Here is a 54,946-nt window from a genome sequence, read left to right as displayed (position 1 = left end):
TCCACCACGCCCTGCATCACCTGCAGCTCGCGCGGGCTCAGCGCGGCGCGGCGGCGCGCGTACTCGGCGCACGTGGGCGCAGCCGTTTCATCGGGCAGGGCGGCTTCAGCCACCGCCGGCGCGGCGGGGCGCTGGCTGCCCGCCTGAAACGCACGCGCCAGGGCCGATTCCAGGGCGCTGTCCTGAAACGGCTTTTCCAGAAAGGTGACCGCGCCTTTTTCCATCGCCTGCACCGCCAGCGGCACGTCGCCGTGCCCGGTCATGTAGACGATGGGCAGCGACGGCTGGGCGTTGCCCCCCGTCACGCCTGCCTCGATCAGCGCGTCGTGCACCTGCAGCCCCGTCATGGTGGGCATACGCACGTCCAGCAGCAGGCAGGCTTGCCCAATGGCCTGGGCGTCCAGCGCCTTCAGCGCGTCGATGGCCGTCTGCGCGTCTTGGAAGTCCACCACTTCGTAGCCAGCGCCGCTCAGCCACCACTTGGCGGTGGCCCGAAAGTCGTCGTTGTCGTCCAAAAGGTACAGCGTGCGGCTGGCAGGTGTGGCGTTCGCGTTCATGAAACAACAGCTTCCGAATCCATAAAGCGTGGCAGCTGCAGGGCTTCATCGCCCTGCACCAGCGGCAGCGCCACGTGAAAAGTGCAGCCGCGCAGCCCTGGGTTGGGGGTAAACCACAGCCGCCCCTGGTGCAGCTCGATCAGGCTGCGGCAGATGTTCAGGCCAATCCCCATGCCCGTCGGCTTGGTGGAGTAAAACGGCATGAAAAGCTGCGCCGCGCCTTCGTCATCAATGCCGCTGCCGGTATCGGCAATGGCAATCTCGATCTGCGTGCCCGCAGCGTCAATGCGGCTGACGATGTCCAGGCGCCGCTGGCCGGCGGGCGTGTCGCCCATCGCGTCGATGGCGTTGCGCAGCAGGTTCACCAGCACCTGCTGCAGCATCACGCCGTCGCCCGCCACCGCCGTGGCGCCGTCTTGCGCCTCGGGCGCCAGCGCCATCGACAGTTGCACGCCGTGGCGGCCCAGGTCCCAGTCCAGCGTCGTCAGGCTGTTGTGCAGCAGCGCATTCAGGTCTACCCGCTCGCGGCGCGGCTGGCGCGACTGCGTGTAGTCGCGTATGCGCCCGATGATGCGCGCCGCGTACTGCACCTGGTCCAGCGCCAGCTGCACGCCTTGCTCCAGCATGGGCAGCGCGTTGGCCTGCGGTTGCGCCGCCGCCGTGGCAATGCGCGTCTTCAGCCCGCGCAGCACGTTGGTCACCGCGCCCAGCGGCTGGTTCAGCTCGTGCGCCAGGGTGGTGGCCATCTCGCCCACGGCCACGCTGCGCGAGGTGAACAGCAGCCTTTCGCGGTCTTCCAGGTGGCGGCGCGTGGCCCGTTCAAGCGCCGGTGGCCCGCCGCTGTCCAGCAGTCGCAGGCGCAGCGCCAACGCACCGCCCCCTGTCGATTCGGCTGCCGCGCCCAGCGCAGCGCCCGCTTGCCCGGCGCCGCCCGCAGGCAGGAGGCGCAAGGCCGCGTGCAGGTGCGCGGTGGCCGAGCCATCGCGGTCTGCATCCAGTTGCACCTCGCCATCCCAATCGGCGCCCGCCGGCGCGCCGGATGCGCCCAGCGCGGCCACGCCCTCCGCCAGCCCAGCCAGCCGGGCGCACAGCGCCTGCAGCGTGGGCGCTTCGCCTTCCGCCAAGCCCAGCAGGGCGGCCAGGGCCGGGCTGCACCACACCAGTGGCGCCGCAGCGTCGGCAGGCAGCACCGCGGCCAGGTCGTCAAACGCGGCCAGCAGCGCCGCTGCGGCGTCGCCAGCGGGTGCTGCCTGCGCGCGGCGCTGGCGCGGGGCAACTTGACGCGTGCTTGCAGTGCCGCTGGTGCGGGGTAAAGCCATCAAAACATCCATTCACAAACAGCCAAGGGGCCTTGCGCCTGGGCCGCTGCGCCAGCACGGGCGCCGTGCGCCGCCTGCTGCCAAGCCGCCGCCTTCATTGGCCGCCGGCCACGGCGCCTTGCGTGCCCATGCCGTCCAGCGGAACCGGCACGCGCAGCGCCATCATTGTCCACTGCTGGCCCATCAGGCGGCGCAGGCGGCGCGGCTCTGCCACCGTGATGTATTCGCCCACCGCGGGTGCAGCGCCCGCTGGCTCGGCGCCCGCCAGCACCAGGCGCGGCGTGTGCCGGTCTGGCTGCGAAGCCGCTACCTGCCACGTGCCCGCCGCGTCCACCCACTGGCGCAAACGCCACTGCCGCCAACCGACGTCCGCGGGCAGCATGGCCGACCAGCGCGCCGCCAAAGGCCATGCGCGCCCGCGCGTACCTGCCGTGGGTGCGACCGTGCCCGCCTTGGACGTGTCGGCTGCGTCGGGCCAGAGCACGTGCCCGATCAGGCGCTGGTGCGTCTGGTCGGGCGGTGCCAGCACCATCACGCGGCGGCCCAGCGCCAATTCGCGCAGCAGCGCCTGCTGGTCATTGGCCTTCAGCCACAGGTGCAGCGCGCGGTAATGCTCGGCCGCCGCTTCGCGGGCAGCGGCGTCCGCCTCGGGCTGGTCGGCTGGGCCGCTGCGGTCTTCATCGTCGTCACCGGCGTCGCCCAGGGCGTCCCAGAAATCCTCGTCTTCCATCTCGGGCGTTGGCGCCCGGGGGGTGAACTGGTCGATCTTCTCCACCCTGTCGTGCGAACCGCGCTTGCGCAGCTTGGGCGCCATCGCCAGCGTGGTAGCCAACTGCTTGGGCATCACGGCGCCCGCCGCCACTTGCGACCCCGTGGGCGCTTCGCCCTTGGCGGCGCTTTGCGGCATGGCGCCGGCACGCGGGGCCTGGGCGGCTGTCTGCGCGCCCGCCGCCGGGGCTTGGGCAAGCGCCCGCGCGCCCGATGCCGCAGCGCCCGGGCCAGCCGCCACCCCACGCTGCCCCTGCGCGCCCGCAGGTGCCAGCAACTGCAACTGCGCCATCCGGCTGGCGCGCAGCGCCAGTTGCGCCTCTGCCAGCGCAATGGCCGCGCCGCCGGCCGTCATCTGCCCCGCGCCCACGCGGCCCAGCGCCAAGGCCAGCGCGGCCTGCGCCTGCGCCACGGCCTGCGAACTGCCTGCGGCGCCGCGCGCCGCAGCCGCCGTTTGTGCGGCAATGTGTGCAGCAGTTTGCGCCGCCACTTGGGTATTGGCCGCCGCAGCCGGCGCAGGCAGTTGCCCCGCGCGCGCCGCCGTGGTGGGTTGCGCGCCGCTGGGCTGCTGCTGCGGCTGCGCCGTGGCCGGTGGCATGGCCGCCACCGCCGCCTTGGCCCGTGGGTCTGCCATGCCCAGCGCCGCCGCCACGGGCGCAGCCTGCGGCGTGCTGCGCAGGGGCAAGCCTGCCGCCGTCTGCGCGCTGTACGCGGTGGTGGTTGCCGAAGGGGCTGACGCGGCAGCGGGGCTGAACATCGGCTGGCTGACCGTGCCGCGCGGGCCAATCGTGACCGACGTGCCCGCCAGCGCCGTGGCAGGCGCCACCAGCTGATTCATCCCCGGGGGCGCGCCCGCCTGGCCCGCCGCAGCGTTAGGCAAGCCCGCCTGCGGCAACTGGCCCGCAGGGTTGCCTGCGGGCGGCAGCGCATTGGGGGTGGTGCCGTTGGGCGGCAAAGGGTTGGGTGTGGCGCCGGGGCGCGGCAGCGGGTTGTTGACACCGTCAGGGCGAACGCCGTCTGGCCGCCCAGGCACCGCGTTGACTGCATTGGAGCTGTTGTAGGCGCCGGTTGCGGGGTTGAACGTGTTGGTGGCCGCGCCAGACCCCCATGGCGACGCCCCATCGCCGCCCCAAGACAGCCCGCCGCCCGCCCCGCCATGGCCCCCGGCTGAGCCTGCGCCCGTGCCACCTGGTCCGCCGCCCATGCCGCCGACGGCATCCCCGCCCATGCCCCCGGCGCCGTTGGCACCGTGGCCCGCAGCGCCGCCGCCTGCTTCACCGTGGCCGGTTGGCCCTGGTCCGCCCACCCCTGGCCCGCCCTGCGCGTTCTGGCCAGACGCGACCGGTGTGTTCGCTTGGGGCGATCCGTTACCGCTCGGTTGGCCAGTAGGAGGCTTGCTGTTGACCTGTGTGGGGTTTGATGTGTTGGGGGGGGCGGTTGGCGCTTTGTTGTCTGCGGCGGGCAGAGGTCGATCACTGACGCTGGGTTTCGTCGGCGGCTTTTGAGAGTCGGGGCGCGCCAGTGATCCAGGACTCTCGGCGCCGCTGACGCCCGCCAACGAGCCACCTGAAAAAGGGGCAACAGCGCCAATTCCGCTAGCCATACAGCGTCAGGCTCAGTCAGGTAGCCGCAGATAGAGTCACCACATAATCAGAAGTCATGGCGCATGCCGATGCCGTAGTTATTGCCGCTGCTGTAACGCACATAGTTCGCATAAACGAAAGTTCGTTTTGAGAACGCATAACGGCCTTCCACCAGGCCATTCGTTCGTTTCTCGCCCTTGTAGCTTACGCCATGAAGGTCATAGTTTGCTTTTGTATCGCGGGCAACGTTTACAAGCAGGCTGGCTGCGCCGAAATTAGCCTTGGCGCCAACTGAAAAACCACTCAATCGCGAGACGGCGTCAGGTATCAATTGATTTGTCTCATCGTCAAAATAATTTGCGTTTGCCGTGTGATGGTAACCTGCTGCTACCGCAAACATTCCAAACTGATACTGAGCGCCGACTGCATAGTTTGCTTTCGAATTCTTTTGTTTGTTGTATGAGAGTCCGGCGCGCAGCGGACCATTAACAAAGGTTAGACCTAAATCGACCTTGGCGTTGCCACCGTTGTCAGGCTTAAGCACATAGCCCAATTCCGCAGCAAAACCGCCGAAGTCGGGCGTCTTATAACTGATCTGGCTGCTATTTCGCTCTTCTGCGTTGCCAGGCGTGCCGAACGTGTTAATCACGATCGAATTCCGGGCGCCGCCCGTCAAATCCCACGCTGCAAGCGCATTCCGGCTTGGTGTATAGGCGCGGCCCAAGCGCAACGTACCCCAGTTACCCCCAAGCCAGACGTTGGCGGCGCGTTGGTACATCGTTTTGGTCCAATACGCGGAGTTCACATCCGAACTGCCATCGCGTAAATTGATGCTGCTTTCAAACTGAAAGCCCGCCTTAAGGCCGCCGCCCATATCTTCCGTGCCACGAAAACCGATAAAACTATCACTCGTGGTCACTAGCGAGTTAGTCATCATACCCACCTTGCCGCCTTGAAACTTGCCAACGCCCGCATCGGCCGTGCCGTACAAAGTCACCGAAGACTGGGCCATGGCGCTGCCGCTGGCGGCGGCCAGGACGGCGAGGGAAACAAGGGTCTTTTTCATGGCGAAGATTCCTCTGAAATGTGTTTTAAGTGATTGATGTGTAAGCCAAAGTTACTCGCCACGCCGTGGCAGCAACCGACCCTTCGATTGAACCAAACTCCGCCACCAACACCAACCCAAGTGTGACTTATTTGGCGAAATAACGACAAAGCGCCTACCGTCGATTGCCACAAAAGGTGGGCGTGCCGTGGGCCAGACACCTGCCGCGCCAATCGCCCGTGCGCCCCGGCCCCTGGTAAAAGCCACTGCGCTGCCAGTCGCCGCGCGGGCAAAGCCTCTGCCAGAGTGTGACCGCCAACGCCAGACAGCAACAGTCGTAGCGTTACCAGCTGGGAAAGCGTACAGCGTTGCAATACGCCGAATCATCAAAAATGATAGCTGCCGGCGCTTGCTGCACGTGCGCCAGCGCCCTGTTTGGCATTCAATCTACGGGGTGCTGCCTGGCGGCCAGACTGCGCGCGCGCTGTGCGCCAGGGGCGTGCGCGAGCCCACACGTCAAGCGTGGCCATGGCCGCACCGGGTGTATCCGCCGGGTGTCGGGCTTGCCGTTGGCGCGATGGCGGGCGCACTGAGCGTGCGCGCCCTCTGTTGGCCACGCCCGGTGCGTGCAGCGTGGGCGGGTCAGCGCGCCGTGCGCATCCATTCAGCCAAGAGCGGCACCGCCTGATGGCCGCCGCCCGCTTGCACCCGCCAGGGCTGGCGGCCCAGCACGGGCAGGGCCGTGCGACGTGGTGCCGGTGGGCTGGCTGGGGGTCTAGATGGCTTTGCGCAGATGGCGGCCAAGCCGCCGTCGGCACGCTCTTGGCGGCTGGGGTGGCGAAGGTGGCGCACCGAACCGCGCCGTCAGGCGGCGCGGTGCGTGCCTGCACCGCTGCAAGTGCCGAGTTAGCCGCGGCTAGTCACGCGGGCAAGGCCGCAGTGAGCATCAGAAATCGTGACGCATTCCGATGCCGTAGTTATTGCCGCCATCGTAGCGAACGTAGTTTGCATAGACAAACGTGCGTTTTGAGAAGGCATATCGACCTTCGACTACCCCGTCTGTGCGTTTCTTCCCTTTGAAGTGAACTCCATTAACTTCATACTCTGATTTCGTGTCGCGAGCTACGTTGACGAGAAAACTGGCGGCGCCAAAATTCACTTTGCCACCCAACGTGAATCCACGTGCTGTACCAACTGAGCCTTGGATTGGGAGGTGGGTTGAATCATCGTAGTATGTACCCCCCGCCATGCTGTGATAGCCAGCGGCAAGCGCAAACATTCCAAACGAGTATTGAGCGCCGACAGCATAATTTGCTTTGGAGTTCTTTTGCTTGTTGTATGAAATGCCGGCACGCAGTGGCCCATTCACATAGGTCAGCCCTAGGTCCACTTTGGCATTGCCGCCGTTGTCGGGCTTAAGCACATAACCCAATTCCGCAGCAAAGCCGCCGAGATCAGGCGTTTTGTAGCTGATTTGGCTGTTGTTGCGCTCCTCAACGTTGCCGGGGGCGCCATATGCGTTGACTAAAGCTGAATTTCGTCCATAACCAAGCAAGTCCCATGCTGCCAATGCGTTGCGACTCGGCGTATAAGCGCGGCCCAGGCGCACCGTACCCCAGTTGCCCCCGAGCCAGACGTTGGCAGCGCGTTGGTACATGGTCTTGGTCAAATTGCCAGACGCCTGATCGGTGCTGCCATCGCGCAGATTGATGCTGCTTTCAAACTGAAAGCCCGCCTTCAGCCCGCCGCCCATATCTTCCGTGCCACGGAAACCGATGAAACTGTCGCTGGTATTCACAAACGAGTTGGTTTGCATACCCACCTTGCCGCCCTGGAACTTGCCAACGCCCGCATCGGCCGTGCCGTACAAAGTCACCGAAGACTGGGCCATGGCGCTGCCGCTGGCGGCGGCCAGAACGGCGAGGGAAACAAGGGTCTTTTTCATGGCGAAGATTCCTCTGAAATGTGTTTTAAGTGATTGATGTGTAAGCCAAAAGTTACTCGCCAGCAGGCGGCGGTAAGCACCCAGTCGATTGAACCAAACTCTGCTGACAACTCCAACCCGCTCGTGACTTATTTGCCGAAATTACGACAAATCTGCGGTCAGTTTTTGGGGCGCACGGTGCGCGTTTGCCTTGGCCACTGAACTAAATCGCCCAAATGCTCACTTTCTGCTTACAGAGATGGCGATGCGCCCACCCAAAGCGGCAGCCGCGTCAACCCGGGCCGGCGGCAAAGGCCCTTCCAACGCGCGGCCGACCACGCGCAGCGGCGACAGCGCCACGTAGCCAGCGGGCAGGGCGGTCGGTAGTTGGTTCAAAATTGATAGCTGCCGGCGCTTGCTGCGCGGGCGCCAGAGCCTTATTTGGCATTCAATATAGTGGGTGCTGCCTGGCGGCCAGACTGCGTTACGCAGCGTGTCAGACACGTGCGCGTGCGCACACGCCAAGCGTGGCCTTGGCCGCACCGGGCGTATCCGCCGTGTGTTGGGCTTGCCTTTGGCGCGATGGAGAGGGCGCACTGAGCGTGCGCGGCTTCCGTTGGCCGCGCCGGGGTGCATGCGGTGTTGGCCGTTCACCGTGCCTTGTGCATCCTCCGATTTTTCTCACCCATGCAGTGCATGGGCGGATTCAATTCAGATGTACCGATGGGTAATAATTTGAGCCCAATCCCAGTTTTTTCGAATGGGTATTTATTTTGGTCGCCTGATCACTTACATCTGCGGAATTAATTCTGCACTCCCGTTGTTCAGGCTGACCCAGACCCTTATGTCTGGCGGATCAACTGCCGCAACATCAGGATCGAGTGTGTCCGGTGCTTGAAATACAACCTCAACACGTTGGGGTTCGCGTTGCCCAATGTGTCCAGGAGGAAGATATTCTACTCCCTGCGAGGAAAGATAATCTTTTGCAAAATCAATGCAATTAAAATCATTCATTTTATTTTTCTGTTATTAATCCGATGGCGTAATTTCGAGATAACTCTCTTTCGGCATCATTTGGCCTTGACTATAAACGATTATTTTAAAGTCGATTAAACACCGTCTCCTCTCGCCCAAGTCTGCCCATCTCTACGAATGCTTGTGCGCCTCGCCTATCGCTCGCTGGTAGTTGTCGCTGCGCCCGCTACTCGCCACATCGGCCGTGTACCTGTCCAGCGTGCTGACTGAGCCAGACAGGTCGGCCGCGTCACTCAGGTGCGGCGCCCGCGTGTGGTAAACCTTGAGATCAAGCCGCTGGTCATCAATCCTTAGCGTGTCGCCCGCGTTGGCGTACAGCCAACACTGAATATCGGCCAAATCCATGCGTCGCATAGAATGGATCTACATCTTTCTTGGGTATATTGATATCGTTTCGGGCGTCAAGGCGGCGATCTCACGCGGATCAAGCCACCCCGTCCGTCGAATAGGTGTACTAAAGGCAATGCAATGAAAAAACAACTTACTGAAACCAGCAAATTCCTCAGCTATGTGCTGCGCCACAACCCAGGCGAAATTGGCTTGACGCTGAGCAGCGAAGGCTGGGCTGATCTGAGCGAATTGATTCTGGCCGCCAGGAAAGCGGGTCACGATCTTGACGTGGAGCTGATTCGTGCCGTGATCGACGGCAGTGAAAAGAAGCGCTTCGCAATTTCTGAAGACGGGCGTCTCATTCGCGCCTTGCAAGGGCATTCGACCGATGCGGTAGATATCCGCCACCAGCCCAAAACGCCGCCGGAATTTCTGTACCACGGTACCGCCACGCGATTCCTGGGTTCAATTCTCGCCGAAGGACTGCTGCCAGGGCAGCGCCATCATACGCATTTGGCGGGGGACATTCCAACAGCCTTTGCAGTTGGCCAGCGCTACGGCAAACCAGTCGTGCTGAAAGTAGAGGCACTGAGAATGCACCAAGACGGCTTTGTCTTCTTTCAAGCGGAAAACGGCGTATGGCTTACCGAGAAAGTCCCGGCTTCGTATTTTTCGCCAATGCCTCAAGCCTAGGGAAGGTCTGCGTAAATCGAGCCTCGATGTGCTGATCGGCGCGGGAGCGCGAAGACAATTGACGCCATGAAGCAAGCGGACCTGGGCCTGAACCTGACGACCAAGCGCACACGCAAGCGCGAGTTCCTCGCAGAAATGGAACGTGTGGTGCCGTGGGCGGCCTTGGTTACCCTGATCACGCCCTATGCGCCTGAAGGCAAGCGCGGTCGTCCACCGTTTGCCGTGGAGACGATGCTGCGCATCCATTTCATGCAACAGTGGTTCACGCTGAGCGATCCGGCGATGGAAGAGTCGCTGCACGACGTGCCTTTGTTCCGCGAGTTCGCAGGCTTGAACTGGGACACACCGGTGCCCGACGAGACCACGATCCTTCGATTCCGCCGGCTGTTGGAGGAACACAAGCTCAGCGCCCAGATCCTGGCGCTGGTCAACGAGCTGCTGGGAGCCAAAGGCCTGATGCTGCGCGCCGGCACGGTGGTGGACGCCACGTTGATCGCCGCGCCCAGCTCGACCAAGAACGCCTCGGGCGAGCGCGACCCGCAGATGAAGCAGAGCAAGAAAGGCAACCAGTGGTACTTTGGCATGAAGGCCCACATCGGTGTGGATGCCGAATCGGGCCTGGTGCACACGGTGCGCGCAACGGCTGGCAGCGTGAACGATGTGGTCGAGGCCAACACGCTGCTGCATGGAGAAGAAACCGAGGCCTGGGGTGACGCAGGCTACCAAGGAGCGGACAAGCGCCCTGATGCCAAAGCCGGCGTGCGCTGGAACATCGCCATGCGTCCAGGCAAACGCCGCGAACTGGACAAGACCAAGCTCGTCGACGATCTGACCGACCAACTCGAACGCCTGAAGGCCAGCATCCGGGCCAAGGTCGAGCACCCGTTCCGGGTGATCAAGCGCCAGTTCGGGCACGTGAAGGTGCGTTACCGCGGGCTGGCCAAGAACACCGCGCAGTTGCATACGCTGTTCGCTCTGTCCAACCTGTGGATGATGCGGCGAACGTTGATGGGAGCGCAGGCATGAGTGCGTCTGCAAACAGCCGAACGCCCAGGAACTGGGTCGAAAACGGCATCGCCCCGCGCGCTGTCGAAGCTGAGAAAACGAGTTGGCTTGGCGGCTCCGCGTCAGCACATCTCAAAGCGCATTGCGCAGACGTTCCCTAGAGGAATTCGTTGGTTTAATAAAGGTTGTTTTTACGCAAGAACTCTCGCAGATTGGTTGAATATTCGGTGGCAAAGTTTAGCCAGGCATCAAAATTCTGAAATGAATAATTTCGATTTGACCCGTCCAGAATCAACATAAGAACGGCTGGGTTGCCTGATAAGTCGTCGCCATCGAAACAGGCAATGTCATCCAAATCGCCATCCACCTTGGAAAAGGGTATCAGATTTCTGCCGTCGTGATGACGGCATTCATATGCCAGTTTGCCAAATTCCGAGGTGCTGTCTATAAACCACCAGGGATATATGTCTGGAGGTTTACTCAACTCAGCCATGGATATCAGTGACTGCGGATAAAGAAAGCCAGGTGGTAACATGGGCGGTGGATAGAGTTGAATTTTGGTCATTGGACTATCTGCCATTCCAAACATTAGGGTCGTAAAGTGATCCGGTCGGAAATCTTTGGGACCAGTTGGGCACTTGGCCATTTCTCGATGTGCTGTTCTGCCACGGATCGTTTATCCTAAGTTGGGCTGCCTCGCCCCACGTTCCGGGAGTGATACCTTGAACAGAAAGTCCTGCCCTCCGGGAGGTGTCCCGAATGGGATCGTCAAAGCCTCGAATGTTGGCGTGTATCCGTATGCCTGCTTGTCTAGCCGCTAGAATTCTAGTGTTGTCGATACTGGTTAGTGTGCCATTCGGCATGCGCACAACATCTACCGGCCTTCCAACCCAGCCACTAGCGCCCATTCCTTCAGTCAGAGTGCTAAAACTATAATCGACGCCGGGTCTTCTTGCGGAAATCCAACTTTGTGAAAAACCCACTCGAGTTGGATCAAGCGACCGCAATCCCAGGCCTGCAGTACTATTGGTCAGGCCCCCCGCGGCAATCGCCTCTTCAACGTCGATACTACGAAATGCAGAGCGATAGTTCGCTCCAGTGTCGCTGGCAACGCGGCCAGCTCTGCCCATTGGTGTAGATGCATTTGAGCCTCCAAATGCTCCAGATGTAACCCCGAGGCCCAGCATTTCAGGGCTGTTCAATGTTTCGCCAGGCGCGATCAATCCTCGACTTGCTCCCGCCACGTGCAGACTCAACGCCGCACTTTGCAGCCATAGTTGCTGTTCGTTGGAGTTTGTATCGCGCATCGCCGTACGGACGTCTTCCATTCCGGCCAATAAGTGTTCTCTCGTCAGTTGAGGACTGTAGGCCAGCTCGTTGGCGCGATCTACGACTTCCCTGACGCTGGTTCTGCCAGCAGTTCCACCGCTTTGGTGCCAAGTCGGCTTGTAGCCATCCCCCATTTCATTCGCGTACCCATTGCTACGACCGCCATAGGCCATGTAGCGGTCGTACGCTTCTTGCTGGCTCATCCCCGAAGCGCCCGGGCGTTGCGCTGCTTGCTGCGCGGCAGCGCGGCGAGCTTGCTCAGCCTGCAATTGCGCACGTACGTCCAATCCCCGGCTGTTGTTGGCCACGATCTGCCCGCCGGTTTGATTGAGTCGACTCAACGCATCAACCTCGAACCCATCCAGCGACGGAGTGTTGAGTGTCTGCCCTGGCTGAATGATGGGGCTACCCCATCGGTTGGTGGTGATGCCCGGATTGGCGGCCATCATGGCGGTCAGGCCAGCGCGCCAGTTCTCGCCGTACTGTTGGCGCGCCAGGCGTTCGAGCGTGTCGCCTTTGCCGACAGTTATGTTGGGCGCACCGGTGGATATGGATGACGGGTCGTCGCCTTGCGCGGACGTGCCATGGTTTGATGCTGCTGGTAAGGCCCCGCTGTCGGGGGAAGCAGCCTCATCCACCTGGTCGGCTGGGCGGTGCGACGCTGCCGCGTCTTGCATCAGCCCTCCCAAGAAGTCCCTGGCGAATCCGGCGGAAGGATCGTTGGTTCCGACGACGCGCAGTGCGCTGCCGGCGGCGCGGCTGAGCAGGCGCAACGCGCTGGACTCTGTCGCGCTCAATCCTTTCATGTCGGCTATTTCGGCGTCGATTTTTGCTGTCACTTCACCGGCTAGCCCGCTCATCAGGCCACTGGCGAAACCATCTTTGAATTTGCCGCCGGACACGGCTTGGATAGCGCCTTGCACGGTAGCGCGCCCGGTGTACGCCATCAGACGCCCGCCGAATGATTTGCCGGCAGGATCCAGATATTCACCGACACCCGGGAGTTTCGACAAACCAGCGGTTACGCCGCCAGCCACAGCGGACTGTAGAAGCTGACCGAAGTTGATTTTCCCGTTGGCAGCCAGTTGTAGTGCAGCATTGCTGACAGCACCGGTCGCCGCGCCCAGTGCGACCGTGCCCGATGTGCCGCCGCCGGCAGCACCTGCAATACCAGCTGCCACGGTGCTGCCTGCGCCAAAAGTCATGGCGGTGACAGCGGCCGCAAAAATATACGGCATTGCCTTATCCAAGGCGTCGGGCTTGAGGTTGTCTATGTCGGTTGTGAAGCCATGGACGGGGTCAAACCAGAGCGCCTCGTTGTTGATCAGCTTGGTGATCCGATTGGGGTCGAGATGGAAATCCCGGCGTTCTAGGCCCGACGGTACCCAACCATCCTTGGCCAGCAACGCGCCGGACGTCACGCCCTCGGCTTGTTCCGCGCGGCGGCCCAGTCGCACAGTCACCCCGGACATCTGCCAGCTGTCGGCACCACCGACCTCGGTGTCGGGCGCAGGAACGAGCCGGATAGGGTCGCCACCGTGCACGTTGGCTAGCCCGCGTTGGGCAGGGCTGTCGCCCGCCGCGTAACTCTTGGCGAACGCGCCTGGGTCAAACACCCATTTGGCCGGGTCGCCCTCAATCCCGCCGCTGGCCTTATAGACCCAGCCGTCCTTGCCGCTTTCAGGCGTTGCCTCGTCTTTGCGCAGCGTTGAAGGAGCGACGGTGGCGGGCGGGGTTTGCTTGGCCCGATCCATTTCCTTGAAGAACTCTCCTTCGACGGCTCTCTGGGCGTTCTGGAGTTGATACAGCCGACCGCCCAGGTCTGATCCATAGCGAGCTTCGATGCCTTGGCCTACGGTGGTCCATGTGGGCAGAGGTTCGAGTGCGCCGCCGAAATGGGTGATGAGCTCTTTGTTGGCGGGCTCAGCCAGAAACAGTTCAAGCGCTGCGATCTCCGTTGGGTCTGCGCTGGGACTGGTTTGGGAAACGGGATGCGCGGGCGCAATGCCAGCTGCAGCGCTTGTCTGTGCAGTTGCTACTGGAGGTGATGCCGCTTGGTTTTCCGGTGCGCCCGGTGTTTCTGGCGCACCTCGACGTTGCGAGAAAGGCCGCTCAGCTGGGCCTGTGACGCGTAGCGGAGTGCCATCTTTACCAGGCGGAAGCCGTATGGGGTCTTTCGCCCTGAGCGGATGGCCGTCCTTGCCAGGTGGCAAGGGAGGCTCTGCGCCTTGGCGGGGTAGCGCGTCGCGGTCGTTCGGATCCTGCTGACCAGACGGAAGATCTTGTCCGCTAGAGAAGTTGCGCTCGCCGTCCCGGCGCGGCGGCAGGCCGTAGACCGCATCCATCGCCTGACGCATGTGGGGTGGAATGGGCAGCGCGCTCAAGGCGCCACTGCTCATCAGCAACGCGCCGTTGTTTGCGCCAACCTCGCTCGCATGGACGGATGCCGCGGCAGCCAGACCGACATTCGCCAGGCTGGCAGAGGGGGACTGGGCAAAGTCAGCGTTGCCCCACGGCGTCGAAGGCGCGGGGTGCGACTCTTGGCGCATGAACATGCGGTCCGCGATGGACGGAACAGCTTGCGCCGCGACCGATGCGGCCGCAGCACCTATCACTGGCGAATCGACCGGCGCGTTCGGGGAGGGCGCGGCGGCTGGCGTGGGCCAGGCAGAGCCAGCAGCTGGATTCGAGGCGACTTGCATGAAAAACTCCCTGAGACACTTGTACTTAAGCAGGCTGGCGTACACCTGCCAACCTGTCACGAGTGTGTCAATTCGAGCCTGTAGCCGCCATACGGAGCGTTAGCAGTTGGTAACTGTCCTAGCTAGGAGAACTACGAGGTGGATTCATCCGCTGCGCTGGACCCGAGCTGCGTCTCGGGCATTCCGGGTGTCGGCGCACCAACTGATGCGCGCAGCGTTGAGCGCGGTGGTGGCAGTCGCCCGGGTGGGCATTGGCAATGCCTGGGTGCGCGCCCAACTAAACAACCAGAGCTCAGCCAGTCAGCCCGCGCCATGTGCCGACACTTTGCCAGGTGCCACAGGGTGAAGACTGCGATGTGCAGGGAACGGCGCGCGGATACTGCTAAGGCAGCAGCGCGCAATGCTCCGTCGCCATGAAATCCGGTGTTATGACGCAACGCCGGTTGCACTTGCGTGCGCTGGAGCTCGCTGGGAAAAGGTGGTCGAAATCAGCCTCTGGCGCAGGATGGGCGTGCGCTGGTAGCTATGGATTTTGATGTGCGCACGGCGTTTCAACGGCTGCCCCACCATGGTCGTCGATGGCTGAAGGGGCGGCGCACACGCCCCAACAGGTGATGCGTTGGCCAATCAGGCGGTTTGCAAAAACCGTGTGAGGCGCGCGTGTCTGGCGGCGACGAACCCTGTGCTTACGCCGTCCCGTCGTCTTCCAGGTCGAAGTCGGCGGTGTGCTGGCCTTGGCGTTCACGCAGGCGGTCGCGCAGGCGTTCGACGTGGGGGGCCAGTTGCTGGCGGGTGGCGGCGTCGGTGGCCAGGCGCAAATGCCAGTGGGCGGGGCCGGCCTGGGTCATGCGCAGGGTGAGGGCGGCTTGTTCTGCGACGATGTTCATGCTGAATTGGCGGGCGCCGCCGATGGTTTGGCCGGCCTGGGTTTCAGCGGCCAGGCCCGTGCGGCTGGTGGGCACCGGGATTTGGGCGGCTGCGCCGCCCAGCAGCGCTTCGCCCCCGGCCACGGCGCCGGGTACCAGCTGGCCGTTGGGCAGGTGGGTGAAGGGGGTCAGCGCGCCGAGGGCGCCCAGGGTGTCCCGGGGGTCGACGTCGTTGTCGTCGCCGTGGGGCTTGCGGGTTTCGCCCGCGTTGCCGGTGGGGCGCTTGGGCTCGGTGCGGTCGTCGTCGTCTTGTGCGCGTTGCATGGCGGCGTCGAACTGCTGGCGCGCTTCTACCGGCGGGGGCGCGCGCAGGGTGACGGCTGAGACGGGGCGCGCACCCTGGCTGCTTTCGCTGGGGCTGGATGAGCGGGTGCTGGGCTGGTTGATCTGGCTCATGGCGGTGCTCCTCTGTCAGAAGAAAGCGGGTGGGGCGGGGGCGTCTTCGCGTTCCAGGCGGCGGTCGCGCTCGCGCAGCAGGGCTTTGCGGGCGTCGCCCACCAGGGTTTGGGCCGAGCCGCTTTGTGATACGGCGCGCAGCCAGGCGGCGTGGGCCTGGGCAGCATGGGCCTGGGCGTTGCTGAGGGCCTCTTCGTCGTCGATCAGGGCGTATTCGGTGCGCTCCAGCTGCTCGTCCAGGTCTTCCTGCGTGGCGCTGACGTAGCCCGACAGGCGGCCCATCTGCGGGGCGCAGTCGCCGACGATGCGGCGGCTGAGGTCGTCGCGGGCGCGCTGCAGGCGTTCCATGGTGCGCTGGCGCTCGTCCAGCGCCTGCTGGGCGCGGGCGACTTCGGCTTCAGCGGCGCGAAAGGCGGTCAGCGCCTTGCGTTCGCGCAGCTCACGCAGGCGCTGCAGCTGGCGGGCGTCTTGCAGTTGGCGGCCTGGGTCGGTCATGGTGGTGGTTGTTCAGGCCCTAGGCGAACTGGCCGAGCAGCGACAGCGTGTGGCCAATGTCGCTGGCTTCGTCGGGGCGCTGGCGCAGCAGGGCCTGCAGCGCGGGCTGGGCGGCGATGGCGTCGTCGGCCAGGCGGTCGCTGCCGGGGGCGTATTCGCCCACTTGCAGCAGGAAGCGGATTTCTTCGTGCTTGGCCATGAGGGCGCGCACGCGCAGGGCGGCTTCCTGGTGGTCCGGGCCAGTGACGCGGTTGAACACGCGGCTGGCGCTGGCCAGCACGTCGATGGCGGGGTAGTGCCCGGCCTGGCCCAGCTGGCGCGACAGGACGATGTGCCCGTCGAGGATGGAGCGGGTTTCCTCAGCCACGGGGTCAGAGCCGTCTTCGTCCTCGGCCAGCACGGTGTAGAAGGCGGTGATGCTGCCGTGCGCGTCGTTACCGGCGCGCTCGAACAGGCGGGGCAGCTCGGCAAACACGCTGGGCGGAAAGCCGCGGCGCACGGCGGGTTCGCCCACCGACAGGCCGATTTCGCGCAGCGCGCGGGCGTAGCGGGTGACCGAATCCATCATCAGCAGCACGCGCTGGCCCTGGGCGCGAAAGCTCTCGGCGATGGCCGTGGCGGTTTGCGCGGCGCGCAGGCGTTCCATGGCAGGGCGGTCGGAGGTGGACACCACCACCACCGAGCGGGCCATGCCTTCCGGGCCCAGGCTGTCTTCGAGGAATTCCCGCACCTCGCGGCCGCGTTCGCCCACCAGCGCGATCACGTTCACGTCACTTTGCGCCTGGCGCGCCAGCATGCCCAGCAGCGTGGATTTGCCGCCGCCGGCCATGGCGAAGACGCCCAGGCGCTGGCCTTCGCCCACGGTGAGCAGGCCGTCGATCGCGCGCACGCCGGTGATGAAGGGCTGCTCGACAGGGCGGCGGGTCAGGGGGTTGGGCGGCTCGGATTGAAAAGGCCGCAGCGCGGTGTTGGCGGGCAGGGGCTGGCCGTCCAGGGGTTCGCCAAATGCGTCCAGCACGCGGCCCAGCAGGCCCTGGCCCACGGGGACGAGGGCGCCGCGCTCGATGATCTCAACCTCGGCCCCCATCGACACGCCTTGCAGGTGGCCCAGCGGCACCAGGATGGCTTCGTGCTCGCGCAGGCCCACCACTTCGGCGCGCAGCGGCGTGGCCTGCGGGCGCGCCGGGTCGCGGATCAGGCATTGCTGGCCGATGTGCGCGCGCAGGCCGCTGACGCGCAGCGTGGTGCCCAGCGCCTGCACCACGCGGCCGCGCGCCACGGCGGGCTGCAGCGCCTGCAGCGTGTCCAGCAGGCGCGGGTCGAGCAGGGGGCGGGCGGGCGGTGTGCTCATGCTTGGCCCAGCGGTTCAGTGGCGGGGCGGGTGGGCGCTGCTTCGGTGCCGCCTTGTGCGCCTTCGCCGGGGGACGTGCGCAGGCTGGTGGCCAGCGCCTGGCTGGTTTGCTCCAGCACCGCGTCCAGCCCGGCCAGCAAGCTGCCGGCGGACGATTCCACCACGCAGTCCAGGCCGTGCAGGCTGTCGTCGGCGGTGCACTGCACGGGCAGGGCGAGTTCACGCAGGGCCAGTTGGGCGCGCACGGCGTCTACCTGCGCGGGCGGCAGGCGCAGGCGCACGGGTTGCGGCGGCACGACGTGGTCGAATGCGCGCTCAGCCAATGCGGCCAGCACCTGGGCGGGCGCCAGATCGGCCGCCATGCGGCGCACCATGCCGGCGGCCAGCGCCACCAGTGCGTGCCGCAGCTCTTCGCGCTGGGCGGCTTGTTCTGCCGCGATGCGCTGCAGCTGTTCGGCCAGTGTGTGCGCCCCTTCGTCGAGGGCTCGGGTCTGGCCGGCGGCAAAGCCCGCCGCTTCTCCGCTGGCGCGGCCTTCGGCCTGGGCGCGGGCCACCGCTTCGTGCTGGCTGGCGAGCAGCGCCGAAAGCTGGTCGGCCAGGGCCAGCGCATCCTGCAAGGGCGGCAGGTCTTGGGGCGGCACCACGGCATGGGTGGTGGCCACCGTGAGTTCGGGCCGTTGGAGCAGGGCCAGCAAGTAGCTCATGTGGCGATGGGGTCGATGCGGGCGTTGAGCGACACGGTGGGGGCCATGGCCTCATCGTCGTCCGCCGGAGTGTCGGGTAGCGCACCTGCGGTGGGGGTGGGCGCGGAATCGGCCAGGGTGGCGGCGATGCTGCGCTGCGCCCAATCGGCATAGGTGACGAAGGCGCTGGTGTCGCCGCCTTGGGTGGCGGGCCAGCCCAGGTGGCGCAACGCAGGGCCGCGCACGGCGGGCGGCAGGCTCCAGGCCAGCAGGGCGCGTCCGCAGGCCAGCAGATGCGGCGCCAGCTCGTCTGCCGGGGGCAGGGTGGGGCGGGGCATGTGGCCCAGAACCTCGGCGCGGGCCACCAGCGGGGCGTCGCGCAAGGCGGTCAGGCGCTGCTCGCCCAGCAAATCGCACACGCGCTGCAGGCGCTTGCCGTCGATACACGCGCGCAGCGAGGCGGCCAGCCACCATGCGCCTGCATGGGCGGCCAGCAGATCCTGCTCAGCCTTGGGCAGCGCCACCCAGGCGGGGCAGGCGTCGATGGCGGCCCAAGCCAGCGGCGCGGCTTGCAGGGCGCGGGCCACGGCCAGGCGCTCGGCGCGGCGCGTGCGGGCGTCGGCGGGCGAAGGGGAATCGGTGCCCGGCATGCGCTGGGGCCTCAGCTGTCGGCGGCCGCTCTGGCGGCGTCGGCGTGCACGGCACGCATGGATGGGCGGCGCGCAGGTGCGGCCGCTTGGGTGGTGGGTACGGGCAACTGGTCGCCCGCGGTGCCGCCGGGCTGGCGGCGCTGGCGCCAGCCCATGAACAGCGCGGCCAGCACGGCCAGCACGCCCAGGGCAGCCACGGTGACGATCGCTGCGCCGTAGTTGGCCCAGGCCGCCAGCAGGGCCGAGCGCGGCGCCGCCGGCGGGATGGGTTCGGCCGGGAACAGCGCCACGGTGACGTTGTCGTACGGCAGGCCTTCCATGGCGTTGACGACCAGGCCCTTGATCTTGCCGACCTGCTGGCTCATGTCGACGCCCGGGCGGTGCTTGATGAACACCGACGCCGTGGCGGGCGTGGGCTTGTCGGCCAGCGGGTTGCGTTCGGGCACCGACACGTGCACGCGCGCCTGCACCACGCCGTCGATGTTGGACAGCGTGTTCGACAGCTCTTGCGACAGCGCGTGCGTGAAGCGGGCGCGCTCTTCGGTGGGCGACGAGACGAAGCCTTCCTTCTTGAAGACCTGGCCCAGCGTGTCGAACGATTCGCGCGGGAAGCCGCCGGCGTGCAGCACCTCCACGGCGCGCGAAAAATCGTTGGCGCTGGTGTTAACGACGAACGACTTGCCGTCGCGCGCGGGGGCTTTCTCGGCCTCCAGGCCGGCGTTGCGCAGCACGGCCACCATCTCGTTGGCCTGGCGTTCGTTCAGCTGGCCATACAGCTCTTGCTGCGAGCACGCCGTCAGCAGCGCCAGCACCAGCGGGGCCAGCCAGGGTGCGATGCGGCGTGAAGTAGGGGGCGTCATGGTGCGTAAGCGCTTCTAAAACAATAGCTGCCAGCGCTGGTGCAGTGGGCGCTGGGGCCGGATTTGGCTATAAAAACACGCCCAACGCGCGCTGATGGGCGCAGGCAACGGTTCAATTCTTCGCTCCCGGCGGGCAGGCCGGCGATAGGGCTGGGCGCGCTGTCATACCGCAGCGCCCAAGGTGTTGGCCCGGTGCGCAGGCGCGCGCCAGGTGGCTGGGCGTCACGCCTGCTGGCGGAACAGCTGCTGCAGGCCGTCGGACGCGCGGTTGGCGATGTTGGCCGTCAGCTGGCTGTGAAACAGGAACTCGTGCGCGCGCACCGTCAGCATCACCATTTCGCCGGGGCTCATCTCGGTGCCGGCGGCCATGGCGGACTCGGCACTTTTGTGCAGCGAAGCCGCTTCGGCGTTGATGTGCTCCAGCGGCTTGAACAGCGCCTGCATGCTTTCGCTCGGGCCGGTCACGGCCTGCGGCTCCAGCACGTTCGGGCTGCCTTGCTGCGCACGCGACAAGGCATCCGAGAAGCCCGACAGATCGGTCAGCGACACGCCATAGCCGGCGTTCACGCCACCGGCCGCCGCCGACGCCATCGCGTCGGGTGCGACCAGGGAGGTAGCGATCGAAGTCATGGCCTTACTGCTTGCGCGCCATGGTTTCGAGCGCCGTGCCCACCGATTGCAGCGACGTGTGCGCGCTGTTGGACATGAAGCCCATTTGCTGCGCCAGCGCGGTCATCTGGGTGATGTGGGCGGGCGAGTCGTTGCCGCCGGCCATTTCGTTGGCGGCCGATTCGATCTCGTGCGCCTTGGCGTCGAGCGTCTTGCCCCAGGCCTCGGCCATGACTTCGTACCAGCTGGCGGGCTTGCCCTGGCGGCTGGCGGTTGAAGGGGTGACGGCCATGGCGGCCAGCAGATTGACGTTGTTGTTCATCTGGAACCTCGTTCAGCTTGAAGCTGCAGGAAAGGGACCCCGACGCAAGTGGTCGGGCAACGCAGCGTGGGTCCCTGAAAGACGCTGCGTTGCACGGCTTAAAAGTTCAAGGTGCTCGTCGTGCCGTCCAGCTCGATCTGCACCCGGTCGGACAAGATGGCCAGCACGCGGTGGCCCGTGGGCAGCACCGCGCCTTCAAAGTAGCGCGTGCCGTCGGCAGTGACGACGTAGGCCGGCTCGCCCGGCACGATGGCCGCCACGCGCTTGCCAGGGTCGGTGACGGTGGCGTTGGCGCGGGGCGCCGTGGGCGGCGCGTCGTTGGAGGCGACGATCAGGCTCAGCCCCGCCACATCGCGCTTGGCCAGGGCCTGCACGCGCTCCAGCTCGGCCTGGTTGGCCTCGCGCGTGTGCACCTGCACCACGCCAGGGCCGGTGCTTTTGACTTCGGCGCTCAGGCCGTTGAGGCGGTACACCTCGGCCACGGCGGCGGTGACCTGCTCGTTCACCGTGACGGCCACGCGCGCCTGCGACTGGCTGGCCAGCGCCTGTTCCAGCTTGGAGCGCTGGGCCAGCGTGTCGAGGTGGCCGGTGACGACCAACTGGCCGTCGCGGTATTCGGCGTCCAGCATGCCGTAGCCCAGATGGGCCAGCGTCTGGCGCATGTGCTGCACCTGCTCGGCGGGTTTGAGCGTGCCCGGGCCCATGGCCCACGCCATGGTCAGGGCGCAGGCCGATACGGCGACCAGGGCCGCGCCGCCCGTCAGCAGGCGCTGCGCCCAACCGCCGCGCAGGCGCTTGTTGGCGGGGGCCGACGTGATCTCGATGGGCGCCAGCGTTTCGGCTTCTGGCGCGGCGGCGGTTGGCTCGTCGTCGAACAGCGTTGCCCACTGCGGCGCGCCAACGCGGCCCACCGCCATGCAGGTATCGCCCACCATGAAGGGCGTGTACAGCCCCACGGTGACCGGCTCGCCTGCGGGCACCGCTGCGCCGTTGACGCTGCAGTCGCCGGCATCCACCCCCAGGGCCAATGAGCCGTCGGCCTGCAGCAGCAGGTTGGCGGCACTGTGGCCCGCGCCCTGCACCACGACGTCGTTGGACCATTCGCGACCGATGCGCAGCGTGTCGCCAGGGTGTACTGCCGACGAGGCGCCACGCTGCTCGCCGTTCAGGACCCTCAGTTCATACAACAGGCTGGGTTTCATGGGGTGTGGCTCCTCGTCAAGGGTGTCGACGAAACGGTATCACTCATTGCTCTCCGGCGGCAGGCTGATTGGCCTGCGGGCCGGTCGCACCGGTGGCGGTGCGCGGACGCGCCCAGGCCGGCTTTTCGTGCTCGGGCATGGGCGGTATGGCCACAGCGCCGCCTGGGCGTTGTGGGCCGACGGGCGCGTTGGCGGCCATCGGGCGGCGCGCCGGCACCAGGCGCGGCGAGATCAGGAACAGGCGCTCTACCCGCTCGCCGGAGTCGGTGTTGGTCTTGAACAGGTGGCCCAGCAGCGGGATGTCGCCCAGGAAAGGCACCTTGGTGACGCCCTCGGAGGTGACCTCGCGCACCATGCCGCCGATCAGCAGGCTTTCGCCCGCGACGATGAGCGCCTGCGTGTTGACCGATGAACGCTCGACCACCGGAATCGTATCGACAGTGGCTTGCGGCAGGATGGCCCCGTCTTCAATCTGCACCAGCAGCTTGATGTGCACGTCCTGCCCTTCCTGGAAGACGTGCGGCGTCACGCGCAGCGTGGTGCCGGCGGAGACCTTGAACAGGTCGACCTCTTCGCGCCCGGCCACCCGCACGTAGAAGCTGCGGGTGTGGTCAAACAGCGCCTCGACGTTGGACAGCGTCATGACCTGCGGGCTGGACACCACGCGCGCCACGCCCTGGTTTTCCATGGCGGTGATGCGGGCAATGAAGTTGTTGCGCCCGCCCAGCACCAGCGACATGAAGCCGCCCTGGCCGGAGGGCGTGATGTCCTGCACCGGGACGTTGTTCACCAGGCGGTTGTCGCTGCTGGTGCCGTTGCCGAACAGGAACGAGAAGCGGTCATCGTTCAGGCGCCAGTTGATGCCCAGTTCGCGCAGCTTGTCGGTCTTGAGGTCGATGATGGTCGCCTCGATCTCCAGCGCCTGAGGCTGCACGTCCAGCGACTTGATCAGCTCGTCGTAATAGGGCAGGCGGTCGGGCGAATCGCGCACGATGATCGCGTTCAAGCGGGTATCCGCCTCAACGCGCGCTTCGCTGGGCGGCGGGGTATCGCGCAGGCCGTCCAGCATGCGCGCGTCCAGCATGACCACGTCCACGCCGCCGCCGCGCCCCCAGGCCTGTTGCACGGTGTCGGCGGTGGGCATCATGGGGTTGGCGCCGCGCGCGCCCAGCGTGCCCTGGCGGCGCAGGCCCTGGTCGCGCAGGCTTTGCTCGCTGCCGCTGCGGAACTGCGCCAGCGCGGGCGTGGCGCTGCCGCGCTGCGAGGTCAGCAGCGAGCGCAGGATGCTGGCCACGCCGGGGATAACGGTGGTGCCGCCGCCAAACTGCGCCGATACGTCGTGTGCCCACGCGTAGCGCAGGTAATACACCTTGAAGCCCAGGGGCGCCAGCGCGGTGGACTGGCTTTGCTGGCCGGTGGCCAGCTCGCCCACCATCTGCACAAAGCGGCGGTTGCCCGAGGCGATCAGCGCGCCGTTCTGGCTCACGCGCAGCGTGTTGCGCGTGTCGGTCAGCTTCATGTCCCGCGCGGTGGTGATGACGGCGCCGGCGTTGCCCTGCTGCATGGCGAACGATTTGGTGGTGATCTCGCCCGGCGTGTACACGTGGACGACCGAACCGTCGTAGTACGCCAGCAGGCCGAATGAGCGCAGGATGTTGTCAAGCACCCGGTCGGCCGAGCCCCGGAACACGCCGTTGACGGCGCCCTTGGCATCGGCGCTGACCGAGACGGGCACGTCCAGCGTGGCGAAGAAGTCTTGCAGGAAAGCGCCAATGGGCTGCTCGCGCGCCGTCATGTCGATTTGCCGGCCCTCCAGCGGCAACGGCGCTGCCTGCACGCCGCCCGCGAGCAGCGTGGCACCCAGAAGGCAGGCGCCCACCAGGGCGCGCCAGCCGCCCGCCCTCGTCGCGGTGCTGTTGGGCTTCAAACGCGTCGTTCCAATCACAAGGCTCATTCCTCTTCCCTTTGGTTTTTGGCAGATCTTGGGGTGTTCACGGCGCTGTTTCCAGCATGGGGGCACCGTCCGCGCCAACGCGGGCCAGTACCTGCAGCTGCAGCGTCGGCATCAATTCGTGGTAGCTCAACACCGGGGTGTCAAAGCAATCGGTCTCGACCAGCTTGCGCACGTGGCGGCGGATGTCCACGGCGGTGACGATGGCCGCCGGCTTCAGGCGCTGCACCTCATCGCGAAAGCGCTGCATGAGTTGCGCGGTTTGGGCCGGGTCCAGCGCCAATTGCTGCGCACCACCGTTGACGCGCACCGCGCCACGCAGCATCTCCTCCAGCGAAGGGTCAAGCAGCAGCGCACTCAGTTGCCCGTCTGGCGCGTAGCGGTAGCACAGCTGGCGCTTCAGGCCGATGCGCACCAGCTCGGTCAGCGCAAAAACGTCCTTCTCGCGCTGCGCGGCGTCGGACAAGGTTTCCAGGATGTCGCGCAGGTTGCGGATGGCCACCTCTTCTTCCACCAGGCGGCGCAGGATTTCGGCCACGCGCGCCAGCGGCAGCGCACGCAGGGTTTCCTTCACCACGTCCGGCAGGTCGGCGCTGGCGCGGCTCAGCAGGTGGTTGGCCTCCTGCGTGCCCAGGAAGAGGGAGGTGTGGCGGCGCAGGCTTTCGCGCACGGCATCGGCCAGTGCGGCGGCGGTGTCTTCGGCGGGCAGCGCCCCTTGGGCGATTGGCACCTCATGGGCCAGCAGGCGCCATTCGCCCGCGTGCTCGGCGTCTTCATCGTCGACGTGGACGGCGTGCACGTCGATGCGCGGCAGGCGCAGGCCCAGGTTGAGCTGGAAGTAGTCCAGAACCGATTCCAGGCCATGCAGCAAGTCGCGGCTGGCGTCGGCCGAAAGACGCCCGGCGGGTATTTCTAGCAGCAGTGGCACGGTAGGCCGCGCCGGCGCGGTTTCGGTCGACATGAGCGTGGGTGCGGCCCGCGCGCGGCGGCGCACGGCAGCTACCTTGGGTTGCGCGAAGCGTTCCCAACGCGCACGCAGCGTGGGCGTCAGCATCGCGCCTGCCGCAAACAAGGCCATGCCCAGCAGGATGAAGACAACCGATGGAAAGCCGGGAACCATGGCAAACAGCAGGCACAGGCCCGCAGCGACCAGCAGCACGCGCGGCTTGGCCATCAACTGGCGGCCAATGGCGTCGCCCAGGTGCTTGTCGTGCTCGTCGTCGGTGGTGCGCGTGACCAGCAGGCCGGCCGACATGGCGCCCAGCAGCGCCGGGATCTGCGTGACCATGCCGTCGCCGATGGTCAGGATCGAGTACTTGACGGCGGCTTCGCCAATCGGCATGCCCATCTGCAGCACGCCAATGGCCAGCCCGCCCAGCAGGTTGATGACGATGATGATGATGCCGGCGATGGCGTCGCCCTTGACGAACTTCATCGCGCCGTCCAGGCTGCCGTTGAGCTTGCTTTCGTTCTCCAGCACGCGGCGGCGGCGACGCGCCTCGTCCTTGTCGATCAGGCCGGAGCGCAGGTCGGAGTCGATCGACATCTGCTTGCCCGGCATGGCGTCCAGCGAAAAGCGGGCCGCCACCTCGGCTACGCGCTCCGAGCCCTTGGCGATCACGATGAACTGCACCACGGTGATGATCAAAAACACCACCAGGCCCACCACCAGGCTGCCGCCGGCCACCATGTGCCCGAAGGTCTGGATGATGTGCCCCGCCTCGCCGTGCAGCAGGATCATCCGCGTGGTGGCGATGGACAGCGCCAGCCGGAACAGCGTGCTGATCAGCAACACACTGGGAAAGACCGAGAACTCCAGCGGGTTGGCCACGTAGATGGCAACCAGCAGCAGCAGCACGCCGCCGGTGATATTGACCGCCACCAGCACGTCGATGGCCCAGGTGGGCAGCGGCACGATCATCAGCGCGATGATGGCGACGATGCCGCCCACCAGCGCGATGTCGGTAAAGCGCGTCAGCCAACCACCGCGGTGGCTGGCCGCGTTGGCGGTCTGGAAGTAGCTGGCCAGGCTCACAGCGCGGGCTCCGCAGACGCGTGCGCGGACAGCGCGGCATCGCGGCGCACGCTGATGCGCCGCAGCAATTCGTACTCCGAGATCACCTTGCGCACGTAGCCCTGCGTTTCGCGGTACGGCGGAATCTGCCTCCCGTACTTCTCTACCGCGCCTTCGCCGGCGTTGTAGGCGGCCAGCACCAGCGGCAGATCGTTACCAAAGCGGCGCTGCAGCGTTTTGAGGTAGCGGGCGCTCACGTCCAGGTTCGTCTGCGGGTCGTGCAGGTTCTTGGCCCCATCCACGCCGAAGCGCCGCGCCGTGGGCACGATGACCTGCATCATCCCGTGCGCACCGGCATGCGAAATGGCGTCGGGCTTGTGGCGCGATTCGACGCGGGCGATGGCGTGCAGCAGCAGCGGGTCGATGTCGTGCGCTCGCGCGGCACGGTCGATGAGCGGCGCGAACACCGCGGGGCGCGACGTGCCCTCGGCGCGAACGGCCAGCGGCGACGGCAGCGGGCGCTTCGGCCGTGCGTCTGCGCCACCCGTTGCGGCCGCCTTCTGGCCGGGCGTGGCCAGCGGGCCCAGCGGCCCGTTGGTCAGCGGACGGTCATAAACGGCAACTTGATCCGCCAGTGAAATGGAGGCGCGGGCGGCGTCCTTGCCGCAATCGCGGGCGGCTTCGGCCTGCGCGCGCTGCTGCGCAGACAGCAATTGATCCCAACCCCGCGAGCACCCGGCGGCGTCGGCCGTCGCAGGGCTGGCCGCCGCCAAGCCGGCGTGTAGGCAAGCCCATGTGAAAGTAAGCGAGGCCAAGGCCCGCGTACAAGGCCCAAGCCCGCCCGCGGCTGTTGGCCGAAGGATCCGAAGTCGCACAGGAACTCATCTCTGCGGGGTGGCAAGAATGAATGAGTATCAGCCACCGTTTTGGCTGTTCCGTGACGAATCTCACGCAAAGGTGTATCGGCATGTATTTGGTTCTGCCCCGGAGTATGTGTTTTATGCGTGGCGATCCGCATCAATACTTGGCAGGGATGTTGAAACGCGAGATAAACATTCGGTTGCATATTTCAGAGAACCGTCTCGGTGCTTCCGCATATTTCAGGCAGCATTGACTTGGGTATTCCGTTCGGTTTACTACTTTGTTATTCCATTTGGCGGGTGCGAGCCCGTGTCCTGAAACTTCATGGCCGGTTCCGACGACAGCGGCGACAAGACAGAAAAGCCGACCCCCAAGAAGCTGAGCGACGCTCGCAAAAAAGGGGACATATCCAAAAGCAAGGACATCACGTCCACCGCAGGCATGCTGGTGATCCTGATGCTGGCCGCGCTGGCGCTGCCCGTGGTGGGCGACCAAGTGGCGGCGCTGGTTCGCAGCAGCTTCGAGCTGATTCAAGAGCCGTTTGCCCAGGCCGCCCCTCGGCTGGGCCGGCAGGCGGGCCTGACGCTGCTGAGCGTGGTGGGCCTGGTCGTCGTGCCGGTGGCGCTGGTGGGCGCGCTGGTGGAATTCATCCAGGCCGGCCCGGTGATGACGACGGAAAAGCTCAAGCCCAAGGCCGAGAACCTGAACCCCGCCAAGGGCTTGAAGCGCATGTTCTCGATGGACAACCTGGTCGAGCTGCTCAAGTCCATCCTCAAAACCGCGCTGGTCGGCACCATCGCATGGCTGGTGATGCGCAAGGTGCTGCCGGATTTGCCCTTGCTGGTGTCCGGCCGGCCTGAAAACGTGGGCGCGGCCCTGTGGCAGACCACGTGGCTGCTGCTGGTCTGGGCCGGCGGCTCGTTTGTGCTGGTTTCCGCCATGGATCTGGCGTGGCAGCGCTATTCGTACTCTAAGAAGATGCGCATGAGCATGCGCGACATCCGCCAAGAAACCAAAGACGCCGAGGGCGACCCCCACCTCAAGGGCCAGCGCAAGCAGCTGCAGCAGGAATGGGCGCAGCAGGGCGCCAGCAACGCCGCCGCCGAAGCGCACGTGCTGGTGGTCAACCCCACGCACGTGGCCATCGCCATCGCCTACGACCGCGAAAGCTGCCCCGTGCCCACCGTCACCGCCAAAGGCGAAGACGACGACGCGCTGGCCATGCGCCAGGCCGCGCAAGAGGCGGGGGTGCCGGTGCTGCGCAACATCGACCTGGCCCGCAGCCTGCTGGCGGACGCCGAGCCGGGCGAAATCGTGCCGGCCGAGCTGTTCGACATCATCGCCACCGTGGTGCTGTGGGCGCAAGACGTGCGCCATGAACTGGCCAAAGCCCGTGGCGAGTCTGCCGCCCACGCCGAAGACGCCGCCCGCGGCAAGCCGCGCACCCGCCGCGAACCGCCCGGCGAAGACCTGACGCGCTACGACCACGCCCCCGCCGCCGCCGCTGACGCAGGCACCCAGCAGCGCCGGCGCTTTGCCCGCTACGTGCCGCGCCGCTGGCGCACCGGCTCGGGCGCGCGTGGCCCGCACCCCGATCGAGGACGCCCATCATGAACCGCGACACCGCCGCATCCGCCGCATCCGCCGCATCCACCACTGCGGCCGCCAGCACCGTCGCTTCGACGGCCGCTCCGGCCCCCACCGGCAGCGCGGGCGAGCCGGGCCTGTGGGCCAGCGCCCTGGTGACGGTGGTGGCGCTGGCCTTCGTGCTGGCGCTGGCGTGGTTGTTCCTTCGGCTGCTCAAGCGCGCGACCACGCTGCGCTCGGCCGACGGGCGCGTGCCGCCACAGGTGGTGCAGGCGACTCCACTGGGCGGGCGGGAACGCCTGGTGGTGGTGCGCGACGGCGCGCACGAATACGTGCTGGGCGTGACGGCCGCCAGCGTCAGCCTGATCGACAAGCGGGAAGTGCGGCCGGTAGTGGCTGGCGATCAGCGCGAGGCTTGAGCAAGGGCGCAGAATGACCTGCGCTCTTCGTCAAATCGGCCTCTGGCGCTGACCCGTATTGCGCTGACAGCTATGAAAATTGAAGCGCAGCAGGCTCCAGCGCTTGCCCAAGGTGGTTGGCGTTCTTGTTCAATTCTGTTTGCGCATCCGCTGCGCCCAACGGTCACCACACGTCCTGGTTGTACTGGTCGAAGATCACCACCCCGGGGTAGTTTTCGCGCAGGAACTCGCCGATGAAGATGATCTCGTTAGTGTGTTCTTTTTGGGGGTCGCCACCAAAGCCAACGGCGATTTCCTTGTTGTAGCTCAGGAAGTCGGGCGGCAATTGGGCCTTCTTGCCAAGGATTTTCTGAACCTCCTTCACGCTCAGTGTCATGCTGCTTTCTGGGCGAATCTCAAGTCTCACCGACCAGTTGCCCTTGGTCATCACGACTTCGGTGACGCGCGGGAAGACGAGCGTTTCGGTCGTGATCTCGAACTCCTTGGCCAAGGCCAACTTGTGCTGCAAGTCGCGCACCAATGTGTCGTTGGTGATGGCGTCGGCGTCGTCTTTGACGAGTGCGAAGAGCGTCAACATGGGCTAGTTCAGGACGAGTCTGGTTGTTGCTTGGATGCCGACGGGCACCAGTTCGCCCGTCCCAATTGAGCACGACGCCGCCAGCTTTTTGTCGACCGCGTGGGGCGCCGTATTGGCCGTGCAGACTGACTGATCATCACGCGATCAGGCTGACCTGCGGCGCCGACTACGGCCGTACTTGCTACTGATTAGGTAGCTGCTGGCGCAAGCCAGACGGGCGCTAGAGGCGGTTTTCTAGATGAAAGCCATCGGGCTCAGCGCACAGGCGCTGGCGGTATCCAGCCTGAAGCGACCGGCGCCGCGCCGTCCCCGCCCGCGCGGCGCAGCTCGGCCAGGAAGGCATCAACCGCGTCGGCCGCGGCGCGCTGGGGCGGGGTGCTGGGCGTGGTGGCGGCCCAGCTGCGCGCCATGGCGGCCAGCGCCGGGCGGGTGCCGCGCGACCAGGCGCCGCCCAGCGGGTCTTGCGCGTCGGCCTGCAGCTTGGCGCAGTACATGCGCCGGGCCATGTCGCTGCGCGACACCAGGGTGATCACCGAGCGGGCCGCGCGGTCGAAGGCGGTGGCGCCCAGCAGGCCCCGGCCGTCGGGCTGCGCGTGCCAGGCGCAGAGGTATTCGATGGGCCCCATCGCGCGCGTGGCGGTGCCGTGCGCGGCGCCCCAGGCGGCGTGGCGGCCAGAAGGCAGGCGCCCGGTTTGCAGCGCCAGCACCAGCGTGTCGGCCACGGCCTTTTGCGCGGCCGCGTCGCCGTGTTCGCCAATGCGGCACAGCACTTGTAAAAAGGCGGGGTACAGCGCGTCGCCCAGCGACAGGCACAGGCGCTCCAGCCAGCGCACGCGCTCTTCCTCGGTGGACAGGTGCGCGCAGCCTTCGATCAGGACTTCGGCAGCGCCCGACCAGTCGGGATCAGCCTTGGGGGTCAGCGGGGCCGCAAGTTGGCTCATGCGAGGCGGGGGGCGCGCTGGCGCGGCAGGGCCGGGCGGCAGCGCTGAGGGCTCAGCGTTGGAACAGGCAGTTCAAAAAGCGCGCCTCCAGCTGGGCGGCGTTGTCGCCGCTGGCGGGCGGCACGGTGAGCAGGCGGGCGGCCTGGCGGTCGCCCACAAAGCCGAACTGCTGGGCCGCATCGCCGGTGGAGGCCGCGCCGCCCGACGCCGGGCGGGCGCGATCCCAACCGGCGGCGGGCGTGGCCAGGCCGGTCGGCAAGGAGGTCAGGGGGGCAAAGGAGCTCATGGCGGTGATGGGTGTGGGTCAATCGGTTCGTGAAGGGAATATTACGGCGCGGCCCCGGCCCGCGCTACTGGGATCGTTCCTAGTCGGCAGGCACTTTGTCACGGATGGCGGGCGGCTGCGGGCAGGCTGGTTACTCCTGATTCAATAGCTGCCAGCGCACGTGCAGCGGGCGCTGGAACCCTATTTGTTGGTCAAAAGCACACTGGTAGTCATCCCAGTACCGAGGCCACTTGCCGCAGGATGCTGGGCATCAGCTCGCCCAGCCACTCGATCAGCGTGCGCACCAGGGTGCTGAGCATCACCAGCCACACGCCCACGGCGGCCACGCCTTTGAGCGACATCGAGATCGAGATCAGGTTCAGCTGCGGCGCATAGCGGTTCATCAGCCCCAGCGACAGGTCAATCGCGTACAGCACCACCAGCGCCGGCGCAGCGATCATGAAAGTCAGCCCCGCGAACTGCGCAAACGCGCTTTCAAACAGCGTGACGCCCTGCGCCTTCAGGCTGAAGCCGGGCTGCCCCAGCGGCCATTGCGCAAAGCTTTCCATCAGCACGCCCACCCACAGCATCAGCCCGCCCGAAAACATGAAGACGTACACCGCCAGCCGCCCCAGAAACGCGCCCGACAGCGAGGTTTGGCGGCCAGAGAGCGGGTCGACCACCTGCGCCATGCCCATGCCGCTGGCGCCGTCCACCACCTCGCCGGCCGCGTCAAACGCCCACAGCACCGCCGCCAGCAGCAGGCCCAGGGCCAGACCCAGAAACGCCTCGCGCGCGAACAGGCCCAGCCAGTCGGTCACGCCCCAGTTGTGCACGTCGATCTGCGGCTGCACCGCCAGGGTGACCACGCCAAAGGCCAGGAAGATGGCCGCGCGCACCATCTGCGGCACGGTGTCTTGCGCCAGGATGGGCAGCAGCAGGAAGGCCATGGCAAAGCGCGTGCTGGCCAGCGCGGCCAGCAGCGCCAGATCGCCCAGGTTGCCGATGCTGGCGAGCGATTCACCCATGGCGGGGGGCGGCGCGGCGGCACGCCACTTTGCGCAAAGTCATTTGCGCACCAGCGCCGGAAATTCGGTCATCACGCGGTCGGCAAACTGGTAGAGCGAGCCGCCCACCAGCGACGCGGTGACGAAGATCGTCAGCACGATGGCGAAGAACTTCAGCGCGTACTGCAGGGTTTGTTCCTGAATCTGCGTGGCGGCCTGGATCAGGGCGATGACCAGCCCCACCAGGGCGGCCACCAGCACGGGCGGCGCCGACAGCAGCAGCACCAGCCACAGGGCCTGGTAAACGAGTTGAATGGCTTGGGAATCGAGCATGGTGTGCCTGCTTTTCCTATTGTGCAGCGCGGCCTGCTCCCCAGTCGCCGAGGCCGCACGCGGTGCCAGCCGAAGGCCTGGCTCCCGCCCGCACCCCGCCGCGCCGACGGCCGCGGAGCAGGCCAGCTAAGCGAACGCCATGCCCGGGCTTGCACCGGGCATAGGCGTTGTCTCCCCTCCCGCAGCGCGCAGCGCGAAGAGAGAGGGGGGAAGGCGCCGAAAGGCGACTCAGGGGGGTGTTCACAATCAATACGAAAGCACCAGGCCGTGCGACAGCTTGACCCAGCCGTCCACCAGCACGAACAGCAGCAGCTTGAAGGGCAGCGATATGGTGGTGGGCGACAGCATCATCATGCCCATGGCCATCAGGATGTTGGCGATGATCAGGTCGATGACGAGAAACGGCAGGAAGATCAGAAAGCCGATCTGGAACGCCGCCGACAGCTCGCTGACGGTGAAGGCAGGAATCACCACCACGAAGTCGCGCTCGGTCAGCTGCGCGGCGCGCTCGGGCGACAGGTTTTTCTGCGCGGTTTTCAGGAAGAACGCGCGCTCGCGCGGGCTGGAATGCTTGACCAAAAAGTCGCGCAGCGGCTCTTTGGCGGCGTCGGATACGGCCATCAGCCCGGCGGTGCTGCCGGTGGGGTTGTTCACGCCCCGGGCGCGCTCGGCCATGTCCATGCCCACGGGCAGCATCACGTAGATGGTGAGCACCAGCGCCATGCCGTTGAGCACCACGTTGGGCGGCACCTGCTGCAGGCCCAGCGCGTTGCGCAGCAGGCTGAGCACCACGATGATCTTGGTGAACGACGTCACCATCACGCCGACAAAGGGCGCCAGCGCCACCACGATCACCGTGATCAGCGCGGAAGAAGGGGTGAACTGATTCAGATCCATGCCAGTGTTCTGTGAGGGCTGCGCCGCGCGGGCCACAGCGCCGGGCGCATCGCGGGCGGGCGTCGGCGCTCGACCGGGTGTGCCATTGGTTACTATTTAAATGATAGCTGCTGGCGCAGATGGTACATGCGCTGGGTGCCAATCGGATGACATGGTGCGCAGCCCTGTGGCCCGCCCGGCGGTTGGCGCGGCTTTCATGCGGCCAGGGCGGGCTGGCTGACCACGTCGACGCGCAGGCCGCAGCCGTCGCCCAGCGGCAGCAGGGCGCCCTGGGCCAGCACCGCGTCGCCTGCGCGCAGCTCGGCCTGCCAGGGCGGCGGCGCCGGCCACACCACGGGGGCACCGGCGGCCGACCAGCTCAGCCAGCGGTCCAGCGGCAGTTGCACCGGGCGCGACAGGACGGCGTGCGCGGCTTGCCCGGCCGGCGCAGCGCCCGGCTGGGCAGCTGCCCCGCCCGCCGCGGCCAGCGTGATGCGCTGCATGGCCAGATCCAGCAGAGCGGCGCACGGCGGCAGCCGCCTGCGCGGGTCGATCAAGCTGACTTCCCACGCCTTGGCCAGCGAAGCGGGCAGCCACAGCAGGCTGCCGGGTTGCAGTGGCGCCAGTGCGTCGGCGGGCACGTCGCCCAAGGCCACGGTGGCGCTTTGCGCGTCCCACGCCAGCGCGGGGCTGGCCAGGGCGGGCGGTGGCTCGGCCCACAGCGCTTCGAGTGGCACCAGCAGGCGCGTGCCGGGTGGCGCCAGCGCCGGGTCGCGCACCGTGGCGCCATAGGCGGTGGGCGGATGCGCGGCGCCGTCGGCCAGCGGGGCAGGGTCCCAGGCGCCGCGCAGCCAGTGTTCTACGGCGCGGATCAGCGGCTCGGCCTCGGCCAAGCGCAGCACTTGCTCCGCGCCGGTGGGCGCGCCGTGGGCATCGCTGTCGCGGGGAAGGGTCAGGCCGACCACGCCGTGGCCGCACGGGCCTTGGTAGGCAATGGCGTGCGGCGGCGCGGCGGGCGCGGCGACATCGGGCGCGCTGCCCGTGGGGGGCTTCGAAGGGAGGGAGTTCATGCTCAAAGACGCAGTGTGACGCACGCGGCCGGGCCTTTCCAGCTAGGAAGGTTACTAGCGGCGCGCGGGTGGGGGCTTGGGGCCGCTTGCATGGCGGGATGCGCCCGGCTGGCGGCGTTGCCGGGTGTCTGTTCCGCGCCAGCGCAGCGTTGAGCCGGTGAGGCCTGCGGTTGGGCGGCAGCGTTTGCGGCGTGGCCGGGTGCCGCCCCCATCCTGCACCAGCCCTGCGCCCGCACGGTATCGCGCGCGCTTTGGCTATCTATGAAGAAAATGGCCTCCAGCGCCCGCTGCACCAGCGCTGGAAGCTATTGTTTGAGTAGCAAAGACACGCTCATCACCGTGCCGCCCGGGCCGGATTCGATCGTCAGCGTGCCGCCCATGCGCTCGGCCCGCGCGGCCATGCTGCGCATGCCCACGGACACCCCGGCGCGCTGCACGGCCGGCACGTCGAAGCCCACGCCGTCGTCTTGCACCCGCACCACCAGCGTGTCGGGCTGCGGCTGCACGCAGTCCACGCGCAGGTGGCGGGCGCGGCTGTGCTTGACGACGTTGGACAGCGCCTCTTCCACCAGCCGCGTGAGGCCCAGGCACTGCAGTGCGCTGGGCCGTTCACGCCACTGCGGCGCGATGTGCCAGGACGACGCCACGCCCATCTCGTCGAGCAGGCGCGTGAAGCGGTGGCGCAGCGGCGCGGCCCACTGCACCGGCGTGTCGGGCACGGTGGCGCCGGCGCTGGAGCCATGGTCGATCACCTGGCGCAAGTCGTCGCGCAGCACCTTCAGGATGGACAGCACCCGCTCATTCGGCAGCGGCGCCTTGGCCTGCTCCACCAGGGCCAGCCCGCGCACCAGGCTGGCGCCCAGGCCGTCGTGCAGGTCGTGCGCGAGTTGCATGCGCTCGTGCAGCTTGGCCGTCTGCAGCGCCTGGGCGTGCTCGCGCGCCAGGGCGGCGGCCAGCTCGGCGCGGGCCTTCGCCACGCCTTCTTCCAGGTCGCGGTTGAAGCGCTCCACGCTGCCCATGTGCTGCACCAGCTGCCCGCCCAGCAGCCCCGACAGCGCCGCCCAGTTGCGCGCCACCTGCCAGCGGTCCAGCACGGCCAGAAAGTCGAACAAGGCCACCACCAGAAACACCAGCCACGCCAGCGCCAACAGCATGTGCCCGGGCCGGCGCCCGCCCGGCCGCGGGCGCCAGGCGTGCCACTGAAACTGCAGGCAATTGGCCAAAAACACCGCCATCGCCAGCTGCCACACCCAGCCAAACCAGGCACCCGCCGTGGCGGCGGGGGCGAACACGACGGCCGCCACGCCCAGCGCCGCGCCCAGCCACAGCGCGCGCCGCACCCACGGCAGGCGCTGCCCGCCGAAGGAAAACGTGAACCGGCAGGCGCACAGCACGTAGCTCACCAGCGCCACCATGCCAAAGCGCGATCGGGTGATCGAATCGGGCCAGGGCCACTGGGTGTCGGCCAGGTAGGTGGTGAGGTACGCCAGCCACGCCAGCGCCATCAGCCCGAACCAGCCGTAGCCGGGCCCCTCGGCCTCGCGGCGGCGCAGCAGCCACGCCAGCAGGAACAGCGCGCCCGACACGGCGCACACCACCGCGTTGATGAGGTACACCGTGCGCTGGCGCCACTGGCTGTGCCGCTGTTCCTCGGCCACCGTCCGCGCATCGCCCAGCCGCACCGCGCCCAGCCCCGGCGACAGCGCGGCCGGCCCCACGGCGCGCACCCACACCGTGTTCACGCCCGCCTGCAGAGCCGATTCGGGCAGCAGCCACCAGCGCGGCACGTTCCAGCTGCGCGAGAGCGGCTCGGCCAGCGAGGCGTCGCGCCACAGCAGTTCGTCGTTGATGTACACCTCGCCCGCCACGCTGATGCCGTCGATGCCCAGCGCCAGGGGCCCGGCCGCCCCGGCGCAGCCGCGCTGCCAGTCGATGCGGTACCACGCTGATCCACCATAGCCTGGCCAGCGGCGGGTCCACACTTCGGGCAGCGTGACCGTGACCCAGCCCTCGGTCGGCCGCGCGCCATGCGGCGCGCGCGCAGCCTGCACCGAGATGATGCGCGGCGCGCAGGCGGTGGCATCCGCCCCGGCACCCGGCTCGCCGCCCAGTTGGTTGTCCTGTTCGTTGCCCGAAGCGGCTTGGGCCTGGGCCGCGCCCGGCAGCAGCGCCATGCAGGCCGCCAGGCACAGCACGCGGGCCATCGCGGCCAGCCACTGCGGCCATCGAAAAAGCGTCAGCCCGGCGCCGTGCGCACCGCCCCCGCGCACGTCACGCACCGGGCAGCAGCCCGCGCGAGCGTGCCTCGCGCACCGCGCCGATGCGCGACGACACCGCCAGCTTGCGGTACACGCGCTTCACGTGGCTTTCCACCGTGTAGCGCGACAGAAAGAGCTGTTCGGCGATCTCGCGGTTGGACAGCCCGTCGGCCACCAGCCGCAGGATTTCGCCCTCGCGCTCGCTCAGCGCCTCGGCCAGCGCGGGCGCGGCGCTGGGCGCGGGCAGCAGCTCCAGAATGCGGCGGGCGATGAACGGGTCGATCGGCGCGCCCCCGCGCAGCACGCTGCGGATGGACAGCATCACCTCCACGTCGTCGCGCTCCTTGAGCACATAGCCCGTGGCGCCCGCGCGCAGCGCGCCCAGGATGGCCTCTTCCGAGCTCCAGGCCGACACCACCAGGATGCCCAGCCCCGGGTCGTCTGCGCGCAGCTGCGCAATCAGCTCGCGCCCGTCGCCATCGGGCAGTTGCAAGTCGACCAGCGCCAGCGCCATCGGCTGCTCGGCCAGGCAGGCGCGCGCCTCGGCCAGCGTGGTGGCAAACACCAGCGCATCCGGCGTGTAGCCCAGCGTCTGCAGCACGCCGCGCAGGCGCTGCTGCAGCAGCGGCTCGTCCTCCACCACCAGCACCGGGGCGGGCAGCGTGGGCTCAGGGGCGGCTTCGGTCATGGCAGGCTCCACCGGCAAGGCAGAGAGGGGAGGGGCAAGAGGCGCGATCGTAGGCCAGCGCCGCCCGCGCGCCTATCCCTGAGATTGGGTAATTTGCGTGGGCTTCGGGATGGGCCTGGTGCTGGGAGGCCGCTGCGCGCGTTGAATCAAGGGTTGTTTGGGCCTGCAGCGCTGGTGGGTAGTGCGCGGGCAGCTATCAAAATGAGAGAGCCAGGGATGCGAGCTGTTCGTCTCGCGACAGGCGCGCAGGGCGCTGTGGCGCGCGGCGGTGCGAAAGGCGGGCTGCCGGCGGCTTGGCTTTCTGGGCATCGGTGCAACAGAGGCGAGGGCGCGGAGGCAGCCAACAAATCGGGCCGCAAACAAAAAAGCCCAAGCGGTGGATCCACTTGGGCTTTTTCTGTGATGTCCTGGTCGGGGTGAGAGGATTCGAACCTCCGGCCTCTACGTCCCGAACGTAGCGCTCTACCAGGCTAAGCTACACCCCGATGCTTGTGGCGTGCGGCCCGGTCAGGCCCGACGCAGCAAAAGCTGAGCCGCCAATTCTAGCAAACTGTTGGTGTACGCATTGGGTTCAAAGCCGCGAATCGCGTCGATGGCCTGTTGCGCCTGCACGGCAGCAGCGGCCTTGGTGCGCTCCAGCGCACCGCAACCGCGCACGATGGCAACGATGGCGTCCAGGTCGGCGGTGTTGCCCGTTTCGATGGCGCTGCGCACGATGGCGGCCTGGTCGGCCGGGGCCAGCTGCATGGCCAGAATCAGCGGCAAGGTGGCCTTACCTTCGCGCAGGTCATCACCGAGGTTCTTGCCCATCTCGGCAGCGTCGCCTTCGTAGTCGAGTACGTCGTCGATCACCTGGAACGCCGTGCCCAGCGACAGGCCGTATTCGGCGCAGGCGGCCTCGACTTCGGGCGGCGCGCCCGCCAGCACGGCGGCCAGCAGGCAGCTGGCTTCGAACAGCTTGGCCGTCTTGGAGCGGATGACGCGCAGATAGCCCGCCTCGTCCAGCGACGCATCGTGCATGTTCATCAGCTGCAGCACTTCGCCTTCGGCGATGACGTTGGTGGCGTCGGCCAGGATCTGCATGACGCGCATGCTGCCGGCCTCCACCATCATCTGGAAGGCGCGCGAATAGAGAAAGTCGCCCACCAGCACACTGGCGGGATTGCCGAACACCTCATTGGCCGTGGCGCGCCCGCGCCGCAGCGTGGATTCGTCCACCACATCGTCGTGCAGCAGCGTGGCGGTGTGGATGAACTCGACGACGGCGGCCAGGTTGAAGCGGTGCGGGTGCTGGCTGCCCAGCGCGCCCGACATCAGCAGCAACAGCACCGGGCGCAAGCGCTTGCCCCCCGCAGCGATGATGTAGCGCGCCACTTCGCTGACCAGGGGCACGTCGGAGCTCAGCCGCTGGACGATGGTGGCGTCGACTTCGCGCAGTTCCTGCGCGGCCAAGGCGGCGGCCTGGCTGCTGGGTTTTGAGGGGGAATCCAAGACAAGAAGGCCTCGCGCGGGCGAGGAAAACAGCGGTTGGTGGCGGCAGGCTCTCGCAAGCCCGGGGACTGCCCAAATTATAGGTTCGCGGCCCGCTCATCCAAGAGGCGGGCCTACGTGGTTGCCGGGTAGGGCGCTCAACGCTATAATGCGCAGTTCCGTGGAAATTCGTCTGCGGTATCCTTTAATGAGGTTTCTTATATGTACGCGGTCATAAAAACCGGTGGCAAGCAGTATCGCGTTGCCGCTGGCGAGAAGATCAAAGTAGAACAGATTGCTGCGGACGTAGGCCAGGAAATCACCTTCGAAGAAGTGCTCGCCGTTGGCGGTGAGGGCGGCTTGCAGGTGGGTGCCCCCGTGGTCTCCGGCGCTTCTGTGGTGGCCAAAGTGGTCTCGCATGGCAAGCACGACAAAGTGCGCATCTTCAAGATGCGTCGCCGCAAGCACTACCAAAAGCGCCAGGGCCATCGCCAGGGCTATACCGAGCTCGAAATTGGCGCCATCAACGGCGGCAAGTAAGGAGTAAAACACCATGGCACAGAAAAAAGGCGGCGGCTCCACGCGAAACGGCCGTGACTCCAAGCCCAAGATGCTGGGCGTGAAAGTCTTCGGCGGTCAAACCATCAGCGCCGGCGCGATCATCGTGCGTCAGCGCGGCACGCGCTTCCACCCCGGCAACAACGTCGGCATCGGCAAGGATCACACCTTGTTCGCGCTGGTGGACGGCCAGGTGTCCTTCGCGGTCAAGGGCGCGCAGAACAAGCACACCGTGGTGGTAACGCCCGTCGCCTGACGCGGCGGCCGTTCTTTCGCGAACGTGCTTTCGGCCCCGCCCCGGCGGGGCTTTGGCGTTTTGGGCGCCACGTGTGTTGGAATAGGTCTCATGAAATTCGTTGACGAAGCATTCATCGACATCTCCGCGGGCGATGGTGGCAACGGCTGCGCGTCGTTCCGGCATGAAAAATACAAGGAATTCGGCGGCCCGGACGGCGGCGATGGTGGCCGGGGTGGCCATGTGTTCGCCGTGGCCGACCCCAACCTGAACACGCTGGTCGATTACCGCTATTCGCGCCGTCACGACGCCAAGCGCGGCCAGCACGGCATGGGCTCGGACATGTTCGGCGTGGCCGGTGAAGACATCACGCTCAAGATGCCCGTGGGCACGATCATCAGCGATGCAGAAACCGGCGAGGCGCTGTACGAGCTGCTGACGCCCGGCGAGAAGCTGATGATCGCCAAGGGCGGCGATGGCGGCTTTGGCAACCTGCGCTTCAAAAGCTCGATCAACCGCGCGCCACGCCAGAAAACCCCGGGCTGGCCGGGCGAGCGCAAGAAGCTCAAGCTTGAGCTGAAGGTGCTGGCCGACGTGGGCCTGCTGGGCATGCCCAACGCGGGCAAATCCACCTTCATCGCCGCCGTGTCGAACGCGCGGCCCAAGATCGCCGACTATCCTTTCACCACGCTGCACCCCAACCTGGGCGTGGTGCGCGTGGGCCCGGAGCAAAGCTTTGTGGTGGCCGACATCCCTGGCCTGATCGAAGGGGCGAGCGAGGGTGCCGGACTGGGCCACCAGTTCTTGCGCCACCTGCAGCGTACGCGGCTGCTGCTGCACTTCGTGGACATTGCGCCGTTTGATGACGACGTGGACCCGGTCGCGCAGGCCAAGGCCATCGTGCAAGAGCTCAAGAAGTACGACGAAACCCTGTACGAAAAGCCCCGCTGGCTGGTGCTGAACAAGCTGGACATGGTGCCCGAGGCCGAGCGCGAAAGCACGGTGAAATCCTTCGTCAAGCGCCTGGGCTGGCGCGGGCCGGTGTACGGCATCTCGGCGCTCACGCGCGAAGGCTGCGAGCCGCTGACGCGCGCCATCTACACCTACCTGCACGCCCAGCGGCAGGCCGAGCTGGGCGAGGTTGAGCGCGACCCCCGCTTCGACGATTGAGTTTCAACGATTGCTATTGTTAGGATAGCTGCCGCCGCAGGTCACACCTGCGCCAACACCCGATATGACCCAGAATCATTCCGCCGACGTGCTGGCGTCGGCCCGGCGCATTGTTGTCAAGGTGGGCTCCAGCCTGGTCACCAACGAAGGCCGCGGCCTGGATGAGGCGGCCATCGGCGAATGGTGCCGCCAGCTGGCCTTGCTGTCGCGCGGGGACGAGGCGGCGGGCGTGGGCGGCCCGCGCGAGGTGATCATGGTGTCCAGCGGCGCCATCGCCGAGGGCATGAAGCGCCTGGGATGGGCCAAGCGCCCCCACGAAGTGAACGAGCTGCAAGCCGCCGCCGCCGTGGGCCAGATGGGCCTGGCGCAGATGTACGAAACCAAGCTGCGCGAACACCATCTGCGCAGCGCGCAAGTGCTGCTCACGCATGCCGACCTGGCCGACCGTGAGCGCTACCTCAACGCCCGATCGACGCTGCTCACCCTGCTGCAGTACCAGGTGCTGCCTGTCATCAACGAGAACGACACCGTGGTGACGGATGAGATCAAGGTGGGCGACAACGACACGCTGGGCGCGCTGGTGGCCAACCTGGTCGAGGCCGATCTGCTGGTCATCCTGACCGACCAGCGTGGTCTGTACACCGCCGACCCGCGCAAGGACCCGTCTGCCGAGCTGGTGCGCGAAGGCCGCGCCGGTGATCTGGCGCTGGAGCGCATGGCCGGCGGCGCAGGCAGCAGCATCGGCAAGGGCGGCATGCTGACCAAGATCGTTGCGGCGCGGCGCGCGGCGGGCTCGGGCGCGTCCACGGTGATCGCCTGGGGGCGCGAGCCGGACGCCCTGCTGCGCCTGGCGCGCGGCGAGCGCATCGGCACGCTGCTGGTCGCGCCCACGCAGAAAACCCAGGCGCGCAAGCAATGGATGATGGACCAGCTGCAACTGCGCGGCGCCGTGGTGGTGGATGAGGGCGCGGCGCGCAAGCTGCGTGAAGAGGGCAAGAGCCTGCTGCCGATCGGCATGACGCAGGTGCAAGGCGTGTTTTCGCGCGGCGATGTGATTGCGGTGCGCGACAGCATCACCGGCGCTGAGGTGGGCCGGGGCCTGGCGAACTATTCGAGCGCTGAGGCGCGTCTGCTGTGCCGCAAGCCGTCCAGCGAAATCGCGCACCTGTTGGGTTACAGCGCCGAGCCCGAGATGGTGCACCGGGACAACCTGGTGCTCAAGCGCTGAGGGTGCGTCTCACCAAGAAAAAGTGCTCCAGCGCCCGTGCGATGGGCGCTGGCAGCTATCAATTATAGAGCGACTGGTTGCCTGTGAGCAGCTCGCGCACCATGTCGTTGGGCGTCTGGCGCAGCGTTGAGCCGTTGCACATGCCCCCACGCGCCAGCTGCAGCGGGTGACTGACCACCACACTGCTCTGGCCGCGCATCGGCTTCCATTCGGTGTCGGTGTTGGTCACCCATTCCGAACCCTGCACTTGCCGCGCGTACACGCGGAATTCACCCGTGGCGCAGCGAATGCCTTCGTAGGCGGCGTTCACCGCCGAGGGCCCGCGCGCCACCACCACATAGCGAACAATGCCGGTCGCTTGGTTGATGGTGATGGTCTTGGGGTCGACCCCCATCTTGATCGACGAGCCGTTGGGCATGTCGATGTCCACGAGGCCGGACAGGCGGTACGCCGGCGGCGGCGGCACGGCGTCTTCTTTCCAGTCGGCGATGTCGTCGTTCGCGTACTGCGCGTGCGCGCCCAAGCCGATGGCCAGCAGGCAAGCGGCCAGCGTGCGCGCCATGGCCTGGCGCACACGGGCGGGTTGTGGGGTGCGCGAGGCGGTGATGGCTCTCATGGCTCCAGCTCCAATCCCGGCGGCAGTGCAGGCCCCGCGTGATGGCCGTTGTGCGCCGGGCCGCCGTGCAGCGGCGCGCGGTCGAGCCGTTCTAGCCGCTCCACGCGGTCGGACGTCTGGATCGGGGGCATGGCGCCGTTGTCGCGCGGCCGCATGCCGCCACGCAGGTAGCGATTGCGGTGCTCGGCGCGCGGCAGAAAGCGCGCCAGCTCGGTCAACGCCATTTCGTACACGCCGCGTTTGAACTCGACCACCACATCCAGCGGCACCCAGTAATCGTTCCAGCGCCACGCGTCGAACTCTGGGTGGTTGGTGGCGCGCAGGTTCAGATTCCAGTCGTTGGCGACCAGCTGCAGCAGATACCAGATCTGCTTTTGACCCTTGTAATGGCCGCGAGCGTCGCGGCGGATGAACCGGTCTGGCACCTCGTAGCGCAACCAGTCACGGGTTCGGGCCACGATGCGCACGTGTTCGGCATGCAAGCCCACTTCCTCGTGCAGCTCCCGGTACATGGCTTGCTCGGGGGATTCGCCCCGATCAATACCGCCCTGCGGGAACTGCCAGGAGTGGGTGCGTATGCGCTTGCCCCAAAAAACCTGGTTTTTCTGGTTGAGCAGGATGATGCCGACGTTCGGGCGAAAGCCTTCCCGGTCAAGCATAATCTAACCCCAAATTCAATAAGTTGGGACCATTATGCACCGCACCTCATGTGGGGCAAGTGGGCACAAACCCCAGCCAATGCGTGGACTTAGCGCCCGATCTCGATGAAAGCCAGCCAGTTCTACATCAACACCCTCAAAGAAGCCCCCGCAGACGCTGAGGTAGTGAGCCACCAGCTCATGACGCGGGCCGGCATGATCAAGAAATTGGGCGCCGGCGTGTACACCTACATGCCCATGGGCCTGCGCGTGATCCGCAAGGTGGAGGCCATCGTGCGCGAAGAAATGAACCGCGCCGGCGCGGTGGAGTGCGTGATGCCGGTGGTGCAGCCGGGCGAGCTTTGGTCGGAAAGCGGCCGCTTCCAGACCATGGGGCCCGAGCTGCTGCGCGTGAAGGATCGGCATGAACGCGACTTCGTCATTCAGCCGACCAGCGAAGAGGCGGTGACCGACATCGCCCGCCAGGATCTGCGCAGCTACAAGCAGCTGCCCAAGAACCTGTACCAGATCCAGACCAAGTTCCGCGACGAACGCCGTCCGCGCTTCGGCCTGATGCGCGGGCGCGAATTCGTCATGAAGGACGCCTACAGCTTCGACCGCGACGAAGCCGGCGCCAAAGCCAGCTACCAGGCGATGGCCAAGGCCTACCGCGCCATCTTCGACCGCTTTGGCCTGACGTACCGCGCGGTGTCGGCCGACTCTGGCGCCATCGGTGGTGACTTGAGCGAAGAATTCCAGGTGATCGCCTCAACGGGTGAAGACGCCATCGTCTACAGCACCGGCAGCGACTATGCCGCCAATATGGAAAAGGCCGAAGCTCTGGCGCCCGCCGGCCCGCGCCCTGCTGCCACGCAAGCCCTGACGCGCACGCCCACGCCCGGCAAATCCACCTGCGCCGACGTGGCCGAGCTGCTGCAGCTGCCGCTGACGCAAACCGTCAAGTCGCTGGTGCTGGCCACCGACGAGCTGAACGAGCAAGGCGAGATCGTCAAGAGCCAAGTGTGGCTGCTGCTGCTGCGTGGCGACCACGATATGAACGAGATCAAGGTCAGCAAGGTGCCGGGGCTGGATAAAGGCTTCCGCTTTGCGACCGTACCCGAAATCCTGGCGCACTTCGGCACCAAGCCCGGCTACCTGGGCCCGATCGGTCTGAAGCAGCCGGTCAAGCTGGTGGCCGACCGCGAAGTCGCCTTGATGGCCGACTGGGTCTGCGGCGCCAATGAAGAAGACCTGCACCTGACCGGCGTGAACTGGGGCCGCGACCTGCCCGAGCCCGACCTGGTGGTCGACATCCGCAACGTGGTGGCGGGCGACGCTGCGCCGGACGGCAAGGGTCAGCTGGCGATTGAGCGCGGTATCGAGATTGGCCACATCTTCTACCTGGGCACCAAGTACAGCGTGGCGATGAACGCCACCTTCCTGGCCGAAGACGGCAAGCCCCGGCACTTCGAGATGGGCTGCTACGGCATTGGCATCACGCGGCTGCCCGCGGCGGCGATTGAGCAGAACCACGACGAGCGCGGCATCATCTGGCCCGATGCGCTGGCGCCGTTCACGGTCGTCATCTGCCCCGTCGGCATGGACCGCAGCGAAGCCGTGAAGGCCGCCGCTGAAGCGCTCTACGCCGATCTGCTGGCGGCGGGCGTGGATGTGATTCTGGACGACCGTGGCGAGCGCCCTGGCGCGATGTTCGCCGACTGGGAGCTGATCGGCGTGCCGCACCGCGTGACGATTGGCGACAAGAGCCTGAAGGAAGGCCAGGTGGAATACCAGCACCGCCGTGACGGCGAGGCTACCAAAGTGCCAGCGGGCGACATTGCGGCCTTCGTCAAGGGCCGCCTGCTGGCATGACGGGCGCGGTGTCGCGCGGCCGGCCCGGTGGCGGGCTGACGCGTCGGACTTGTTTGGCGGCGTCGGTCGGGGCGGCCAGCGTGTGGCTGGCGCCCGGCGTGGCGCACGCAGGCGGGCAGCTGGAAGAGCCGATGGCCGATTCCGTGCGCACGGCGCTCAGCTCGGCCATTGCCAACAGCGCGCCGCCGGTGCCCACCTTTGCCACCACCGAGGCGCACCTGTCGTACCTGCGCTGGCTGGGCGCGATGAGTGAACGGCTTCAAAGCCGCAAGCCAGACTTCAACACCCGCATCGAATTCCTGCAAACCGTTTGGTACGAAACGCGACGCGCGGGGCTGGACACTTCCTTGATGATGGGTTTGATCCAGGTTGAAAGCGCGTTTCGCAAATTCGCAGTGTCCAACGTGGGCGCGCGCGGCTACACGCAGGTCATGCCGTTCTGGACGCGCGTGATCGGCGACGGCGACCCCGGCAAGCTGTTTCACATGCAGACCAACCTGCGCTTTGGCTGCGTGATCCTGCGCCACTACCTTGACCGCGAGCGGGGCGACCTGTTCATGGCGCTCGGCCGCTACAACGGATCACGCGGGCGCGACCCGTATCCGAATGCCGTATTCGGTGCCCAAAGAAGATGGGTTTTCACGGGCTAGCGCCCACCGCACAAGCGCTGGCAGCTACTGAATAGATAGCATTTGCCCGGCGCCCATCAATTCGGTGGCGCGCCACTGGCCCCGCCCGAGTCGCCCGCCTTGCTGCGCGTGACCAGCACCTGGTCGATGCGGTAGTTGTCGACGTCCATCACCTCGAAGCGAAAGCCGCCCCAGTCGACGAAGTCGGTGCGGCGCGGCACGCGGCGCAGCATCGCCATCAAGAACCCGGCCAAGGTGTCGTACTGGTCGGCGTCGGGCAGGTCGCCCAGATCCAGCGCGCGCTGCACGTCAGTCACCGGCGTGTGGCCGTCGATCAACCAAGAGCCATCGTCGCGCCGCACGATCATTTCTTCATCTTCCGGCGTCACCAGGTCGCCCATCACCGTGCTCATCACGTCATTGAGCGTGACCACGCCCACCACCGTGCTGTATTCGTTGACGATGATGGCGAAGTCTTCGTGCTGCTGGCGGAACTGGTGCAGCACTTCAGACAGGCTCAGCTGGTCCGGCACCGCCACCACCTTGTGCAGCAGGCCTTCCTCGGTCAAATGAATGGGTCGGTTGCTCAGTACGCGCTGGAATAGGTCTTTGGCATCGACGTAGCCCAGCACGCGGTCCAACTCGCCATCGCACACGGGGTAGGTGGAAAACGGCTCGGCGGCGATGCGTGCGCGTACGGCTTCGTCGGTGTCGTCGTGGCTCAGCCAGGCGATGCGGTCGCGCGGCGTCATCGCGCTGGTGACCGAGCGGGTGTCCAGCTCGAACACGTTCTCGATTACCATCTGCTCGGGCCGGTCGATCACGCCCGCCTGGGTGCCTGCTTCGGCCAGCGCCAGGATGTCGTCGGGCGTGATGCGCTCGTCGCGCTGCGTGGGCAGGCCGATCAGCCGCAGGATCAGGTCGCTGCACTTGTTGTAAAGCCAAACCACGGGCTTGAAGGCCCACAGCACCTTGTCCATGGGGCCGATGACGCGCATGGCCATGCGTTCAGGGTCGGCCATGCCCAGGCGCTTGGGGACCAGATCGGCAAACACCACGAACAGCGAGGTGACCAGGGCTACCGACGCGGTGAACGCCAGCGTGGTGGCGGTGGCCTCAGGCATCCAGCCGCGCAGGAACGACTCGAACGTGGGGCTGAACAGACCTTCGCCCACGATACCGCCGAGGATCGCAATCGCATTGACCCCGATCTGCACGGTGGTGAAGTAAAAGCCCGGCTGTTCCTGCACACGCAGCACGCGCAGCGCACGCGCGTCGCCCTCATCGGCCAGGTGGCGCAGGCGCAGGCGGCGCGACGCCGCCAAGGACATCTCCGCGACGGAAAAGAAGGCGCTGGCGCCTATCAGCGCCAGGATGATCAGCAGGTTTTCAACAAAGCCCATGCAGGGGTCTAAACGAAAATGGGCACCAGCGGCTTGCGCGGGTGGCTGCGCCGCGCTGGTGCGAGCTCAAGCCAGTTTACACAGGCCATCGGTGGCGCCAGGGCTGTAGGACTGGGACGACACGTGCGCGTCATGCGCATTCCTATAATTTTCCGATGGGTCGTTGCCCGTGGTCAGGCGCTCTTGCGCGCCTTGCCTTGACGACCCTTCCATGCACAAGAAAGGAATTCCAATGTTTGACGTCTTGCTACGGGAGGTGGCCGCGCGCTTCGGCATGGGGGACAAAGCGCTGCCCCTGGTGCAAATGCTGCTGGCCTACATGACCAACAAGGACACGGGCGGCCTGATCGGCTTTCTGGAAAAGTTCAAGGCGGCCAATCTGGGCCCCATCGTTCAGTCGTGGCTGGGCGGCGGCCCCAGCGCACAGCCGATCACCAATACCCAGCTGGAAACCGTTCTGGGTGGCAGCGGCGGCCTGCTTTCGCAATTGACTTCGCGCCTCGACGTGGGCCGCGACAACATCACCTCGTCGCTGGGCTACCTGCTGCCGGCCATCGTCGGCCGCCTCACGCCGGGCGGCAGCATCCCTTCCGCATTGCCGCCGGAAGTCACCAGCCTGGCCGCAGCCGGCCAAAGCCTGCTGGCTGCGCCGGTGGTGGACGTGGGCTCGAGCGGAGCCGCAGGCAGTGGCTCTTTGATGAAGTGGCTGCCTTGGGCCGTTGTGGCGCTGGCCGCCATCTTCGGTCTGAGCTATTGCGGCAAGAATCGCTCGGTTGACGCACCGGCCACGGGCGCATCGGCACCTGCGGTGGTGGCGCCGGCGGCCAGCGAGCCAGCGCCCGCTGCGTCCGAGCCCGCCTCAGCGCCTGACGCGACTGCTTCTGCTCCCGCGGCAACGGCATCCACCGACGAGCCCACGGGCGCCGCCGTGGTCAGCCTGATGGGCGACAACAGCACGCCTGCGCTGAAGGTCTATTTCGACACGGGCAAAACCGACGTGCACACCGAGTTTGCTGGCAAGTCCGCCGACCTCGTGGCCTATCTGAAGGCGAACGCCGACGCGAAAGCGGTGATCTCCGGCTTCAACGACCCCACGGGCAATGCGGCCGCCAACGCCGAGCTGTCCAAGCACCGTGCCGAAGCCGTGCAGGCTGCGCTGGTCGCGCAGGGCGTGTCGAAAGACCAGACCGTGCTGGAAAAGCCGGCTGAAACGACCGGTACGGCCGCCAGCAATGCGGCATCTCGCCGCGTGGAAGTGATCGTGCGCAAGTAAGGGCACGTACCGTGCGCTGCGCCTCGGTGTGGCGCGCAGTAAAAAGGGACGCCCTAGGGCGTCCCTTTTTACGTTGGGCCCGCGCTGGCAGCGCAGCGGCGGGCACAACTGCCCGCGCATCGCTCAGGCGATGCTGCCAACCATTTGCTGCAGCTCGCCGGATTCGTACATCTCCATCATGATGTCCGAGCCGCCCACGAACTCGCCCTTGACGTACAACTGCGGAATCGTTGGCCACTGGCTGTATTCCTTGATGCCTTGGCGGATGGCTTCGTCGTCCAGCACGTTCACGGTGGTCAGGCTGCGCGGCTCCACGCCGCAGGCTTTCAGAATCTGCACCGCTCGGCCAGAGAAGCCGCACATCGGAAAGCTGGCGTTGCCCTTCATGAAAAGCACGACGTCGTTGTTCTTGACCAAGTCGTCAATGCGTTGCTGGGTGGTGGTGTCCATGACCGTTCCTTCACTGTTCACTGGTTTGATGCCGGATTATTTCACCTTCCCCATGCCCGCGCAGGCGCCGGGCATCGAAGAAATCGGGCTTGCGGCGTAGGCCTCGCGCTCGAACACGTTGTCGCGGTACGGCGCGCCGCCGCGCAGCCCTTGCCACACGCTGGCGGCCAGATAGGCGGGCACGAACAACGCGCCCCAGCGCTCGTACTGGCGGATGTGCACGTGCTCGTGGCAGCGGGCGCCATCGGCCGCCTGGCGGTCGACCGCGATGATCACGTGGCCCAAGGTGATCGCGTCAAAGCGCATGGGCGCTGGCAGGCGGCGCGCAAGTCGGCCCGCCGCGCCGCCAAAGGCTTCCAGGGCACCATCGCGGCGCTGCCATTGCCCGCCCCCTAGGCGAACCAGCGCAGCCGCCGTAAGGCCGACCAGCGTCCACGGCAATGGCCACACATAGCGCAGGATTTGAAGCATGGGGGCTGTGATTCGCTCGCCGCCAACGCGTTCCGTGCGCGAGGGGCTCTATAGCTCTATAAATCGGCAGGTACAAAAAAAGCGCGGGCATGGACATGCGCGCGCTTGGCGGGTGGGCAGCGCCGATCTGCGCTGCGCCAACTCCGATCAGATAACGAATTGGGCGCGGTCGCGGCCTTCAATCCACTTGGGTGCTTTGCCGCGGCCGGTCCAGGTTTGGCCAGTGGCCGGGTCGCGGTATTTAGGAGCCACTTTGGTGCCAGAAGTCGATTTGGCGGATTTACGGCCACCGGGGAAAACGTCTTGTTGCGTCAACCCAAAATCGTTCACCAACGCGCGCACCTGCGCCACAGCGTCGGCGATTTCCTTCTTGCGGGCTTCTTCGATTTGCTGGGCAAGCGCTTCTTGCTGCTGCAGCAGTTCCTTGTAAGTGGCCATGAGGGCAGACTCCATTTAAAACATTGAGAACCGCGCGAATATACCATCGCCCCGCCGAAAACCCATAATCCTCAGAGTTCGGCGGGTTGAATATCTTCTGGCGGCAAGGGTCGGGCCAACACCCGGTCAATTCGCCGGCCCTCCATTTCAACCACTTCGAATACCCAGCCCTCTATTTCAACGCGGTCGCCCACGCTGGGTAAATGCCCCCAGATGGCCAGCATCAGGCCGGCCACCGTGTTGTAGCGGCCTTTGTCTTCCAGTGGCAGGTGGTCGATGTCCAGGCGCGATTTCAGTTCGGACACGGGCATCATTCCATCCAGTATCCAGGCGCCGTCGGCCTGCGGCGTGGCCCAGGCGTCCATGTGCGCGCCTGGTTTCAATTCGCCGGTAATGGCCTCTAAAAAGTCGCGAGGCGTCATCATCCCCTGAACCACGCCATACTCATCGACGATGAACATCAGCCGGCCGGCGCGCGCGCGCAACTGCTCCAGCATCTCCAGGCCGCTCAGGGTTTCAGGCACGAAGGCTGCTGGGGCGACGTGCTTTTCCACTTTTTCCGTGGTGCGAGCCAATTCCAGCAGTTTCGCGACCGAAATAATGCCGATGACGTCGTCAAGGCCGCCGCGACAAACGGGGTACCACGAGTGGGTGCCGTTATCGCCGCTGCGCGCCACATATTCCAGAGCCTCGACCACAGTTTGATCGGCTTCCAGCCACTGAATCTCTCCGCGGGGCACCATCATCGACGTGAGTGAGCGATCGTCCAGGTGAAATACGTTGCGCACCATCTGGTGCTCATGCGCTTCGATCAGGCCGGCGTCCAGACCTTCCTCCAGGCTGGCCGACAGTTCTTCTTCAGTGACTGCGCGGCCGCTAGATTCGTCGATGCGCAGCAGGCTCAGCACCGCCTGCGTACATAGCGAAAGCAGCCATACAAACGGCTTGGCAATCATGGCCAGCCAGGTCATGGGCTTGGAAATCCAGCGCGCCACCGCTTCCGGGAACATCTGGCCAATGCGCTTGGGGACCAGTTCGCCAAAAATGATGGTGGTGAAGGTGATGGCGATCACGACGATGGCGGTGGCAGCAATCGAGGCCGCGCCTTCGCTCAGCCCGTGCCCGGCCAGCCACACGGCCAGCGGCGCGCTGAAGGCGGCTTCGCCAAAAATGCCGTTGAGCATGCCGATGGAGGTAATACCCACCTGCACCGTTGAGAGAAACTGCGTGGGCCGATCCATCAGCTGCAAGGCGGCGGCGGCGCCCGAATCTCCGCTTTCTTCCATCGCCACCAGCCGCGCCTTTCGGCTGGATGCGACGGCCAATTCCGACATGGCGAACAGGCCGTTCAAGAGGGTGAGAAAGACGATGATCAGCAGGTCCATTCAAATCGGGCGTCCAGCCCGTAGAGAATCAAGGTCATGGCACTTTACTTGATTGGCGACGTGCAGGGCTGCGACAGCGCCCTGGGCCGCCTGCTGGACAAAATCGATTTCTCCCCCAGCCGCGACCGCCTGGTCGTGCTGGGCGACCTGGTCAACCGCGGCCCGGGTTCGCTGGCCGCGCTCAGGCGCCTGCAGGCGCTGGGCGATGGCGTGGCGCAGTGCCTGCTGGGCAACCACGACCTGCACCTGCTGGCGGTGGCGCAGGGCGTGCGCAAGCCGCATCGGTTGGATACCCTGGGCGACATCCTGGCCGCGCCCGACCGCGAAGCGCTGCTGCACTGGTTGCGCCACCGCCCGCTGGCGCTGCGCGAGCAGGGCGTGCTGATGGTGCACGCCGGCGTGCTGCCGCAATGGTCTGCCGACCAGGCGCTGGCACTGGCGGGCGAGGTGCAGGACGTGCTGCGCGGCCCGCATTGGGCCGAGTTCTTCCTTCACATGTACGGCAACAGCCCAGACCAGTGGGACGAAGCCCTCACCGGCGCGGCGCGCTGGCGCGTCATCGTCAACGCCTTGACCCGGCTGCGCCTGTGCACGGCGCAGGGCCGCATGGAGTTTGAAACCAAGGAAAGCCCCGGCGCCGGCGCGCCGCCGGGCTACATGCCCTGGTTCGATGTGCCCGGCCGGGCCACGGCGCAAGACGTGGTGGCCTTCGGGCACTGGTCCACGTTGGGCTGGCTGGATCGGGCGGACGTCCTCGGGCTGGACACCGGCTGCGTCTGGGGTGGCTGCCTGAGCGCCGTGCGCCTGGGCGCGACCGCCGGTGAGCGCGAGCTGATCCAGGTGCAGTGCGAGCAAGCCCAGGTGCCCGGCCAATGAGCGGCAACAGCCCCACCAGCGCGCCGCCCCGTCCCCGCGCGCGCGACGCTGCGGGCATGAAGCGCATCGCACTGGCCCTACTGGCCGCCGCCGCCGCGCTGTACGCCGTGGCCACGTGGCGCACGCCCGCTCACCCGGCTTGGGGCTACGTGGCGGCGTTTGCCGAGGCCGCCATGGTGGGCGCGATCGCCGACTGGTTCGCCGTGGTGGCGCTGTTTCGCCACCCGCTGGGCCTGCCGATCCCGCACACCGCCATCATTCCCGAGAACAAGGACCGCATCGGCGAGAACCTGGCCAACTTCATCGCCACGCACTTCTTGGCCACCGACCAGGTGCTGGCCAAGGTGAAGGATTTCGACGCCGCCGGCCGGGTGGCGCAGTGGCTGGCGCGCCCCGACAACGCCGACCGCGTGGGCGAGCGCCTGGTCGAGGTGGGCCGCTGGGCCGTGGGCGCGCTGAACGACGAGCGCGTGCGCCAGTTCGTGGCCGACCTGGCGCGCCGTGGCCTGAAGCAAGTGGATGTCACCCGCCTGAGCGGCCAGGTGCTCGAAGCGATGACCCATGAAGGCCGCCACCAAGAGCTGCTGGACGGCGTGCTGGTGCAGCTGGCGCGCCTGCTGGGCGAAGACGTGGTGCAAGACACGCTGACCGAAGCCATCGCGCGCGAGGTAAAGGCGCTGCGCTACGTGGGGCTGGACCAGGTGGCCGCGCGCATGGCCACGCGCAAGGTGGTCACCGTCGTCGCCAAAACCATCATCGACATGGCCGAAGACCCGCAGCACGAGCTGCGCCTGCGTTTTGACGGTGCCGTGACGGACTTCGTGGAGCGCCTGAAAACCGACGACGCACTGCGCGCGCGTGTGGACAAGGCCAAGGCGGAAATGCTGGACAGCCCCGCGCTGAACGACTACGTCAACCAGCTGTGGACCGAGCTGCTGGCCTGGCTGCAGGACGACATGGGCCGCAGCGACTCGTCCCTGCGCCGCAGCATCGCGCTGGCCACGCGCACGCTGGGCGAGCGGCTGGAGCGCGACCCCGAGGTGCGTGGCTGGATCAATGGCGAGCTGCAGGCCGCCGCGCCGCGCCTGATCGACCGTTACCGCGAGGACATCCGCCAGTACATCGTCGCGCGCGTGCAGGCCTGGGACGCGCAGGAGATGACGACCGAGCTGGAGCGCCACATCGGCCACGACCTGCAGTTCATCCGCATCAACGGCACCCTGGTGGGCGGGCTGGTGGGCCTGGTGATCCACACGCTGACAGTGTGGCTGACGGGTTAATGCTTCAAAAACAATAGCTGTCAGCGCTTATCCCTAGGGCGCTTGAGCACGTTTTTACTTGGATTGTGGCGCTTGCGGCAGTTGGCTTGCCGCCTCGCCGCGCAGATCGCTCAAGCCCGATCAAGATGCCGGCGCCGGTGTCTGCAACGTAACGGCGCTGACCTGCGGCGCCAAAGTCGCGTGGGGCGCTGGCATGCGCCCGGGCAACTCAATCGGCCGCGGACGGCGTTTCCTGCGGCGCCTTGAACAGCGCGGCCACCTTGCGCTTCGGCTTGATGTTGGCCGACACGCTGCTGCGCCCGGGGCGGGCCTGCGTTTCCCAGGCGGCGGGGGCTTGTTCGGCCGCAGGCGAAGCCTCGTACGGCTTGTCGAAGAACGGATCGGCTGGCGCGGCAGCGGGCCGGGGGCGGTCGCTGGTGCGGCGCTCGGCGCGCTGGCGGCGCACGTCGTCGCGCGCATCGCCGGTTTCGTCGCCCTGCCAGCGGCGGCGGCCGTCGTTCTGGCGGCCGCTGGGGCGCTCGTTCTCGAACTGCAGGTGCTCGACTTCGATCTTGGTCTTGAGCAGCTTTTCCAGCTCGCCCATCAGGCGCTGGTCGCCCTTGGTGACCAGGGTGACGGCCAGGCCCGAGGCGCCCGCGCGGCCGGTGCGGCCGATGCGGTGCACGTAGTCCTCGGGGTTGAAGGGCACGTCGTAGTTGAAGACGGCGGGCACGTCCTTGATGTCCAGCCCGCGCGCGGCCACGTCGGTGGCCACCAGCAGATCGACTTCGCCCTGCTTGAAGGCTTCGAGCGACTTCAGCCGCTCGTCCTGGCTTTTGTCGCCGTGCAGCGCGGTGGTGCGCAGGCCGTCGCGCTCCAGCGCGCGGGCCAGGCGGGCGCAGCCCAGCTTGCTGTTGCAGAACACGAAGGCCTGGCGCAGCTCTTTGTCTTTCAGCACCTGGCGGATGGCGCTGCGCTTGTCGTCGTCGTCCAGCAGGTAGAAATGCTGCTCGACCGTGGAGGCGGTGGTGTTCGGCCGTGCCACCTCGATCAGCACCGGGTCTTGCAGGTAGCTGGCCGCCAGGCGTTTGATCTCGGGCGAGAACGTGGCCGAGAAGAGCAGGGTGGTGCGCTGCTTGGGCAGGTAATTCAGGATGCGCTGCAAATCGGGCAGGAAGCCGATGTCCAGCATGCGGTCGGCCTCGTCCAGCACCACGTACTCGACCTGGTTCAGCACCGCGGTCTTGGCCTCGATGTGGTCCAGCAGGCGCCCCGGCGTGGCCACCAGCACCTCGACGCCCTTGCGCAACTCTTCGACCTGGGGCTTCATGTCCATGCCGCCAAAGACGACGGCGCTGCGCAGGTTGGTGTATTTGGCGTACTGCTTGACCTGGCCAGCCACCTGGTCGGCCAATTCCCGCGTGGGCAGCAGCACCAGCGCGCGCACCGGGTGGCGCGCGGGCGATACCGAGGCGGTCTCGTGCTTGAGCAGGCGCTGCAGCAGCGGCAGCGAAAAAGCGGCGGTCTTGCCCGTGCCGGTCTGCGCGGCGCCCATCACGTCCTGGCCAGCCAGCACGACCGGAATGGCCTGCTCCTGGATGGGCGTCATGTTCTCGTAGCCCATCTCGGCCACGGCGCGCTTGAGCGGCTCAGCCAGCGCAAGAGTTGAATAGGGTTGCGTCATGAACCTTCTATTGTCGCACCCTGACCCCGTTTTGTACCGTGCGTGACGGGGCGGGGCAGCGCGGCCGCCCGGGTGCTCATGAATTAATAGCTGCCAGCGCTGGTGCAGCCTGCGCTGGCGCCGGATTGGATGCCTGGCCCTAAAGACACTACAGCGACTGCGCGTTGAACGTGTCGCACGCCTGCACGCTGCCGGTTTTGTAGCCCTGGTTGAACCAGCGCTGGCGCTGCGCGCTGGAGCCGTGCGTGAAGCTGTCCGGCACCACGTAGCCCTGGCTGCGCTTTTGCAGCGCGTCGTCGCCGATCTTGGCAGCTGCGTTCATGGCCGATTCGATGTCGCCCTGGTCCAGCCAGTTCTTGGCCTGCTGAGACTTGTTGGCCCAGATGCCCGCGAAGCAGTCGGCCTGCAGCTCCAGCCGCACCGACAGCGCGTTCTGCTGCGTCTGGCTGACGCGCCCGCGCATCGCATCGACCTTGTCCGTCAGGCCCATCAGGTTCTGCACGTGGTGGCCGACTTCGTGCGCGACGACGTAGGCGCGCGCAAACTCGCCCGGCGCGCCCAGCTGGCGGCTGAGCGTGTCGAAGAAGTCCATGTCCAGGTACACCTTCTGGTCGCCCGGGCAGTAAAACGGCCCCATCGCCGCCTGGCCGGTGCCGCAGG

At 66.5% G+C, this 54,946-nt stretch carries 53 protein-coding genes and 1 tRNA gene (2 of these 54 cut by a window edge); 13 read left to right on the top strand and 41 right to left on the bottom strand.

The window, feature by feature from the left end:
* From C6570_RS17485 to C6570_RS17460, 7 genes are all read right to left on the bottom strand, one after another.
* Positions 1 to 557 carry the 5' portion of a response regulator transcription factor gene (locus tag C6570_RS17485; protein WP_106704354.1) on the bottom strand. Its footprint begins 148 nt before the window's first position, so the window shows 557 of its 705 coding nt (coding positions 1-557); its start codon is at positions 555 to 557; the stop codon falls past the left edge of the window.
* A complete protein-coding gene (locus tag C6570_RS17480) occupies positions 554 to 1,876 on the bottom strand; it encodes a sensor histidine kinase (protein ID WP_123812295.1) in 1,323 nt (440 codons plus the stop codon). The genes C6570_RS17485 and C6570_RS17480 overlap by 4 nt, the downstream gene beginning before the upstream one ends.
* A gap of 94 nt (positions 1,877 to 1,970) precedes the next feature.
* On the bottom strand, positions 1,971 to 3,872 hold the full coding sequence (locus C6570_RS17475; protein WP_106704352.1) for a hypothetical protein: 1,902 nt from the start codon (positions 3,870 to 3,872) through the stop codon (positions 1,971 to 1,973).
* A gap of 422 nt (positions 3,873 to 4,294) precedes the next feature.
* A complete protein-coding gene (locus tag C6570_RS17470) occupies positions 4,295 to 5,293 on the bottom strand; it encodes a porin (protein ID WP_106704351.1) in 999 nt (332 codons plus the stop codon).
* Between the two features lie 925 nt (positions 5,294 to 6,218).
* The gene (locus C6570_RS17465) at positions 6,219 to 7,217 is read right to left on the bottom strand and encodes a porin (RefSeq protein ID WP_106704350.1); all 999 of its coding nucleotides are present in this window, start codon (positions 7,215 to 7,217) and stop codon (positions 6,219 to 6,221) included.
* A gap of 768 nt (positions 7,218 to 7,985) precedes the next feature.
* Complete coding sequence (locus tag C6570_RS18045; RefSeq protein ID WP_123812294.1) at positions 7,986 to 8,210, bottom strand: hypothetical protein; 225 nt, start codon at positions 8,208 to 8,210, stop codon at positions 7,986 to 7,988.
* Between the two features lie 132 nt (positions 8,211 to 8,342).
* The gene (locus C6570_RS17460) at positions 8,343 to 8,576 is read right to left on the bottom strand and encodes a hypothetical protein (RefSeq protein WP_106704349.1); all 234 of its coding nucleotides are present in this window, start codon (positions 8,574 to 8,576) and stop codon (positions 8,343 to 8,345) included.
* A gap of 123 nt (positions 8,577 to 8,699) precedes the next feature.
* Between C6570_RS17460 and C6570_RS17455 the strand changes: the two genes are divergently transcribed.
* Both C6570_RS17455 and C6570_RS17450 read left to right on the top strand, forming a co-directional pair.
* On the top strand, positions 8,700 to 9,254 hold the full coding sequence (locus C6570_RS17455; RefSeq protein ID WP_106704348.1) for an RNA 2'-phosphotransferase: 555 nt from the start codon (positions 8,700 to 8,702) through the stop codon (positions 9,252 to 9,254).
* A gap of 66 nt (positions 9,255 to 9,320) precedes the next feature.
* Positions 9,321 to 10,280 (top strand): IS5 family transposase, encoded by a 960-nt coding sequence (locus C6570_RS17450; protein WP_106703603.1) that lies wholly within the window; start codon positions 9,321 to 9,323, stop codon positions 10,278 to 10,280.
* Between the two features lie 154 nt (positions 10,281 to 10,434).
* Here the strand turns inward: C6570_RS17450 and C6570_RS18040 are convergent, their stop codons facing one another.
* From C6570_RS18040 to C6570_RS17385, 14 genes are all read right to left on the bottom strand, one after another.
* Entirely contained in the window at positions 10,435 to 10,824 is a 390-nt protein-coding gene (locus tag C6570_RS18040; RefSeq protein ID WP_123812292.1) for an SMI1/KNR4 family protein, read from the bottom strand.
* Positions 10,825 to 10,828: 4 nt separating this feature from the next.
* Complete coding sequence (locus C6570_RS17445) at positions 10,829 to 14,143, bottom strand: LysM peptidoglycan-binding domain-containing protein (RefSeq protein WP_211297617.1); 3,315 nt, start codon at positions 14,141 to 14,143, stop codon at positions 10,829 to 10,831.
* Between the two features lie 833 nt (positions 14,144 to 14,976).
* The gene (locus C6570_RS17440; protein WP_106704346.1) at positions 14,977 to 15,612 is read right to left on the bottom strand and encodes a hypothetical protein; all 636 of its coding nucleotides are present in this window, start codon (positions 15,610 to 15,612) and stop codon (positions 14,977 to 14,979) included.
* Between the two features lie 15 nt (positions 15,613 to 15,627).
* On the bottom strand, positions 15,628 to 16,107 hold the full coding sequence (locus C6570_RS17435; protein WP_106704345.1) for a hypothetical protein: 480 nt from the start codon (positions 16,105 to 16,107) through the stop codon (positions 15,628 to 15,630).
* A gap of 19 nt (positions 16,108 to 16,126) precedes the next feature.
* On the bottom strand, positions 16,127 to 17,458 hold the full coding sequence (locus tag C6570_RS17430; RefSeq protein ID WP_106704344.1) for a FliI/YscN family ATPase: 1,332 nt from the start codon (positions 17,456 to 17,458) through the stop codon (positions 16,127 to 16,129).
* Entirely contained in the window at positions 17,455 to 18,162 is a 708-nt protein-coding gene (locus C6570_RS17425) for a FliH/SctL family protein (protein ID WP_106704343.1), read from the bottom strand. The genes C6570_RS17430 and C6570_RS17425 overlap by 4 nt, the downstream gene beginning before the upstream one ends.
* On the bottom strand, positions 18,159 to 18,791 hold the full coding sequence (locus tag C6570_RS17420) for a hypothetical protein (RefSeq protein WP_106704342.1): 633 nt from the start codon (positions 18,789 to 18,791) through the stop codon (positions 18,159 to 18,161). Before C6570_RS17420 ends, C6570_RS17425 begins: the two co-directional genes overlap by 4 nt.
* Before the next feature lie 11 nt (positions 18,792 to 18,802).
* On the bottom strand, positions 18,803 to 19,651 hold the full coding sequence (sctJ, locus tag C6570_RS17415; protein WP_211297616.1) for a type III secretion system inner membrane ring lipoprotein SctJ: 849 nt from the start codon (positions 19,649 to 19,651) through the stop codon (positions 18,803 to 18,805).
* Positions 19,652 to 19,873: 222 nt separating this feature from the next.
* Complete coding sequence (locus C6570_RS17410) at positions 19,874 to 20,281, bottom strand: hypothetical protein (RefSeq protein WP_106704341.1); 408 nt, start codon at positions 20,279 to 20,281, stop codon at positions 19,874 to 19,876.
* Between the two features lie 4 nt (positions 20,282 to 20,285).
* Positions 20,286 to 20,582: a hypothetical protein gene (locus C6570_RS17405; RefSeq protein ID WP_106704340.1), complete on the bottom strand. Its 297-nt coding sequence runs from the start codon at positions 20,580 to 20,582 to the stop codon at positions 20,286 to 20,288.
* A gap of 98 nt (positions 20,583 to 20,680) precedes the next feature.
* Entirely contained in the window at positions 20,681 to 21,784 is a 1,104-nt protein-coding gene (locus C6570_RS17400) for a SctD/MshK family protein (RefSeq protein ID WP_106704339.1), read from the bottom strand.
* Between the two features lie 43 nt (positions 21,785 to 21,827).
* Positions 21,828 to 23,738 carry a type III secretion system outer membrane ring subunit SctC gene (gene sctC / locus C6570_RS17395; RefSeq protein ID WP_106704338.1) on the bottom strand — a complete coding sequence of 637 codons (1,911 nt, stop codon included), beginning with the start codon at positions 23,736 to 23,738 and terminating at the stop codon, positions 21,828 to 21,830.
* 37 nt (positions 23,739 to 23,775) lie between these two features.
* Positions 23,776 to 25,770, bottom strand: coding sequence for a flagellar biosynthesis protein FlhA (locus C6570_RS17390; protein ID WP_106704337.1), 1,995 nt, complete (start codon positions 25,768 to 25,770; stop codon positions 23,776 to 23,778).
* A complete protein-coding gene (locus C6570_RS17385; protein WP_164675560.1) occupies positions 25,767 to 26,462 on the bottom strand; it encodes a lytic transglycosylase domain-containing protein in 696 nt (231 codons plus the stop codon). The genes C6570_RS17390 and C6570_RS17385 overlap by 4 nt, the downstream gene beginning before the upstream one ends.
* A gap of 472 nt (positions 26,463 to 26,934) precedes the next feature.
* Here C6570_RS17385 and sctU point away from each other — a divergent pair, with 472 nt between their 5' ends.
* Positions 26,935 to 28,224, top strand: coding sequence for a type III secretion system export apparatus subunit SctU (gene sctU, locus C6570_RS17380; protein ID WP_106704335.1), 1,290 nt, complete (start codon positions 26,935 to 26,937; stop codon positions 28,222 to 28,224).
* Positions 28,221 to 28,616, top strand: coding sequence for a FliO/MopB family protein (locus C6570_RS17375; protein ID WP_106704334.1), 396 nt, complete (start codon positions 28,221 to 28,223; stop codon positions 28,614 to 28,616). Before sctU ends, C6570_RS17375 begins: the two co-directional genes overlap by 4 nt.
* 163 nt (positions 28,617 to 28,779) lie before the next feature.
* On the opposite strand, the gene C6570_RS17370 is transcribed toward C6570_RS17375, so the two are convergent.
* The 11 genes from C6570_RS17370 to C6570_RS17320 all read right to left on the bottom strand — a co-directional run bounded on the left by C6570_RS17370 (position 28,780) and on the right by C6570_RS17320 (position 38,068).
* Complete coding sequence (locus C6570_RS17370) at positions 28,780 to 29,193, bottom strand: hypothetical protein (RefSeq protein WP_106704333.1); 414 nt, start codon at positions 29,191 to 29,193, stop codon at positions 28,780 to 28,782.
* A gap of 254 nt (positions 29,194 to 29,447) precedes the next feature.
* Entirely contained in the window at positions 29,448 to 30,134 is a 687-nt protein-coding gene (locus C6570_RS17365; RefSeq protein ID WP_106704332.1) for a hypothetical protein, read from the bottom strand.
* 52 nt (positions 30,135 to 30,186) lie between these two features.
* Positions 30,187 to 30,420 carry a hypothetical protein gene (locus tag C6570_RS17360; RefSeq protein WP_106704331.1) on the bottom strand — a complete coding sequence of 78 codons (234 nt, stop codon included), beginning with the start codon at positions 30,418 to 30,420 and terminating at the stop codon, positions 30,187 to 30,189.
* Between the two features lie 209 nt (positions 30,421 to 30,629).
* Positions 30,630 to 31,427, bottom strand: a complete 798-nt coding sequence (gene sctT, locus C6570_RS17355) for a type III secretion system export apparatus subunit SctT (RefSeq protein ID WP_106704330.1) — start codon at positions 31,425 to 31,427, stop codon at positions 30,630 to 30,632.
* Between the two features lie 39 nt (positions 31,428 to 31,466).
* Entirely contained in the window at positions 31,467 to 31,739 is a 273-nt protein-coding gene (sctS, locus tag C6570_RS17350; RefSeq protein WP_106704329.1) for a type III secretion system export apparatus subunit SctS, read from the bottom strand.
* A 246-nt stretch (positions 31,740 to 31,985) separates the two neighbouring features.
* Entirely contained in the window at positions 31,986 to 32,636 is a 651-nt protein-coding gene (gene sctR, locus C6570_RS17345; protein WP_106704328.1) for a type III secretion system export apparatus subunit SctR, read from the bottom strand.
* A 194-nt stretch (positions 32,637 to 32,830) separates the two neighbouring features.
* Complete coding sequence (locus C6570_RS17340; RefSeq protein ID WP_106704327.1) at positions 32,831 to 33,685, bottom strand: hypothetical protein; 855 nt, start codon at positions 33,683 to 33,685, stop codon at positions 32,831 to 32,833.
* A 305-nt stretch (positions 33,686 to 33,990) separates the two neighbouring features.
* Positions 33,991 to 35,964 (bottom strand): sensor histidine kinase, encoded by a 1,974-nt coding sequence (locus tag C6570_RS17335; protein ID WP_245896238.1) that lies wholly within the window; start codon positions 35,962 to 35,964, stop codon positions 33,991 to 33,993.
* Positions 35,957 to 36,631 (bottom strand): LuxR C-terminal-related transcriptional regulator, encoded by a 675-nt coding sequence (locus tag C6570_RS17330; RefSeq protein WP_106704326.1) that lies wholly within the window; start codon positions 36,629 to 36,631, stop codon positions 35,957 to 35,959. The genes C6570_RS17335 and C6570_RS17330 overlap by 8 nt, the downstream gene beginning before the upstream one ends.
* 408 nt (positions 36,632 to 37,039) lie before the next feature.
* Positions 37,040 to 37,116 (bottom strand) — tRNA-Pro (locus tag C6570_RS17325).
* A gap of 22 nt (positions 37,117 to 37,138) precedes the next feature.
* The gene (locus C6570_RS17320) at positions 37,139 to 38,068 is read right to left on the bottom strand and encodes a polyprenyl synthetase family protein (protein ID WP_106704789.1); all 930 of its coding nucleotides are present in this window, start codon (positions 38,066 to 38,068) and stop codon (positions 37,139 to 37,141) included.
* Between the two features lie 255 nt (positions 38,069 to 38,323).
* Here C6570_RS17320 and rplU point away from each other — a divergent pair, with 255 nt between their 5' ends.
* The 4 genes from rplU to proB all read left to right on the top strand — a co-directional run bounded on the left by rplU (position 38,324) and on the right by proB (position 41,292).
* Positions 38,324 to 38,641: a 50S ribosomal protein L21 gene (gene rplU, locus C6570_RS17315; RefSeq protein ID WP_106704325.1), complete on the top strand. Its 318-nt coding sequence runs from the start codon at positions 38,324 to 38,326 to the stop codon at positions 38,639 to 38,641.
* Positions 38,642 to 38,654: 13 nt separating this feature from the next.
* A complete protein-coding gene (gene rpmA / locus C6570_RS17310) occupies positions 38,655 to 38,915 on the top strand; it encodes a 50S ribosomal protein L27 (RefSeq protein ID WP_106704324.1) in 261 nt (86 codons plus the stop codon).
* Positions 38,916 to 39,005: 90 nt separating this feature from the next.
* A complete protein-coding gene (gene cgtA, locus C6570_RS17305; RefSeq protein WP_106704323.1) occupies positions 39,006 to 40,064 on the top strand; it encodes an Obg family GTPase CgtA in 1,059 nt (352 codons plus the stop codon).
* A gap of 64 nt (positions 40,065 to 40,128) precedes the next feature.
* A complete protein-coding gene (gene proB, locus C6570_RS17300) occupies positions 40,129 to 41,292 on the top strand; it encodes a glutamate 5-kinase (protein ID WP_106704322.1) in 1,164 nt (387 codons plus the stop codon).
* Between the two features lie 58 nt (positions 41,293 to 41,350).
* On the opposite strand, the gene C6570_RS17295 is transcribed toward proB, so the two are convergent.
* Together C6570_RS17295 and C6570_RS17290 are read right to left on the bottom strand one after the other, a co-directional pair.
* The gene (locus tag C6570_RS17295) at positions 41,351 to 41,908 is read right to left on the bottom strand and encodes a CNP1-like family protein (RefSeq protein WP_106704321.1); all 558 of its coding nucleotides are present in this window, start codon (positions 41,906 to 41,908) and stop codon (positions 41,351 to 41,353) included.
* Positions 41,905 to 42,567, bottom strand: coding sequence for an RNA pyrophosphohydrolase (locus tag C6570_RS17290; RefSeq protein WP_425437902.1), 663 nt, complete (start codon positions 42,565 to 42,567; stop codon positions 41,905 to 41,907). Before C6570_RS17290 ends, C6570_RS17295 begins: the two co-directional genes overlap by 4 nt.
* Positions 42,568 to 42,672: 105 nt before the next feature.
* Here C6570_RS17290 and C6570_RS17285 point away from each other — a divergent pair, with 105 nt between their 5' ends.
* On the top strand, positions 42,673 to 44,418 hold the full coding sequence (locus C6570_RS17285) for a proline--tRNA ligase (RefSeq protein WP_106704320.1): 1,746 nt from the start codon (positions 42,673 to 42,675) through the stop codon (positions 44,416 to 44,418).
* Positions 44,415 to 45,068 (top strand): lytic transglycosylase domain-containing protein, encoded by a 654-nt coding sequence (locus C6570_RS17280; protein ID WP_106704319.1) that lies wholly within the window; start codon positions 44,415 to 44,417, stop codon positions 45,066 to 45,068. Before C6570_RS17285 ends, C6570_RS17280 begins: the two co-directional genes overlap by 4 nt.
* 56 nt (positions 45,069 to 45,124) lie before the next feature.
* Here C6570_RS17280 and paeA read toward each other — a convergent pair whose 3' ends face one another.
* Positions 45,125 to 46,450: a polyamine export protein PaeA gene (gene paeA / locus C6570_RS17275; protein ID WP_106704318.1), complete on the bottom strand. Its 1,326-nt coding sequence runs from the start codon at positions 46,448 to 46,450 to the stop codon at positions 45,125 to 45,127.
* Positions 46,451 to 46,682: 232 nt separating this feature from the next.
* Here paeA and C6570_RS17270 point away from each other — a divergent pair, with 232 nt between their 5' ends.
* Positions 46,683 to 47,723 carry an OmpA family protein gene (locus C6570_RS17270; protein WP_164675559.1) on the top strand — a complete coding sequence of 347 codons (1,041 nt, stop codon included), beginning with the start codon at positions 46,683 to 46,685 and terminating at the stop codon, positions 47,721 to 47,723.
* Positions 47,724 to 47,846: 123 nt separating this feature from the next.
* Here the strand turns inward: C6570_RS17270 and grxD are convergent, their stop codons facing one another.
* The 4 genes from grxD to C6570_RS17250 form a co-directional block, all read right to left on the bottom strand.
* A complete protein-coding gene (gene grxD / locus C6570_RS17265; RefSeq protein WP_106704316.1) occupies positions 47,847 to 48,173 on the bottom strand; it encodes a Grx4 family monothiol glutaredoxin in 327 nt (108 codons plus the stop codon).
* Positions 48,174 to 48,209: 36 nt separating this feature from the next.
* On the bottom strand, positions 48,210 to 48,644 hold the full coding sequence (locus C6570_RS17260; protein WP_106704315.1) for a hypothetical protein: 435 nt from the start codon (positions 48,642 to 48,644) through the stop codon (positions 48,210 to 48,212).
* A 147-nt stretch (positions 48,645 to 48,791) separates the two neighbouring features.
* Positions 48,792 to 49,082, bottom strand: a complete 291-nt coding sequence (locus tag C6570_RS17255) for an H-NS histone family protein (RefSeq protein WP_106704314.1) — start codon at positions 49,080 to 49,082, stop codon at positions 48,792 to 48,794.
* Positions 49,083 to 49,153: 71 nt separating this feature from the next.
* The gene (locus tag C6570_RS17250) at positions 49,154 to 50,467 is read right to left on the bottom strand and encodes a hemolysin family protein (RefSeq protein ID WP_106704313.1); all 1,314 of its coding nucleotides are present in this window, start codon (positions 50,465 to 50,467) and stop codon (positions 49,154 to 49,156) included.
* Positions 50,468 to 50,503: 36 nt separating this feature from the next.
* On the opposite strand from C6570_RS17250, the gene C6570_RS17245 reads away from it, so the two are divergent.
* Together C6570_RS17245 and C6570_RS17240 are read left to right on the top strand one after the other, a co-directional pair.
* Positions 50,504 to 51,343 carry a symmetrical bis(5'-nucleosyl)-tetraphosphatase gene (locus C6570_RS17245; protein WP_106704312.1) on the top strand — a complete coding sequence of 280 codons (840 nt, stop codon included), beginning with the start codon at positions 50,504 to 50,506 and terminating at the stop codon, positions 51,341 to 51,343.
* A complete protein-coding gene (locus C6570_RS17240) occupies positions 51,340 to 52,623 on the top strand; it encodes a DUF445 domain-containing protein (RefSeq protein WP_245896236.1) in 1,284 nt (427 codons plus the stop codon). The genes C6570_RS17245 and C6570_RS17240 overlap by 4 nt, the downstream gene beginning before the upstream one ends.
* A 208-nt stretch (positions 52,624 to 52,831) precedes the next feature.
* Here the strand turns inward: C6570_RS17240 and C6570_RS17235 are convergent, their stop codons facing one another.
* The gene (locus tag C6570_RS17235; protein ID WP_106704311.1) at positions 52,832 to 54,286 is read right to left on the bottom strand and encodes a DEAD/DEAH box helicase; all 1,455 of its coding nucleotides are present in this window, start codon (positions 54,284 to 54,286) and stop codon (positions 52,832 to 52,834) included.
* Positions 54,287 to 54,434: 148 nt separating this feature from the next.
* Positions 54,435 to 54,946, bottom strand: partial view of a KPN_02809 family neutral zinc metallopeptidase gene (gene ypfJ / locus C6570_RS17230; protein ID WP_106704787.1) — the 3' portion only. Its footprint extends 373 nt past the window's final position; 512 of the gene's 885 nt are visible here — the last part of the coding sequence; its start codon lies beyond the right edge, outside the window; its stop codon occupies positions 54,435 to 54,437.

Source organism: Ottowia oryzae, assembly GCF_003008535.1.
Taxonomy (GTDB): Bacteria; Pseudomonadota; Gammaproteobacteria; order Burkholderiales; family Burkholderiaceae_C; genus Ottowia; species Ottowia oryzae.
The sequence above is the reverse complement of the archived record's forward strand: the minus strand, read 5'-3'. Positions and strand labels throughout refer to the sequence as shown.

What these genes read in the sequence shown, in the direction of transcription:
- C6570_RS17270 (WP_164675559.1), top strand. Translation starts at nt 46,683, where the DNA reads ATGTTTGACGTCTTGCTACGGGAGGTGGCCGCGCGCTTCGGCATGGGG.
- C6570_RS17375 (WP_106704334.1), top strand. Translation starts at nt 28,221, where the DNA reads ATGAACCGCGACACCGCCGCATCCGCCGCATCCGCCGCATCCACCACT.
- C6570_RS17460 (WP_106704349.1), bottom strand. Translation starts at nt 8,576, where the DNA reads ATGGATTTGGCCGATATTCAGTGTTGGCTGTACGCCAACGCGGGCGAC.
- C6570_RS17430 (WP_106704344.1), bottom strand. Translation starts at nt 17,458, where the DNA reads ATGAGCACACCGCCCGCCCGCCCCCTGCTCGACCCGCGCCTGCTGGAC.
- C6570_RS17340 (WP_106704327.1), bottom strand. Translation starts at nt 33,685, where the DNA reads ATGAACTCCCTCCCTTCGAAGCCCCCCACGGGCAGCGCGCCCGATGTC.
- sctS (WP_106704329.1), bottom strand. Translation starts at nt 31,739, where the DNA reads ATGCTCGATTCCCAAGCCATTCAACTCGTTTACCAGGCCCTGTGGCTG.
- C6570_RS18040 (WP_123812292.1), bottom strand. Translation starts at nt 10,824, where the DNA reads ATGACCAAAATTCAACTCTATCCACCGCCCATGTTACCACCTGGCTTT.
- grxD (WP_106704316.1), bottom strand. Translation starts at nt 48,173, where the DNA reads ATGGACACCACCACCCAGCAACGCATTGACGACTTGGTCAAGAACAAC.
- cgtA (WP_106704323.1), top strand. Translation starts at nt 39,006, where the DNA reads ATGAAATTCGTTGACGAAGCATTCATCGACATCTCCGCGGGCGATGGT.
- C6570_RS17285 (WP_106704320.1), top strand. Translation starts at nt 42,673, where the DNA reads ATGAAAGCCAGCCAGTTCTACATCAACACCCTCAAAGAAGCCCCCGCA.
- C6570_RS17410 (WP_106704341.1), bottom strand. Translation starts at nt 20,281, where the DNA reads ATGACTTCGATCGCTACCTCCCTGGTCGCACCCGACGCGATGGCGTCG.
- C6570_RS17435 (WP_106704345.1), bottom strand. Translation starts at nt 16,107, where the DNA reads ATGACCGACCCAGGCCGCCAACTGCAAGACGCCCGCCAGCTGCAGCGC.
- C6570_RS17330 (WP_106704326.1), bottom strand. Translation starts at nt 36,631, where the DNA reads ATGACCGAAGCCGCCCCTGAGCCCACGCTGCCCGCCCCGGTGCTGGTG.
- C6570_RS17480 (WP_123812295.1), bottom strand. Translation starts at nt 1,876, where the DNA reads ATGGCTTTACCCCGCACCAGCGGCACTGCAAGCACGCGTCAAGTTGCC.
- C6570_RS17280 (WP_106704319.1), top strand. Translation starts at nt 44,415, where the DNA reads ATGACGGGCGCGGTGTCGCGCGGCCGGCCCGGTGGCGGGCTGACGCGT.
- C6570_RS17425 (WP_106704343.1), bottom strand. Translation starts at nt 18,162, where the DNA reads ATGAGCTACTTGCTGGCCCTGCTCCAACGGCCCGAACTCACGGTGGCC.
- C6570_RS18045 (WP_123812294.1), bottom strand. Translation starts at nt 8,210, where the DNA reads ATGAATGATTTTAATTGCATTGATTTTGCAAAAGATTATCTTTCCTCG.
- C6570_RS17440 (WP_106704346.1), bottom strand. Translation starts at nt 15,612, where the DNA reads ATGAGCCAGATCAACCAGCCCAGCACCCGCTCATCCAGCCCCAGCGAA.
- C6570_RS17465 (WP_106704350.1), bottom strand. Translation starts at nt 7,217, where the DNA reads ATGAAAAAGACCCTTGTTTCCCTCGCCGTTCTGGCCGCCGCCAGCGGC.
- C6570_RS17475 (WP_106704352.1), bottom strand. Translation starts at nt 3,872, where the DNA reads ATGGGCGGGGATGCCGTCGGCGGCATGGGCGGCGGACCAGGTGGCACG.
- C6570_RS17450 (WP_106703603.1), top strand. Translation starts at nt 9,321, where the DNA reads ATGAAGCAAGCGGACCTGGGCCTGAACCTGACGACCAAGCGCACACGC.
- C6570_RS17405 (WP_106704340.1), bottom strand. Translation starts at nt 20,582, where the DNA reads ATGAACAACAACGTCAATCTGCTGGCCGCCATGGCCGTCACCCCTTCA.
- C6570_RS17360 (WP_106704331.1), bottom strand. Translation starts at nt 30,420, where the DNA reads ATGAGCTCCTTTGCCCCCCTGACCTCCTTGCCGACCGGCCTGGCCACG.
- C6570_RS17445 (WP_211297617.1), bottom strand. Translation starts at nt 14,143, where the DNA reads ATGTTCATGCGCCAAGAGTCGCACCCCGCGCCTTCGACGCCGTGGGGC.
- sctJ (WP_211297616.1), bottom strand. Translation starts at nt 19,651, where the DNA reads ATGACGCCCCCTACTTCACGCCGCATCGCACCCTGGCTGGCCCCGCTG.
- C6570_RS17235 (WP_106704311.1), bottom strand. Translation starts at nt 54,286, where the DNA reads ATGACGCAACCCTATTCAACTCTTGCGCTGGCTGAGCCGCTCAAGCGC.
- paeA (WP_106704318.1), bottom strand. Translation starts at nt 46,450, where the DNA reads ATGGGCTTTGTTGAAAACCTGCTGATCATCCTGGCGCTGATAGGCGCC.
- C6570_RS17420 (WP_106704342.1), bottom strand. Translation starts at nt 18,791, where the DNA reads ATGCCGGGCACCGATTCCCCTTCGCCCGCCGACGCCCGCACGCGCCGC.
- sctT (WP_106704330.1), bottom strand. Translation starts at nt 31,427, where the DNA reads ATGGGTGAATCGCTCGCCAGCATCGGCAACCTGGGCGATCTGGCGCTG.
- rplU (WP_106704325.1), top strand. Translation starts at nt 38,324, where the DNA reads ATGTACGCGGTCATAAAAACCGGTGGCAAGCAGTATCGCGTTGCCGCT.
- C6570_RS17260 (WP_106704315.1), bottom strand. Translation starts at nt 48,644, where the DNA reads ATGCTTCAAATCCTGCGCTATGTGTGGCCATTGCCGTGGACGCTGGTC.
- C6570_RS17400 (WP_106704339.1), bottom strand. Translation starts at nt 21,784, where the DNA reads ATGAAACCCAGCCTGTTGTATGAACTGAGGGTCCTGAACGGCGAGCAG.
- C6570_RS17255 (WP_106704314.1), bottom strand. Translation starts at nt 49,082, where the DNA reads ATGGCCACTTACAAGGAACTGCTGCAGCAGCAAGAAGCGCTTGCCCAG.
- C6570_RS17470 (WP_106704351.1), bottom strand. Translation starts at nt 5,293, where the DNA reads ATGAAAAAGACCCTTGTTTCCCTCGCCGTCCTGGCCGCCGCCAGCGGC.
- C6570_RS17365 (WP_106704332.1), bottom strand. Translation starts at nt 30,134, where the DNA reads ATGAGCCAACTTGCGGCCCCGCTGACCCCCAAGGCTGATCCCGACTGG.
- sctU (WP_106704335.1), top strand. Translation starts at nt 26,935, where the DNA reads ATGGCCGGTTCCGACGACAGCGGCGACAAGACAGAAAAGCCGACCCCC.
- rpmA (WP_106704324.1), top strand. Translation starts at nt 38,655, where the DNA reads ATGGCACAGAAAAAAGGCGGCGGCTCCACGCGAAACGGCCGTGACTCC.
- C6570_RS17250 (WP_106704313.1), bottom strand. Translation starts at nt 50,467, where the DNA reads ATGGACCTGCTGATCATCGTCTTTCTCACCCTCTTGAACGGCCTGTTC.
- C6570_RS17290 (WP_425437902.1), bottom strand. Translation starts at nt 42,567, where the DNA reads ATGCTTGACCGGGAAGGCTTTCGCCCGAACGTCGGCATCATCCTGCTC.
- C6570_RS17295 (WP_106704321.1), bottom strand. Translation starts at nt 41,908, where the DNA reads ATGAGAGCCATCACCGCCTCGCGCACCCCACAACCCGCCCGTGTGCGC.
- C6570_RS17455 (WP_106704348.1), top strand. Translation starts at nt 8,700, where the DNA reads ATGAAAAAACAACTTACTGAAACCAGCAAATTCCTCAGCTATGTGCTG.
- sctC (WP_106704338.1), bottom strand. Translation starts at nt 23,738, where the DNA reads ATGAGCCTTGTGATTGGAACGACGCGTTTGAAGCCCAACAGCACCGCG.
- C6570_RS17240 (WP_245896236.1), top strand. Translation starts at nt 51,340, where the DNA reads ATGAGCGGCAACAGCCCCACCAGCGCGCCGCCCCGTCCCCGCGCGCGC.
- sctR (WP_106704328.1), bottom strand. Translation starts at nt 32,636, where the DNA reads ATGGATCTGAATCAGTTCACCCCTTCTTCCGCGCTGATCACGGTGATC.
- proB (WP_106704322.1), top strand. Translation starts at nt 40,129, where the DNA reads ATGACCCAGAATCATTCCGCCGACGTGCTGGCGTCGGCCCGGCGCATT.
- C6570_RS17245 (WP_106704312.1), top strand. Translation starts at nt 50,504, where the DNA reads ATGGCACTTTACTTGATTGGCGACGTGCAGGGCTGCGACAGCGCCCTG.
- C6570_RS17370 (WP_106704333.1), bottom strand. Translation starts at nt 29,193, where the DNA reads ATGTTGACGCTCTTCGCACTCGTCAAAGACGACGCCGACGCCATCACC.